The organism is Streptomyces sp. NPDC058683 (assembly GCF_042716195.1).
Lineage (GTDB): Bacteria > Actinomycetota > Actinomycetes > Streptomycetales > Streptomycetaceae > Streptomyces.
Map to the genome: position 1 here is coordinate 173014 of NZ_JBHXSK010000005.1, position 56134 is coordinate 229147.

A 56134-nucleotide genomic window follows, 5' to 3' on the forward strand; every position below is an offset into this window, starting at 1 on the left:
TTCGGAGAGTCTCAAGGTGCACATCCTTGGTCGACGTGGAGCCGTGTACGGAGGTGTACGGGGGTCCGGTGCCGCGCCGGGTGCCGCGTCCCACCCCCGTCGGGACGCGGCACCCGGTGCTCAACCGGCCAGCGCGGCGCGCATCTTGGCCAGCGCCCTCATCCGGTTGCGCTGGACGGTCCCGCGATGGGCGCCGAGCCGTTCCCCCGCCGTGTCGTGGGTGAGGCCCTCCAGGTCGACGAGGATCACCGCGGCCGCCTCCTTCGGCGAGAGCACGCTCAGCAGCGCGAGGGCGGTGGCCGAGGCCTCGTACGAGCCGAGCCCGCCGTCCCAGCCCGCCTCGGGCAGCCGGTCGGTGGTGCGCTCACGGCGGGAGGGGTGCAGCCAGGAGTCGCGCAACAGGTTCAGCGCGACCGTGCAGGTGTAGGCGTAGGGATGCTGCTGGTGCGTCAGATTCCGGGCGCGGGCCCGCCGGGACAGCCGCAGATACGTCTCCTGCAGCAGGTCGTCGGCGTCGTGCGGGTTGCCGGTCAGGGCCAGCAGCCGTCTGCGCAGTCTGGGCATGTCGGCGGTGAAGGAGGCGTCGAAGTCGCCCGGACTCATGGGCGGTTGAGCCCCCTCGCCCGGTCCCCGCACGCTCCCGCGCCGGCTCGGCACGGCTTCACGCGGGTGCGGTACGGCTTCGCGCGGATCCCGCGCACATCTGCCGCCGTGGCTTTCCATGGTCGTCCCCCGATGGTCGGTCGCGTTGTTCGTGGTGTTCGCGTTGTTCGTGGTCGTCGTGGTCGTCGTGGTCCGAGAGAGGAGGAGGTCGCGGCCCGCTGGTCAGACGGCCCGGACGGAGGCGGCGGCGGGCCCGTAGCGGGCGGCCGGCGCACCGCTCAGGAGGGCCCAGTACCGGTCGCCGTAGGACCAGTGCCACCACTCCGTGGGGTAGTTGACGAAGCCGGCCGTGCCCAGGGCCTGCGCCATCAGCGCCCGGTTGGCGCGCGCCTCGGCACCGATGTCCGGTGCCCCGGTACGGCAGGCGCCCGCGCTCTCCTCCGGGGTGGCGTTGACCTCCGTGCCCAGCGGCAGCTCGGTGCCGTCGGCCGTGCACAGGGTGAGGTCCACCGCCCCGCCGCTGACATGGGGCGCCACCTCCGGCGGGGAGATGTAGGCGCTGGCCAGCTCGCGGATCCGGCCCGGCGGGGCGTCGGGGTGGGCCGCGCGCAGCGTCGCCGCGTACTGCTCGAAGTAGCGGCGCTGCAGATCGGGCGGCCGGTACCCCTCCACCACCAGGAACTTGATCCCGGCGGGCAGCAGCGACTGCGCGTCGAGGAGCCGGCTGAGCGCCCCGGAGCGCAGGTGCGCGTAGCTGCCGTCGGTGTCGGCCTGGCGGGGGTCGATCAGCAGGCCGGGAGTCCCGCGCAGATCGACCAGCGGTTCACCGCACTCCTGCTCGGTGACCGCCGCGACCCGGGAGTCGGAGAGCGTGATGATGTCCGTCACGCGGACAACAGTGCCCGGCACCCCTGCAATTGCCCTGCAGGTTCCCTGCAAGCGTGTCACCAGGGCCGCTGCAGCCCCCACCGGGTTACGGCGACGCGTCGTCCCGGCGTTCCCGGGCCTCCCGTCCGCCCACGGACCGGAACACCTCCATCGCCTGTGCCCGGGCCGCCCGCGCGGCCGCCGCGTCGCCGTCCGCCGTCCACACCCCGGCCAGGTCCCAGACCGTGCGCGCCCGCCACAGCGACAGCCCCAGCTCCGCCCAGAGAGCCGCCGCGTGCTCCAGCGGCTCCCGGGCCCCGTCGGTGTCCCCGGCCGCCAGCCGCGCCTCCCCGAGCGTGCGCAGCACCAGCGCCTCGCCGAACCGGTCCTGCCGCTCCCGGGCCACCTCCAGGCAGCGCACCAGCCGCCGCCCCGCCTCCTCCGTACGGCCCGTGCGCAACTCCACCTTGGCCAGGGACTGTTCGGTGTACATCGCGCCGAAGGTGTCGTGCAGGCCGGTGAAGAGCCGCAGGGTGTCGTGCAGCAGCCGTTCGGCCTCCGGGTACCGGCCCTCGGCCCGGTCGCACAGGGCCAGCGAGCGCAGGGTGAGCCCCTCGCCGTGCAGGTCGGCGGCGGCCCGGTAGAGGTCGAGGGCGCGAGACAGCGCCTGGCGGGCCGCCGGGCCGCGCCCCTGCTCGCGGTGCACGTACCCGATGCCGTACAGCACCCGCGCCCGGGCGCCCGCGTCGCCGTTCTCGCCGTACCGCTCCAGCGAGGTCTCCAGCAGCTCCAGCGCCTCGCCATAGCGGGCCTGTTCGCGGCGGGCGGTGCCCATCCCGGCCAGTGCCACGGCCGCACCCTCGGCCGAGCGGTCCTCGAACAGCCGCAACGCGTCCGCGAAGTAGGTGTGGGACTCCTCGAACCGGTCCTGCTCGTAACGGAGTTGGCCGAGACCGGCCAGCAGCCAGGCCTCGCCCTCGACGTCCCCGCTGCGGCGCACCGCCGCCATGGCCGCGGTGTGCGAGCGGGACCAGGCGTCGAACTGGTTGTACAGCGCGGCCGAACTCGCTATCAGTGCCCCGGCGAGGTCCCGGGCGGCCCGTGCCATGCCGTGGTCGGCGCAGTGCGTCACGGCGGCCAGCAGCCCGGCCTGCTCGGCGGCGAACCAGGCCGCGGGCCGGGCGAGCAGCGCCTCCTCGGTCTCCGGGTCGAGCGGGTGGACGGCGGCCGGTTCCGGGAAGTGTCGTACCGCGCCGCCGGGGCCGCGGGCGGCCGCCTTCCGGGCCAGGTCCAGCCAGCAGCCGACGAGGCGCAGGACCGCGGTGGCACGCTCCTCGGCGCTCTCCTCGGAGAGACAGCGTTCGCGGGCGTGTTCGCGGGCGAGGTCGTGGATGCGGTAGCGGGCGAGGCCGGTGCCGTCCATGCCGATCACATCGATGAAGTGGCAGTCCACCAGCCGCTCGACGGCCTCCTCGGCCTCCTCGGTCCCTATGCCGAGCAGCGGAGCGGCGATCCAGGCCGCGAAGTCGGGCAGGTCCAGCAGGGCGAGGCGGCGCAGGGCCCGGCGCTCCTGCGGCGCGAGGTCCGCGTAGCCGAGCTGCAGGCTGGTACGCAACTCCAGGTCCCCGGCACTGAGTTCGTTGAGCCGGCGCTGCTCGTCGCGCAGCCGCGCGGCGAGCCGACCGGGCGCCCAGTGCGGGCGGGCGGCCAGCCGGGCGCCGGCGATGCGCACCGCGAGCGGCAGCCGCCCGCACAGGGCGACGATCTCGGTGGCCCGCTCCGGGTCCGCCCCGGTCCGCCCCTCGCCGGCCACCCGGCGGAACAGGTCGAGGGCCTCGGCCTCGTCCGGCACGGCGAGGTCCAGATGGGCGGCACCCTCCAGGGCCACCAGCCGGCGACGGCTGGTGATCAGCACCGCGGATCCGGGTCCGGGCGGCAGCAGCGGCCGGACATCCGCCTCACCGGCCGCGTTGTCCAGGACGATCAGGACCCGCCGGTGCCCGACGTGGGTGCGGTACAGGCCGGTCAGCTCCTCGACGCCGGAGGGCACCGTGTCCGGGTCGACCCCCATCGCGCGCAGCAGCCGGGCGAGGGCGTCGGCGGGCTCCAGCGGGGTGGTGTCGGCGGCCCTCAGGTCCACGAACAGGCGGCCGTCGGGGAAGAGTTCGGCGGTGCGGTGGCCGACGTGCACGGCGAGGGCGGTCTTGCCCATGCCGGAGCGCCCGGAGATCACCCCGATCGGGGGTGCGGTCCGGCCGGTGTCGCCGACGCTCCGCAGCAGCTCGGTGGCCCACTTGACCTGTTCGCCGCGACCCACGAAGTCGGCGATGTCGGGCGGGAGATGGGACGGCGCGGGCTCGCCGCTCCAGGGGGCCGGCACCGTGCGGGCCGGCTGCCCGGTCCCCAGCACGCCCGTGTCGCCGGTCAGTACGGCCTGGTGGACGGCGCGCAGCTCAGGGCCCGGGTCGATGCCCAGCTCGTCACGGAGGACCGCACGGCCCTCCTGGAAGACACGCAGCGCGTCGGAGACCCGGCCGGTGCGGAACAGGGCGGTCATCAGCTGGCCGCGCGGCCGTTCCCGCAGCGGATGCGCGGCCACATGGGCGAGCAGCGGCGCGATCGCGCCGTCCGCGCGGCCCAGCTCCAGCGCCAGCCCGAAGGACTCCTCCTGGGCGACGAGCCGCAGCTCCCCGAGCCGGGCCGCCTCGATCCGGGCGAACGACTGGCCGAGCCCCTCCAGCGCCTCCCGGCCCCGCCACAGCCCCAGCGCCTCGGCCAGTGCCTCGGCGGCCTCCTGCGGACGTCCCGCGGACCGCCCCGCCGCGAGGAGTTCCTCGAAGCGGCGGGCGTCGACCCGGTCGGGGGCGAGGTCGGCGACATAGCCCGGGGGCCGGGTGCGGATCACCTCGGCGGTACCGACCCGGGACAGCGCCCGGCGTACGGCGGAGACATGGGTGGCGACCAGGGCGCCCGCGGTGGCCGGGGCCTCCTCGTCCCACACGAAGTCCACCAGGCGCTCGGTGGAGATCACCTCGCCCAGGTGCACGACGAGTGCGGCGAGGACGGCCAGGGGTCTGGAACCGCCGAGCGGGGCCCGTCGGCCCCCTTCCCAGACCTCCACCGGGCCGAGCAGACGTACTTCGAACATCGATCCCCGATCGCTCCTGGCGGATGCCGGCAACGATATCGGCGGGCGCCGTCCGGGCACGGCGGAGACCGGGCCGTGGTGACCGGATCCGTGCTGTCCGATCGGTGGTACGGAGCCCTCCGCGACGCCCGGTACGCCGAACAGGGGCAGGGCCGACGGGGCTCCGGGGAAGGATCTCCCCACCGCCCGCAGTTGGCCGGTTTCTGTGGGTGGCCATAGCGGCCCCTGTGCGTCAGACGGGTGGCCGGCGGCCCTCGTATGACCGCGCCCCCGGATCGGCCACGAAATCCGTCGCGCCGGAAACTCCCCGCGGCCGCATGTCATACGAACGCCCCGCCGGCACCGTCAACGGCCCGAAAGCACCGAGCCGTTCGCCGCAGCCCAGGGAGTTGCCCGATGAAGCGCCCCGCCCTCCGTCGCAAGGTCGCGTACCTGAGCGCCGTCGCCACCGTGGCCGTGCTCGCCCTCACCGGCTGCTCCCAGGAGTCCGGCGGCGGCCCGGCACCGGTCGCCGCGGCCGAGGCGCCCGAGTTGACCTACGCCGAAGACCTCCGGGTCTCGGACGCCGAACAACGCCTGATCGCCCAGTGCATGGCCCGGCACGGCTTCCGCTACTGGTCCGACGGCTCCCTGTCCCTGGCGGAGAGCAGGCCGCTCGGTTACGTCCAGGACGACGTCCGCTGGGCCCGGACCTACGGCTACGGCAGCCGGATCGCCGCCAAGGAGGACCGCGCCCGCCTGCACAACCCCAACATCGCCTACCGCAAGGGACTTTCGACCGGCCGCAGGGCCGCCTACGACAGCGCGCTGGACGGCGGGCGAAAGACGGAGCTGCTGCGTACCGCGGTCCCCGGCGGCGGCTCGGTCAGCAAGCAGTCCGGCGGCTGCGACGCGGCGGCCGAGCGCACGCTGTACGGCGACCCGGCCACCTGGTTCCGGCTGGACACCACCGCGAGCAACCTGCGCCCGCTGTACGTCGGCAAGTTGCTGCACGACCGGCGGTTCACCGCCGCCGTGCACGACTGGGCGGGCTGCATGAAGAAGGCCGGGCACCCCTACCCGGACCCCGACGCGGCCCGGCAGGCCACCCGGGAGCACCCCGCCGTCCAGAGCCGGGCCGAGGAGGCGCGGAGCTTCGCCGCCGAGACCCGGATCGCGGTCGCCGACGCCACCTGCGCCCGCGAGGTCTCCCTCAAGTCCGTGGGCCAGGACCGGGAGGCCCACTACCTGGCCCAGCTGAACGGGAAGTACGGCGCCCGGCTGGACGCCTACCGGCAGCTGCGGCAGCAGGCGCTGGCACGCGCCGAGCGGCTCGTCCCCGCCCGCGCCTGACCCCGGCCGGCGCCCAACGAACTCCGCGGCACCCGTCGCGGCCTCACCCACACCCACCGCCTCCGACGAGGCAGAACGGGATCCATCATGCGCAAACTGACCCTCGTCATCGCCACCCTGGGCCTCGCGGCCCTCGGCCTCTCGGTACCGGCGAACGCCCACGCAGTCTCCGGCTGCAACGCGAAGTGGCCGGGCCGGGACGGCTACGTGCGGGCCTGGCGGGACGCCGACTGCCAGGGTGAACTGCTCGGTGCCACCCCGGGCAACGACCCCGACTGGAGCGACAACTTCGACGCCTTCCGCAGCGGCGACCAGAACGCCGCCTCCTCGGTGATGAACAGCGGCTTCGTCGGCGGCAAGGACGTCGTCGCCTTCTACTACCTGCCGGGCTACCCGTCCTCCGCCTACGGCTGCCTCAAGCCGGGCGAGCTGTACGTGGACAACCTCGCCCGCAACCACTTCACCAACGGCGAGAACATGAACGACAACATCATGTCCCACGTGTGGGTGGCGTCCAGCGCCTGCGCCCCGGGCTCCTTCATCAGCTGAGGTCCCGCGCCGGCCACGGCCGCCCGGGCCGTGGCCGGCCCTGCCCTCTTACCGATTACCTACCTCCCGTACCGCCGACTTTCACATCCGCGCCACCCGACCCTTCCCTGACGTTCGATGCCCTTGGAACACTCGCACCCGCGCACAATCCGCCCTGTTCCGGCCATCCCGTGCGTCAGGATGAGAGGTCGCTCACCCATGCCCGAAGTAAACCGGCGCCGATTCCTCCAGCTGGCAGGCGCCACCACGGCGTTCACCGCGCTGTCCAACAGCATCGAGCGTGCCGCCGCACTGCCCGCGAACCACCGCACGGGGTCGATCGAGGACGTCGAGCACATCGTCGTCCTGATGCAGGAGAACCGTTCGTTCGACCACTACTTCGGCACCCTCAGAGGCGTCCGCGGCTTCGGCGACCCCCGTTCGGTCACCCAGGACGACAAGTCCGTGTGGCGCCAGTGGAACGGCACGAAGGACATCCTGCCGTTCCACCCGGACGCCGACGACCTGGGCCTCGCCTTCATCCAGGACCTCCCGCACGGCTGGGCCGACACGCACACCGCCGTCAACAACGGCAAGTACGACAAGTGGGTGCCGGCCAAGGGCTCCACGACCATGGCGTACCTGAACCGGGACGACATCCCGTTCCACTACGCGCTCGCCGACGCCTTCACCATCTGCGACGCCTACCACTGCTCGTTCATGGGCTCCACCGACCCGAACCGCTACTACCTGTGGACGGGTTACACGGGCAACGACGGCCAGGGCGGCGGCCCGGTCCTCGGCAACGACGAGGCCGGCTACTCCTGGACGACGTACCCCGAGCGCCTGGAGAAGGCGGGCGTCTCCTGGAAGATCTACCAGGACGTCGGCGACGGCCTGGACGCGGCCGGCGGCTGGGGCTGGATCCAGGACGCCTACCGGGGCAACTACGGCGACAACTCGCTGCTCTACTTCAAGCAGTACCAGAACGCCCAGCCCGGCGACCCGCTGTACGACAAGGCCCGCACCGGCACCGACGCCACCAAGGGCGAGGGCTTCTTCGACCAGCTGAAGGCCGACGTCAAGGCCGGCAAGCTGCCGCAGATCTCCTGGGTGGTCGCCCCCGAGGCCTTCACCGAGCACCCCAACTGGCCCGCCAACTACGGTGCCTGGTACATCTCCCAGGTCCTCGACGCGCTCACCGCCGACCCCGCGGTGTGGGCGAAGACGGCCGTGTTCATCACGTACGACGAGAACGACGGCTTCTTCGACCACGTGGTCCCGCCGTTCCCGCCGGCCTCCGCCGCCCAGGGCAAGTCCACGGTCGACCCGGCCCTGGACCTCTTCAAGGGCGACGCGACCCACGCGGCCGGCGCCTACGGCCTCGGCCAGCGGGTGCCGATGATCGTCGTCTCCCCGTGGAGCAAGGGCGGTTACGTCTGCTCCGAGACGCTCGACCACACCTCGGTCATCCGGTTCATGGAGAACCGCTTCGGCGTCCACGAGCCCAACATCTCGCCCTGGCGGCGCGCCGTCAGCGGCGACCTGACCGCCGCGTTCGACTTCTCCCGCAAGGACACCAAGCCGGTCGCGCTGCCCTCGACCGACGGCTACCAGCCGCCGGACAAGAACCGCCACCCCGACTACGTGCCCACCCCGCCCGCCAACCCGGCGCTGCCCAAGCAGGAGCGCGGCTCGCGGCCCACCCGGCCGCTCAAGTACGCCCCGCTGGTGGACGGTTCGCTGGACGCGGCGGCCGGCAAGTTCACGCTGACCTTCGCCTCCGGCGCGCAGGCCGGCGCCGCCTTCCTGGTCACCTCCAACAACCGCACCGACGGCCCCTGGAGCTACACCACCGAGGCCGGCAAGTCCGTCTCCGACGCCTGGAACTCGGTGTACTCGGGCGGCTCGTACGACCTGACCGTGCACGGCCCGAACGGCTTCCTGCGCACCTTCCAGGGCCCCGGCAAGGTGGCGGGACCCGAGGTCACCGCCCGGCCGCACGGCGACGACATAGAGCTGACCTTCAGCAACAAGGGCAGCGGCACGGTGAAGCTGAAGGTGGCGGACGGGTACGGCGGCCGGGGCCGCACGTTCACGGTGCGCGCCGGGGCCACCGTCAAGCACATCGCCCACCTCAACCACAGCGACCAGTGGTACGACCTGACGGTCACCTCCGAGGCCGACGCGACCTTTGTGCGGCGGTTCGCGGGGCATGTGGAGAACGGGCGGCCCGGGGTCAGCGACCCGGCGATCAGCACCGAGTGACAAAGGGCTGAGGACGGCATCGTGCGGAACTGATCAGGTACCGGTCACATCGGGATAGTGTGCCCCGGTGACTACGCAATCGAACACTCCTGCAGACTCGTACCGCGATCCGCACGGTGCGTCCCAGACACTCTTCACCGAGCCGGTGCTGGTGGTGAACCAGAAGGCCAAGCTGATCGAGCTGACCAACGAGTACAAGGTCATGGACCAGCACGGCCAGGAGATCGGCTCGGTGGCCGAGGTCGGCCAGAACGCGCTGAAGAAGATCCTGCGCTTCGTCTCCAGCCTCGACCAGTTCATGACCCACCGGCTGGAGATCCGCGACGCGTCCGGTCAGCCGCAGCTGGTGCTGACCCGGCCCGCGAAGATCTTCAAGTCCCGGGTGATCGTGACCCGCCCGGACGGTTCGCAGGTCGGTGAGATCGTCCAGCAGAACATGATCGGGAAGATCAACTTCGCGATGATGGTGGGCGGCCAGAAGGTCGGTGCGATCAAGGCGGAGAACTGGCGCGCGTGGAACTTCGCGATCGTCGACCACGCCGACACGGAGGTGGCCCGGATCACGAAGACGTGGGAGGGGCTCGCCAAGACGATGTTCACGACCGCGGACAACTACGTGCTGCAGATACACCACCAGCTGCCGGAGCCGCTGCGGAGCCTGGTGGTGGCGACGGCGCTGACCGTGGACACGGCGCTGAAGCAGGACTCCCGGGGGCTGGGCTGAGGGTCGTCTGCGGGTGGGTGACGCTTGACGCGGTCCGTGGGGGCGCCATCGGTTGTCGCGCGGCTGCGGGGTCTGCGGGGGCTGGTCGCGCAGTTCCCCGCGCCTCTGGAGGGGCGCTCAGGTGCGGGGCGCTTCACATGTGACGGGCGCTGCGTTCTCAGTGGGCCGTGAGGTGTCCGGTCTCCGGCTTCTGGCGGGGCAGCAGTGCCTGCTCCGCCGCGACCCGTGCCGACTCCAGGGCCAGAACCGCGGCCACCGGGTGTTCCTCGTCCGGTTCGAGTTCGACCAGTGGCGTCGGCGGGGTCACCCGGGTCAGCAGGACCACGCCCCAGGAGGCGAGGCCCGCGCCCGCCAGGGCGAGCAGGATGCCCGCCGCGCCGCCTTGCAGGCCCTGCCCCAGCAGGGTCAGGCCGATGACCGCCGCCGCCACCGGGTTGGACAGGGTGACCACCGCGAGCGGGCCGCCCAGGCCGCCTCGGTAGGCCATCTGGGAGAGCAGCAGGCCGCCCACCGCGAACGAGGCCACCAGGAGCGCCACCACGATCACCTGGACGCTCAGGACCGGACCCGAGCGGTCCGTCGCCGCCACCGTCACCGTCTGGGTGAGGGCCGAGGCGACGCCCGAGGCGAAGCCGGACGCGGTCGCGTGCCGCAGGCCCGGCCGGGTGCCGGGGCGGGACAGGGCGCCGATCAGGGCGGCGGTCGTACCGGCCACCGTGAGGGCTTCGGTGAGGCTCAGCACCCGATGGGGTGCGGGGCCGGAGGCCGTGATCAGCAGGGCTCCGAGACCGAGCAGGGTCAGGGCCGTGCCCCGCCACTCCGTCGCGCTGACCCGGCGCCCGGCCACCCGCGCGCCCATCGGCACGGCCGCGACCAGGGTGAGTGCGCCCAGCGGCTGTACGAGGGTGAGGGGGCCGTACTTGAGGGCCACGACGTGCAGGAGTGCGGCGCCCGCGTTGAGGCCGACCGCCGCCCACCAGGCACTGGAGCCGAGCAGTCGTACCAGACCGGCGCCGGAGTTCCTCGACGCGAGCCGCTCCTGGGCGACCGCGGCGGCCGCGTAGGCGACGGCCGAGACCAGGGAGAGGAGGACGGCGATCAGGGCCGCGGTGCTCATCGGCCCGCCCCTACCAGTGCGGGCTCCTCGGACACGAGCCGGCGGGTGCCGCGTCCGGCCGTGGTGGCCGTGCGGTGCGGCGGGTGGATCAGGGCGAGGGCGGCGCCGAGCATCGCGGTGGCGACGATCGCGTCCAGCCAGTAGTGGTTCGCGGTGCCCACGATCACCAGCAGGGTGATCGCCGGGTGCAGCAGCCACAGCCAGCGCCACCGGGAGCGGGTCGCGACGATCAGGCCGATCGCCACCATCAGGGCCCAGCCGAAGTGCAGCGAGGGCATCGCCGCGAACTGGTTGGAGAGGTGGTCCCTGGCGGGCGGGCCGTAGACGGAGGGGCCGTACACCCGGGCCGTGTCGACGAGGCCGGTGGCGGCCAGCATCCGCGGCGGTGCCAGCGGGAACGTGAAGGGGAGCACCAGTGCGGCGGCGGTGACCACGGCGAGGACCCGGCGGGCCCAGACGTAGTGCGCGGGCCGCTTCAGGTAGAGCCAGACCAGGAAGGCCAGCGTGGCCGGGAAATGAACCGTGGCGTAGTAGGTGTTGGCCAGGTGGACGAGGGTGTCGCCGTGCAGCAGTGCGGACTGCACGTCGACCTCCGACGGCAGGTGCAGCGTCCGTTCCAGGTCCCAGATCCGGTGGGCGTTGTGCAGGGCCTCGGCGGTATGGCCGGTGGCCAGTTGCCGCCCGAATTTGTAGACGAGGAAGAGTCCTGCGACGAGCAGGAGCTCACGGACCAGCGGTGGCCGGGCTATCGCCCCCGGCTCCGCTGCTGCCGGCTCGGACTGGGATCTCATCCCAGGCCCCCTCACTGACGGTGGTGCTGTGCCGAGTCCCGGGCGGTGGCCCGAACTCACCGATACTCATCGATACGAAAGCGTACCGATACGCCACTGTACCGATACGGTCGTGTACCGGTACAGTGGCGTATCGATAGACGTAGGCCACACTGGTTGTAGGTTTCCGCCCGGACCGAACGGGGGGCGGGGACCAGATGATCCGTAAGTGATGCGCGAGTGAGGAGTAGGGCACATGACGTCGCAGGCCGCGGACGGACCGGAGACGGTCGTCGCCTCGCGCCGCTCCAAGATCACGCCGGAGCGTGAGCGGGAGTTCTTCGATGCCGTGCTCGAACAGATCCGCGAATGCGGCTACGACTCCGTGACCATGGAAGGGGTCGCCTCCAGCACCCGGTGCAGCAAGTCCACGCTCTACCGGCAGTGGAAGACCAAGCCGCAGTTCGTCGCGGCCGCGCTGCGGGCCAGCCGCGAGGTACGCTTCGGCGGCGTCGACACCGGCTCACTCGCCGAGGACCTGCGCGAGGTGGCGCGGGCCGCGGGCGCCTGGACCCGTAAGGACACCAAGCTGCTCCAGGCGCTGGGGCACGCGATGCACTCGGACGAGGAACTGGCGCAGGCACTGCGCGAGGCGCTCGTCGAACCCGAGATCGCCGCGCTCCAGGAGATCCTGCACCGCGGTGTCGAGCGCGGCGAGGTGCCCGAGGGCCATCCGGCGCTCGACTATGTGCCCGCCATGATGTTCGGCGTCCTGCGGGTACGGCCCGTGCTCACCGGCGAGTACGCCGACGCCGACTATCTCGTCCGTTTCGTGGAGGCCGTGGCGCTGCCCGCACTCGGACTGACCTAGACCCAGGCCGCCGTCCACGGGATGACTGGACGGTGACCTGCTCGCGCCGCACCGTGGGGACGGGGGCGGCGCGCACCCCCCGGCCGGGTGGGGCTCCCCTTTGAGCGGAGGGGCGCTCCACCCGGCCGATCGGCGTTCCGGGGCGGGTCAGACGGTCTGGCCGTCGCCGCCGCCGGAGGACACCTTTATGCCCTTGGTGATGGTGTCGATCACCGACTGGTCCTGGCCGACGTCGACACCGAACCGGACCACCACGATCTGCTGGGCGTTCGAGGGCGACGGGAAGGCCAGCGACTCGACGTAACCGTCGGCACCCTTGCTGGTCACCGCCTTCCAGCGGACCAGATAGCCCTTCTGCCCGGCCACGGTGACGGCCTTGGAGGCCAGCACCTCGTGCGAGGTGATCGAGCCGTAGGTCTTGCCGCCGTACGACTCCGTGGCGTTGGCCGAGATGTCCGCCTTGGCGACCTCCTCGGCGGTGTCGCCCTTGGTGCCCAGCACCAGCGCGGGCGCCGAGTAGGCGCCGCCGGCGGTGCACGTCTGGGAGGTGTCTCCGGGGCATTTGTAGGAGTTGTCGGAGGTGATCTGGGCGCCGACCGTGATCGCCTGCCCGGTCCAGCCCTTCGGCACCGGAATGCCGATGGCGTTGATGGAGTCCGACACCGTGCCGCCGCCCTCGATCTTCGGAGCCTCGGACTGGCCGGGCGACGGCGACGCACCGCCGTCGGAACCGCCCGAGCCCGAGCCGCCGCCGGACCCCGAGCCGCCCGACCCGCCGAACGGGAAGCCCTGCCCGCCGTTCTGCCCCTCGGGCCCGCCCTGGCCGGAACCGCCGCTCTGACCGCCCGAACCCTGCTGGGTGGCCTGGCCGCCGCCGTTGTCGCCGCCGTCGCCGGAGAGCGCCCATGCGCCCACCCCGATGGCGGCGAGGACCGCCACGGCGACACCGACGGCCACGCCGGTGCGCAGCCCGCGCTTCCCGGCGGCCGGCGGCGCCGGATACCCCGGATACCCCGTTCCCGGATACCCCGGATAGGCCGGGTATGCCTGGTGGGGCGCGTCGGCCGCCTGCGCCGTCGGGGGACCCCAGTCGGCACCCGACCCGGCGGGGCGGGTCTGCTCCGTCCACGTCTTGCCGTCCCACCAGCGCTCAGTGGCCGGACCGTCACTTGTCTGCCCGGGGTCGGGGTACCACCCGGGGGGAGTCACCTGCGTCATGCCCCCACCGTATGAGGCATCGGTGAAAGTCGGATGAGAGGACCGGCGACTTTCGGATGAGCCGATCCACCGCACTTGGTTTTTTCATTCGATCCGTAGTCGCGCCGGCGGGTTCGGAGCCCGTGGTGGCAGGCGCAGACCGTCCCGCCCCGGGGTCAGGGAGCCCAGGACGCTCGGACGGCGGGCGCCGGTGGCGGTCGGGGCGGTGCCCGGGAGGCCGTGGGCGGTGAGGAAGCCGAGGACCGCGAAGGCGTAGGCCTCCTTCGCGGCCGAGGGCAGACCGAGTTCGTCGGAGGCGCGGACGGGGGTGTTGGGCAGCAGGCCGCGGAGCAGCCGCATCAGAACCGGGTTGCGGGTGCCGCCGCCCGAGGCGATCACCTCCGTGGCCCCGACGCCGCGGACCGCGTCCGCCACCGTCCGGGCCGTCAGTTCGGTGAGCGTCGCCAGCGCGTCCTCGGCCGCCATACCCTCCGGCGCTCGCCAGTACCCGGCGTGGAACAGCTCCTTGCCGGTCGTCTTCGGCGCGGGCAGTGCGTAGTACGGGTCCGCCAGCAACCGCTCCAGCAGGGGCCGGTCCGGCCGGCCGCGCGCCGCCAGCGCCCCGTCCACGTCGTACGCCTGCCGGCCGCCGGTCGACTCCCGGGCCGCCGCGTCCAGCAGCGCGCACCCGGGCCCGGTGTCGAAGGCCGTGCCGTCCGGCGCGGTGAGGTTGGCGATCCCCCCGATGTTCAGCGCCACCGGCGTGCCCGGCCGGCCGCGCAGCCACAGCAGGTCGACCAGGCTCACCAGGGGCGCACCCTGGCCCCCGGCGGCCACGTCCCGCGGGCGGAAGTCGGCGACCACCGGCAGCCCCGTCGCCTCCGCGATCCAGGCCGGCTGCCCGAGCTGCAGCGTCCCGTGCACCCGGCCGTCCGCCACCCAGTGGAAGACCGTCTGCCCGTGCGAGGCCACCAACTCGGCCCGTCCGCCGCACAGGTCACGGTTGGCCCGGACCGCCGCCGCCGCGAACGCCTGCCCGATCCGGGTGTCCAGCAGACACACCCGCGCCAGCGGCACGGCGGCCGGCGGCAGCGCGCCCGCGAGAGCCTCGCGCAGCTCGTCGTCGTAGGGCGTGCTCACCAGCCCCAGCGGCTTCAGCAGCAGCGTGTCGCCGGCCAGGCGCAGCTCGGCGGCGGCCGCGTCGACCGCGTCGTACGACGTCCCGGACATCAGACCGATCACCAGCACCGCTCAACCCGCCTTCGTCTCGCGTGACCGTATCAGCGCGAGCACGCTGACCGCGCAGGCCGCCGCCGCGTAGTAGCCGGGAACGTCCAGGTTCCCGGTGCGCTTCACCGCCTCCGTGATGATGAGGCCCGCACAGCCCGAGAACACGGCATTGGACAGGGCGTAGGCGAGTCCCAGGCCCGTACAGCGGGCGCGCGCCGGGAACATCTCGGCCAGCAGCGCGGGCCCCGGTCCGGCCATCAGCCCCACCACCGCGCCCGCACCGAACAGGGCCGCGCCCTTCACCCCGGCGGACGCCCCGCCGTCCTGGAGGAGGCCGAGCAGCGGCAGGGCCAGCGCGACCACGAGAGCGGCGCCCGCCAGCATCACCGGCCGGCGCCCGATCCGGTCGCTGAGCAGCCCCGCCGGGAGGATCGCCGCCGCGAAACCCAGGTTCGCCACCACGGTCGCCAGCAGGGCCGTACGGAAGCCGGTGTGCAGCGCGGTCTGGAGGTACGACGGCAGCACGACCAGGAAGGTGTACCCGGCCGCCGACCAGCCCATCACCCGCCCGACGGCCGACGCGATCGCCCCGACGGACACCCGCGCCGCCCGCACCCCCCGCACGTCCGGCTCCCGGAACTCCGGCGTCTCGTCCAGCCCCACCCGCAGCCACAGCGCCAGCGCGCCCAGGGGCAGCGCCAGCAGGAACGGCAACCGCCAGCCCCACGCATGGAGCTGACTTTCCGTCAGCACGGAGGCGAGCCCGGCCGCCACGCCCGCCCCGCCCAGCAGCCCCAGCGCCACCGTGAACGACTGCCAGGCCCCGTAAAGCCCCCGCCGCCCCGGTGGCGCGAACTCGGTCAGCATCGCCACCGCGCCCCCGAACTCCCCGCCGGCGGAGAGTCCCTGAACAGCCCTCAGGAACGTCAGCAGCCACGGCGCGAGCGCGCCGGCCTGCGCATACGTCGGCAGCAGGCCGATGAGCGCCGTGGCACCCGTCATCAGCGCGACCACGAGAATCAGCACCGGCCGCCGGCCGAGCCGGTCGGCCAGCCGGCCGAACAGGGCCGCGCCCAGCGGACGGAAGAAGAACGCCAGCCCGAACGAGGCATAGGTGCGCACCAGCCCCTCGGCCGCGCTGCCGCCCGCCGGGGTGAAGAACCGCTCGGCGACGACCGTCGCGAAATAGCCGTAGACACCGAACTCGTACCACTCGATGAAGTTGCCCACCGAGCCCGCCGCAAGCGCCCGGAGGGGTCGATTCCGCTCCGGTGCCGCCCGATCTTCGAAAACCAGCTTCATTTCCACGCCCGTTGACGGTCCGTTCGCTCGACAGCGGCAGGTCGGGGCCGTCACGCGTCGACCCGCCGCAGCCGCTTTCACCCGTCACGGCAACAGCAGCCCGGACCCGCCTCCGGACAGCCAACAGGACGGCTACGCTCGTGGTCTGTACGTCGTTCGGGCGACTTGGGGAGGCAACGGGATGACGGAGGAACTACCCCCGGAGGACTCCTCTGCTCCGCTCTGGGAGCGCGACGCGGAGATCGCCGCCATCACCGAGGCACTCGACGTCCTGTGCGCCGACCGGTCCACCTCCGGAAACCTGCTGGTCCTGCGCGGCGAGGCCGGACTCGGCAAGACCGCGCTGCTGGCCGAGACCCGCCGTATCGCCAAGCGCCGCGGCTGCACCGTCTGGGCCACCCGCGGCGGCGAGACCCTGCGCAGCGTTCCCTTCAACGTGGTACGGCAGCTGCTCCAGCCGGCCCTGGTCTCCCTGCACCCCGACGAGGCCCGGGAGTACCTCGGCGACTGGTACGACATCGCCGGCCCCGCCCTGGGCATAACCGACCCCGGTGAGCGCCAGGCCGACCCGCAGGGCGTCTGCGACGGCCTGGTCGCCGCCGTCCGCCGGCTGGCCAGACGGGACTGGCCGCTGGTGCTGCTGATCGACGACGCGCACTGGGTCGACCAGGAGACCCTGGCCTGGCTCGCCGCCTTCGTGGAGCGCCTCGACGACCTGTCCGTGCTCGTCCTGGTCGCCCGCCGCCCCGGCGACGTCAGTGGCGACAGCGCCCGCTACCTCGACACCGTGGCCGCCGCGGCCACGAACCCCGTGCACAATCTCAGCGCCCTCACCCCGGACGCCACCGCCGGACTCACCCTCGCCACCCTCGGCGCGCACGCCGACGCCCCGTTCTGCCGCGAGGTCTGGGCCGTCACCGGCGGCAACCCCTACGAGACCGTCGAACTCCTCGCCAAGGTCCAGGACAGCGAGGTCGAACCCGTCGAGGCCCGGGCCGGCGAACTGCGCGCGCTCAACCGGTCGGCCCGCGGCGGCGGACTCGTCACCCGCCTCGAAGGCCTCGGTATCGACGCCACCCGGTTCGCCTGGGCCGCCGCCATCCTCGGCACCGGCATCTCCGTCGACCTGGTCGCCCAGCTCGCCACCATGACCGTGGAGGACGCCGAGCGCTGCGCCGAACTGCTGCGCAGCGCCCGTATCCTCACCGTGCCCGACCCGGCAGGCTCCCGCTCCCACACCGGTGACCTGGAGTTCGTCCACCCGCTGATCGCCAGCGCCGTCTACAACTCGATCCCGCCGGCGATGTGCACCGCCATGCACGGCATCGCCGCCCAGATCGTCATCGACGACGGCCGGGGCATCGCCGACGCCTCCCGCCATCTGCTGAAGGTGCATCCGGACGACGACGAGGAACTCGTCCAGCAGCTGCGGGACGCGGCCAAGGAACACCTCGCCGTCGGCGCCCCGGACGCGGCCCGCCGCTGCCTCGAACGCGCCCTGCTGGAACCGCCCGTACCCGAGGTCCACGCGCGCGTGCTCTACGAACTGGGCTGCGCCACCCTGCTCACCAAGCCCGCCGTCACCATCGGCCACCTGCGCAGCGCACTCGGCATGCCCGGCCTCGGCGGCGCCGAACGCGTCGACGCCGTCTTCCGCCTCTCCCAGGCCCTCCTCCACAACGACCAGCTGGAGGAAGCCGTCCGCACGGTCGAGGCGGAGGCCGCCCGGCACGAGGAGGGCCCCGCCAGACTCCGGCTCCAGGCCGTCCAGTTCATGTGGGAGGGCATCGCCGGCGAGGCCGTCTCCCCGCACCGCTCCGAACGCCTCGGGGAGCTCGCCGACACCTGCACCGGCCGCGACAACTCCGAGCGCGCCCTGCTGATGCTGCGCGGCTTCGACCTCCTCATCCAGGGGGAGAGCGCCGAAGAGGTCGTGGAACTGTGCGACCGCGCCCTCGTCAACGGCCGGCTCGCTCCCGGACTCGGCTGGACCGACACCGAGTGGGGCATCGAGCTGCTGCTGATGCTCGCCAACGCCTACGTCTACACCGACCGCCTCGACCGCGCGGAGAGCCTCTACAACGAGGCCCTGCGCGCCTACGAGTCCTCCGGCTGGAGCGGCGGCCATCTCGCCCTCGCCCACGCCTATGTGGGCCTCGGGCACCGCAGGCGCGGCCGGCTGCGGGACGCGGAGACATCCCTGCGGGAGTCCTTGCGGATCGCCGAGCGGGTCGGCCGCAGACTGCCCCTGTACTGGACCGCCACCTGCAACCTGGTCGACACGCTGCTGGCCCGCGGCCATGTCCAGCAGGCCTGGGAGACGGCCGAGCAGTACGGTTTCGCACCGCCGTACCCCTCCACGATCGTGATGCCGGACCCGCGGTCCGTGCGCGGCCGGCTGCTGCTCGCCGTCGGCCGCACGAAGGAGGCCGTCAACGAACTGGAGGCCGCGGAGAAGGCGGCCGCCGCGCGCGGCCACTTCAACCCGGTGGTGGTGCCCTGGGCGCTCGACCTCGCCCGGGCCCTCGCGGGCGAGGACCCGGCGCGGGCGGCGCAGCTGTCGGCGGACGCGCGGCGGCAGGCCGAGCGGTTCGGCACGGACACGGCGATCGGCGAGGCCCTGCGGTGCGCCGCCGCGCTGGAGACCGGGCAGCGGCAGGTGCGGCTCGCCTCGCAGGCGGTGGCCTACCTGGAGGCGTCGCCGTGCCAGTACGAGCATGCGGCGGCGCGGGTGGAGTACGGGATCGCCGCGCGGTCGGTGGCCGAGTTGAACCGGGGGCTGGCGTTGGCGCGGTCGTGCGGGGCGGACGGTTTGGTTTCTCAGGCGCGGGAAGTTCTCGATACGGGAAGGGGGTTGCGTTGACCGGTGCGTTGCGGGCTGCGGGCGCGTGGGGGCTTGTCGCGCAGTTCCCCGCGCCCCCAAAAGAAGGGGTGCTACAGGGACAGGAGTTGATCAGTGACTGCTGAGAGACGTTTCTGTACATCCCTGTCGTACGCCCCCGCGTGCGCCCTGGCGGGATTCGTGCCGTCGAAGTAACCCCCCGTCCCCAAGTCCCCCGTTGCCAGGGCGAGGACGCCTGGCGCGCCGTCGGCCACCGTGCTCCAAGGCGCCACCCCACCCTCCCGCACCATCGCCGTGTCCATGAAAGTCGCCGGGTGCAGGACGTTCACCGAGACCCCCGTGCCCGCCAGCTCCTCCGCCAGGGTGAAGGTGTGGGCCGCCAGGGCGAACTTGGCTCGGCAGTAGGCCGCGAAGCCCTGGTAGCCGCGGGTGAACTCGGGGTCGTCGAAGTCCAGGGGCTCCTGGCCGGCCGAGCCCACGTTGACGATCCGGGCCGGGGCGTCGGCGCGCAGGACCGGCAGCAGGGCGCGGGTCAGGGTCACCGGGGCCAGGTAGTTGACGGCCAGGCGCAGTTCGTGGCCGTCGGCGCTCAGTTCGCGCCCCGAACCGGGCGTACCGGCGCCGACGCCCGCGTTGTTGATCAGTACGTCCAGGTCGGGACGCGCGTCGGCGACCCGCGCGCCCAGCTCGCGGACCTGTGCCAGCGAGGCCAGGTCCGCGACGAAGCCCTCCGCGTCGCCCTCGGTGCGCAGCTCCTCGACCAGCGCCTCGGTACGGCCCGGATCCCGGCCGTGCGCGAGGACGACATGGCCGGAGCGGACCAGTTCGAAGGCGACATACCGGCCGAGCCCGGAGGTGGCACCGGTGATCAGAATGGTGGACATGCTTCCAGCGTAGGCACGGGCCGCTACCGGATGCCTGATCCTGCTGGGGCTACGACTGCCAGGGTCACCCTTCCTCCTCGGCAAGAACCCGCTGGGCCGTCGCGAACGCCGAGTTCGCCGCCGGAACCCCGCAGTACACGGCCGTCTGCAGCAGTACCGCGCCGATCTCCTCCGGTGTGAGCCCGTTGCGCCGGGCGGCCCGTACATGCATGGCCAGCTCGTCGTAGTGGCCGCCTGCGACCAGCGCGGTGAGGGTGATCATGCTGCGTTCGCGGCGGGAGAGGGTGGGGTCGGTCCAGATCTCGCCCCAGGCGTAGCGTGAGATGAAGTCCTGGAAGCGGGCCGTGAACGGCGTCTGGCGGGCCTGTGCCCGGTCGACGTGCGGGTCGCCCAGCACCTCCCGGCGCACCGCCATGCCCCGCCTGGCGCCGCCGTCCAGGTGCGAGCGGAGCGCGGTGAGGACGGCCTCGGGACACTGCGCCGGCGCCAGGTGGGAGGCGCCCGGCAGCTCGACCAGCGTGGACGCCGGTACCGCGTCCGCGATCTCCCGCAGATGCGGCGGCGGGGTCGCGGGGTCCTGACGGCCCGCGATCAGCAGGGTGCGTACGGCGATCTCGCCCAGCCGGTCCCGCAGGTCGAAGGCGGCCAGCGCGTCGCAGCAGGCGGCGTACGCCTCCGGGTCCACGGTCCGCTGGTCCTCGACGAGGCGCGGCACGGTGAAGCCGGGCGTGAACCAGCGGGTGCCCGCGTTCTCCGCGAGCCACCGCACGCCCTCCCGGCGCACCCGCTCGGCCCGCTCCTCCCAGGGCTTGGAGCCGTTGAAGTGGGCGGAGGAGCAGATCACGGCCAGGCTCTCCAGCCGGTCCGGGTGGTGGACGGCCAGGTGCAGCCCGACCGCGCCGCCCAGCGACACCCCGGCATACCCGAACCGCTCGATGCCGAGCGAGTCGGCGAGCGCGAGCACCAGGTCGGCGAGGTCACCGATGGTCGCCCCCGCCTTGATCAGACCGGGCGCCGCACCGCCGTGCCCCGGCAGGTTCCAGCGCACCACCCGGTGGCCGGCCGACAGTTCGGGCGCCACCGCGTCCCACAGCGCGTACGAGGTGCCGAGCGACGGCCCGAGCAGCAGCGGGGGAGCGGAAGTGGGGCCTTCGGCACGGTGGTTGAGCAGGTTCTCGATCAACGTCGCTCCAGTGCACGGTCGGTGAGGGTGCCGGCGGAGCCGGTGTAGCGGGCCGGGTCGGTCAGGTCGTCGAGGTCGATGTCCTTCAACTCGGTTTCCTCGGAGAGCAGTTCACGCAGCGTACGCCGCTCGGTGCCGGTACGGCGGGCGAGTTCGGTGAGCAGTTCCTTCGCCCGGGGCCGGCCGAGCACGGGGGCCAGTTCGGCGGACAGCCGCTCGGAGACGATCAGCCCACGGGTGAGATCCAGGTTCCGGCGCATCGCCTCCGGATGCACCCGCAGCCCCTCCGCCAGCTCCGCCGTGTCCCGGGCCGCGCCCCCGACGGCGCGCAGCAGGTCCCGCAACGGCTCCCACTCGGCATGCCAGGCGCCGGCCGGCCGCTCGTCCTCGGCGACCAGGCAGCCGTACAGGACCGCCGCGAGCTGCGGGGCCCGCCGGGCGGCGGCCGCGACGAGCGTGGACCGCACGGGGTTCGCCTTGTGCGGCATCGCCGACGAACCGCCCCCGCTGCCCTCGGAGAGCTCACCGATCTCGGTACGGGACAGCGTCAGCACATCCACGGCGACCTTGCCCAGCGCCCCGGCCGTGAAGGCGAGACACCCGGCGAGATCGGCGACGGGCGTACGCAGGGTGTGCCACGGCAACAGGGGTGCGGTCAGCGCGAGTTCCCGTGCGTACGCCTCCGGCAGCTCTTCGGCGTGTGCCGCGCCGTACGCGCCGAGGGCCGCCAACGTGCCTGCCGCACCACCGAGTTGCACGGGCAGGGACTCCCGGACCCGGGCCGTGCGGTCCCGGGCGTCGAGGACCAGCGAACGCCAGCCGGCCGCCTTCAGCCCGAAGGTCGTCGGTACGGCGTGCTGGGTGAGCGTACGGCCCGGCATCGGGGTGTCACGGTGCTCGGCGGCCGACCGGGCCAGCGCCTGCTCGGTACGCCCGAGGTCGGCGAGGACCAGGTCCAGGGTGCGGGCGGCGACCAGCATCGTCGCCGTGTCCATGATGTCCTGGCTGGTGGCGCCCCGGTGCACGTACGGCCCGTACTCCGCGCCGACCGCCTTCGTCAGATCGGCGACCAGCGGGATGACCGGGTTGCCGCCGGCGCGGGCGCGCTCCGCGAGGGCGCCGACGTCGAAGCGGTCCGGATCGGCCGCCTCGGTCACGGCCGCCGCGGCCTCGGCCGGGGCCAGCCCCAGGGCGGCCTGGGCGCGGGTGAGGGCCGCCTCCGCGTCGAGGAGCGCACGCAGCCAGGCGCCGTCCCCGGTCGCGGACGCGGCGGCGGACCCGGCCCACCCGGGACCGAGCAGCCCGGCGTCACCGCCGCCGTAACCCACTGGGGGCACCTCCCGCCCGGAGGGTGGGGGAGTCACTGGAACTCCAGGAAGACCGTTTCGCCCTCGCCCTGAAGACGGATGTCGAAACGGTAGGTCCCCCGGCCCTCGTCGGCGGCGATCAGCGTGTCGCGCCGCTCGCCCACCCGGGTGAGCAGCGGGTCGGCGCTGAGCGCGGCGTCGTCGCCGGGCAGATAGATCCGGGTGAACAGGTGCATGAGCAGGCCGCGTGCGAAGACGCACACGCTGACGTAGGGCGCGCTGTCGCCGCGGGCGCCGGGCCGCAGCGTCCGCGCGTACCAGTGCCCGCCGGCATCCGTCTGGATCCGGCCCCAGCCGGTGAACTCCACGCCGTTGCGGCCGAGGTGGTCGCCGGTCGCGGGGTCGCGCCGGATCGAGCCGTCGGTCGTGGACACGTTCCCGTCCGGGTCGGCGCCCCACAGCTCCACGAACGCGTCCGGCAGCGGGTTGCCCTCGCCGTCGAGGACGTACCCGTGGACCGTGATCGTGTCCGGATGGCCGAGGGGTGCGATCTCCTCGCCGCCGCGGAACGGCAGCGCGTAGCCGTAGAACGGGCCGACCGTGTGCGACGGGGTGGGCAGCACCTGCTCCGGGCTGCTCGTGTCGATCTTCGTCATGGCAGCTCAGCGCCCTTCTTCGAGCCAGGTGGCGTGCGGGCCGTCCAGCACGATGTCCCAGTGGTAGCCCATCGAGAACTCCGGCACGGACAGGCTGTGGTCGTAGGTCGCGACCAGGCGCTGCCGGGCCGCGTCGTCCGTCACGGACTGGATGATCGGGTCGTACGGGAACAGCGGGTCGCTCGGGAAGTACATCTGCGTCACGAGCCGCTGGGTGAACGCCGTACCGAACATCGAGAAGTGGATGTGCGCCGGACGCCACGCGTTGACGTGGTTGCGCCAGGGGTAGGGCCCCGGCTGGATGGTGGTGAAGCGGTAACCGCCGTCGGCGTCGGAGATCGTACGTCCGACACCCGTGAAGTTCGGGTCCAGCGGGGCGTCGTGCTGTTCGCGCCGGTGCGCGTAGCGGCCCGCCGAGTTGGCCTGCCAGATCTCGATCAGCTGCCCCCGGATCGGCCGGCCGTCCCGGTCGAGCAGCCGCCCGGAGACGGTGATCCGCTCACCGACCGGCTCACCCGTGTGCTGCCGGGTCAGATCATGGTCGATCTCGGTGATGTCCCGCTCCCCGAAGGCGGGCGAGTGCAACTCCACCAGCTCCGGATCCTTACTGGTGTCGATGGCGACCAGGGGTTGTTTCGGGTGCCGGAGGACGGAGGAACGGTAGGGGGCGTAGTCCCGGCGGGGATGATGCTCGACGGGAGCGCCTTCGGCGACGCGCTTTTCGTAGGCGGAGTGCTTGGCGGCGATTTCAAGGTCGATGTCGGCTTGGGTGAGTGTCATGAGAAGTCCTAGCTGTAAGCGCCCCGACAGGGGCACGGGGCTGTATCGGTGTGCGGCTCCGCCGCGTGGGCGCGACCAGCCACGACGCAACCCGCAGCTGCGCACGGCCCGTCTACCGCTCAAGAACAAGCGCGAGCCCTTGCCCGACGCCGATGCACAGGGTGGCAACGCCGGTACCCGACCCGCGCCGCGCAAGCTGATGCGCCACAGTCCCTGCCAGCCGCGCCCCCGACGCACCCAACGGATGCCCCAACGCAATGGCCCCGCCCTGCGGATTGAGAACGGCCGGGTCGAACTCCGGCCACTCGGCGACACATCCGAGCACCTGCGCCACGAACGCCTCGTTCAACTCGAGAACCGACAGATCGCCGAACCCCTTGCCGGCCTTGCGCAGCGCACGCTGCACCGCTTCGACGGGCGCCGGCACGGCCGACCGGCGTCCGTACCGCGTCGACGATGTACACCGTGTTCACAGCAGACCCTCCGGGACAGTGAGTTTCGCGTCGGTCTTGGCGACGATCTCCTCGACGCCGACCCCGGGCGCGGTCTCGACGAGGACGAGCCCGTCGTCGGTGACGTCCAGGACGCCCAGGTCGGTGATGATCCGGTCGACGCAGGCCTTGCCGGTCAGCGGCAGCGCGCACTCGGTGAGGATCTTCGGCGAGCCGTCCTTCGCGGTGTGTGCCATGACGACGATGACTGTGCGGGCGCCGTGGACGAGGTCCATCGCGCCGCCGATCCCGGTGACCAGCTTCCCCGGGATCGCCCAGTTCGCCAGATCACCGCCCGCGGAGACCTGCATCGCGCCCAGCACCGCGACATCGATGTGCCCGCCGCGGATCATCGAGAACGACAGGGCCGAGTCGAAGAAGGAAGCCCCGGGCAGGACGGTCACCGTCTCCTTGCCCGCGTTGATCAGATCCGGGTCGACGGCGTCCTCGGTGGGGTACGGCCCGGTGCCCAGGATGCCGTTCTCCGACTCCAGGATCACCTCCACGCCCTCGGGCAGGTGGTTCGGGATGAGCGTGGGCAGGCCGATGCCGAGATTGACGTACTGCCCGTCCCTCAGCTCGCGGGCCGCCCGCGCGGCCATCTCCTCGCGCGTCCAGGCCATCAGCTGCTCACCGTCCGCTGCTCGATCTTCTTGTCCGCCGCCTGCTCCGCCGTCAGCGCGACGACCCGCTGCACGAAGATCCCCGGCAGGTGCACCGCGTCCGGGTCGATCTCACCGGGCTCCACCAGTTCTTCCACCTCCGCGATCGTGACCTTGCCGGCCATCGCGGCGAGCGGGTTGAAGTTCCGGGTGGATCTGTTGAAGACCAGGTTCCCGTGCCGGTCGCCCTTCGCGGCCCGCACCAGCGCGAAGTCCGTACGGATCCCGCGCTCCAGGACGTACTCGGTGCCGTCGAACGCCCGGACCTCCTTCGCCGGCGAGGCCAGGGCGACGCCGCCGGAGCCGTCGTAGCGCCAGGGCAGCCCGCCCTCCGCGACCTGCGTGCCCACCCCGGCCGGGGTGTAGAAGGCGGGGATCCCGGCGCCGCCCGCGCGCAGCCGCTCGGCGAGGGTGCCCTGCGGGATCAGCTCCACCTCCAGCTCGCCCGCCAGGTACTGCCGCGCGAACTCCTTGTTCGCCCCGATGTACGAGCCGGTCACCCGGGCGATCCGGCCCGCCGCCAGCAGCACCGCGAGCCCCGTGTCCATCGCCCCGCAGTTGTTCGAGACCACCGACAGGCCGCCCACCCCGCGCTCGTACAACGCCCCGATCAGTACGTTGGGCACACCGCTCAGTCCGAACCCGCCCACCGCCAGCGACGCGCCCTCCGGCACATCGGCCACCGCCTCCCCGGCCGTGGCGACCACCTTGTCCATCCGTGAAGCCCCATCTCGATCAGGTAATTAATCAGGGCACTGAGTATTTCAGCGAGACATCTTTCACGCTGCCACTGGTGTTGGCACCCGTCAAGAGCTGGGATGACGGCAGACGGGTGTACTGACAGGATGCGGTGACCATGGGTATCGTTCAGTGCACCAACCAATTCAGATCTTGGGGGCACACATGGCCGCGGTGGACCTCACCACCCACCCCGGGCACCTGGCCCGGCGGCTTCAGCAGGCCCACTACCTGCTGTGGAACACGATGGTCTCGGAGGAGATCACCTCGCCGCAGTTCGCCGTCCTGAACGCGCTCGTCGCCGAGCCGGGGCTGGACCAGCGCACGGTGGGGGAGCGGGTGGGGCTGGACCGGTCGACCATCGCCGAGGTCATCAGCCGGCTCGGCCGGCGCGGGCTGGTCGACAAGGTGCGCGACCCGCAGGACGGCCGCCGCTTCCTGCTGCGCCTCACCGACGACGGGCTGCGCACCCACCGCAAGCTCACCGTGCGCACCGCCCGGATGAACCAGGTCTTCCTGGCCCCGCTCTCCGCCGAGGAGCAGACCCAGTTCTTCGATCTGATCCGCCGGGTCTCGGACGCGGCGGAGGGGCTGCGCAATCCCACGGAGCCCCTCGTCCCGCAGGCCTAGGCCTTGGCGAACACCACCCACACCTGCCCCTCGGCGAAGTCCACCGGGCTGCCGTCCGGACCGGTGAACGTCGTACCGTCCGTGGCCTCCCGCCGCGTCCAGGTGGCCTCGAACGACCGCCCGTCCCGCAGCACTTCGGCCTTGCCCGACCCCACCGTCTCGGTGAACGGCGTGTAGTTGCCGAGCACGTCGTGATACCTGGACGTGCGTATCCGCACGTGCTGCACCACGACCGTCGCGGCCGCCACCCGCTTCCCGGCCGTGGTCCGGGCCGGGGTGCCGTCCATCGACACCAGCCAGCGCTTCTCGTCGGCGGACCAGGTGAAGGTGAAGCGGGCCGCCGGATACCGCACGGTGCGGGTGGCGGTGACCGTGCCGCCGGCCGGGGCCGGGCCGTAGCGGAAGCCGGTGGTGAGCGCCGCCTTGCCGGGTACGCCGGCCATCAGCTTCGCGGGGCGGAGATACAGGTTGTGCGGGGCCGGCTTGTCGCTGCCCCGGTAGTAGGCGTCGGACGCCGCGTCGGGGGTCTCCGGCCGCAGCGGTGCCCGGTCGATCAGGGGGAGCAGCTTGCGCTGGGCACCGGAGAAGGCGAGCGTCGGCCGGTCGAACTGGCGCAGCAGTTCCAGGTCCGACTCCCGGGCGCTGCGCACCGGGCCGACGACCTCGGGGAGCCGGGTGGCGTACACCGCCATCAGCCGGCTGAGCCCGCCCTCCACCTGCTCCGCGTACACCACGTCGGCGGAATCCAGCCCGGTCTGGGGGCGGGCCGCGGCGACGTTGTCGATCTTCACGGCCAGTACGGAGCCGGTGCCGGCGGTGTGCTGCCCGTCCGGTGCCTGGCTGCCCTGCGGTGCCCGGCCGTCGTCCGAGGCGCCGTGCCGGGTGCAGCCGGCCGTGAGGGAGGCCGTCAGCACGGCCGCGGCCAGCACCGCCTTCAGTGCGGTCCGGCGCGTCGGCGCCCCGTGTCGCATGCCCACCGTTGCCACCCCGTTCGTCCCCTTGATTGTGTGCTCATCGACTCATCGGTGGCCATACCCGGTCGAAACCGATCCCGTGCCGATGAACGACCGGCCAGGGGGAGGGCGCGTCGGGGCTACGACCCCAGGATCTCCGCGAGGTCATACCGCACGGGTTCCTCCAGCTGGGCGTAGGTGCAGCTCTCCGGTGTGCGGTCCGGGCGCCAGCGGCGGAAGCGGGCCGTGTGGCGGAAGCGGGCGCCGTTCTCCATGTGGTCGTACGCCACCTCGGCCACCCGCTCCGGCCGTAGCGGCACCCAGGACAGGTCCTTCTTGCCCGACCAGCGGCTCGGCGCGCCGGGCAGCCGGGCCGACTCGTGGGCGGCCTCCTCCGCCCAGGCCGCCCAGGGGTGCCCGGAGACGTCGTCCATGCGCAGCGGCTCCAGTTCCTCGATCAGCTCGGCCCGCCGTTTCATCGGGAACGCGGCCGAGACGCCCACATGCTGGAGGGCGCCCCGGTCGTCGTACAGACCCAGCAGCAGCGAGCCGACCACCGGGCCGCTCTTGTGGAAGCGGTAGCCCGCCACCACGACATCGGCGGTCCGCTCGTGCTTGACCTTGAACATGGCTCGCTCGTCCTGGAGATAGCGCAGGGTGAGCGGCTTGGCGATGACCCCGTCGAGGCCGGCCCCCTCGTACTGCTCGAACCACCGCCGGGCCACGTCCACATCGGTCGTCGCCGGTGCCACGTGCACCGGTGGGGTGACCCCGGCCAGCGCCGTGGTGAGCAGGGCGCGGCGGTCGGTCAGCGGAACGTCCAGCAGCGACTCGTCGGCCAGTGCCAGCAGGTCGAAGGCGACGAAGGAGGCGGGCGTCCGCTCCGCGAGGGTGCGCACCCGGGAGTCCGCCGGATGGATCCGCTCGGTCAGCGCGTCGAAGTCCAGCCGGCCCTCCCGTGCGATCACGATCTCCCCGTCCAGCACGCACCGCTCGGGCACCCGCTCCTTCAGCGCCGCCACCAGCTCGGGAAAGTACCTGGTCAACGGCTTCCCGGTGCGACTGCCCAGCTCCACCTCGGCACCGTCCCGGAACACGATCGCGCGAAAGCCGTCCCACTTCGCCTCGTACTGCATGTCCGGCGGGATCGTCGCCACCGACTTGGCGAGCATCGGCTTCACGGGTGGCATCACCGGCAGATCCATGCCACGACTCTACGAGCGGACCTCGGCGCCCGCTCGTCGCGCGGCACGCCCCCACCACGACCGCCGTCAGCTACACCCAGCCCGTCAAGGGTGTGCACCTCCCCACCAACCTCGCCGACTTTTCCGACCCCGAGTGGGCCGTGCTGGAGGTGACGACGTGCGCCGACGCCGACAGCACCGACGTCATCGTCGCGCAGTCCCCCTGGACCCTCCGGCTCGAGGACGGCACCGAGGTCAAGCCACTCGGCCTCAGGGGATACGGCATACCGGCGCCGGTCTGTCCCGTCTCGGCGGGCACCGTGCGACCGGGCGGCTGTCTGCGCGGGAAGCTCACGTTCGGCATGGCCAAGGGCAGCCGTCCCGACCGGATCGTCTACGACGTCCGGCGCAGGCCCGCCGTCACCTGGTCCGTGCCCCGGGCGTAACCGATGTGCGAGGTGCGGGCGGTGCGCCTACGGTGGCCGCATGGCTGATGCGGTGGAACTGGAGGTGGCCGGCCGGACCGTACGGCTGTCCAGCCCCGGCAAGGTGTTCTTCCCGGAGCGCGGATTCACCAAGCTGGACGTCGCCCGCTACTACGCGGCCGTGGCGCCCGGCATCCTGCGCGCCCTGCGCGACCGCCCCACCACCCTCCAGCGCTACCCCGACGGCGTCGAGGGCGAGTGGTTCTACCAGAAGCGCGCGCCCAAGGGCATGCCCGACTGGATCCCCACCGCCCACATCACCTTCCCCAGCGGCCGCACCGCCGACGAGATGTGCCCCACGGAGGAGGCCGCCGTGGTGTGGGCCGCCCAGTACGGCACCCTCACCTTCCACCCCTGGCCGGTGCGCCGCGCCGACGTGGACCGTCCCGACGAACTCCGTATCGACCTCGATCCGCAGCCCGGCACCGACTTCGCCGACGCCGTCCGCGCCGCCCACGAACTGCGCGCCGTCCTGGACGAGTTCGGCGGGCTGCGCGGCTGGCCCAAGACCTCCGGCGGCCGGGGGCTGCATGTCTTCGTGCCCATCGAACCCCGCTGGACCTTCACCCAGGTCCGGCGCGCCGCGATCGCCGTGGGCCGCGAGCTGGAACGCCGGATGCCGGACCAGGTGACGATCAAGTGGTGGAAGGAGGAGCGCGGCGAGCGCATCTTCGTCGACTACAACCAGACCGCCCGGGACCGCACCATCGCCTCCGCCTACTCCCTGCGGCCCCGCCCGAACGCCCCGGTCTCCGCGCCGCTGCGCTGGGAGGAGGTCGACGAGGTCCAGCCGGGCGACTTCGACCTCGTCACGATGCCGGCCCGCTTCGCCGAAGCCGGCGATGTGCACGCCGACATGGACGACCACGCCTACTCCCTGGACGCCCTGCTGGAACTCGCCCGCCGCGACGAACACGAACACGGCCTCGGCGACCTGCCGTATCCGCCCGAGTACCCGAAGATGCCGGGTGAGCCCAAACGCGTCCAGCCGAGCCGCGCACGGCCGGAACAGCCCTCCTGACGACCGGACTCGGGGCGAGCGCCCGGCCCGGCGGCAGGCTGTCCCGCCCCGGAGAGCGCTCCCGGCGCCCCTCCCGCCCGGGGCTATGCTGATCGCCAGCCGCCGACGAGGAGGGCCGAGGTGTCCGAGGCAGTGTCGCGCCCCACACTGGAGGCCGTGGCCGCGCGGGCCGGGGTGTCCCGGGCCACCGTGTCACGGGTGGTCAACGGCGGGGACGGGGTGCGCGAACCGCTCGTCGAGCGGGTCCGGAAAGCGGTCGAGGAACTCGGTTACGTCCCCAACCAGGCGGCCCGCAGCCTGGTGACCAAACGGCACGACGCGGTCGCCGTCGTCATCGCCGAACCCGAGACCCGGATCTTCACCGACCCCTTCTTCGCCCTCCAACTACGAGGCATCAGCAAGGAGTTGACCGCTCACGACAACCAGCTCGTGCTGCTGCTCACCGAGGGGCGGGACGACCACGCACGCGTGGCCCGCTATCTCGCCGGCGGGCATGTCGACGGCGCGCTCGTCTTCTCGCTCCATCTCGACGATCCGCTGCCCGGCCTGATCGAGGGCGCCGGAGTCCCCACCGTGTTCGGCGGACGGCCCGGCTGGAGCGACGGCACCGACAGCGCCGTGTACGTCGACTGCGACAACCGGGGCGGCGCCCGGGACGCCGTACGGCATCTCGCCGGCCTCGGCCGGACCCGGATCGCCCATATCACCGGCCCCCTGGACCAGACGTCGGCCGCCGACCGCCTCCAGGGTTACCGGGACGTCATGGCCGTCCTGGGAGAGGCCGATCCACGGCTGGTCGTGCCGAGCGACTTCACTCCGGCCGGCGGCGAGCGCGCCATGGGCGAACTCCTCGACCGCTGCCCGGACGTCGACGCCGTGTTCGCGGCCAACGACCTCACCGCGCTCGGCGCCCTGCGCGTCCTGCGTGAGCGCGGCCGCCGGGTGCCCGAGGACGTGGCCGTGATCGGCTTCGACGACGTCCTGCCCGTCACCGAAGAGACCGAGCCGTCACTGACGACGGTCCGTCAGGACATCGAGGAGATGGGCCGGTTGATGGCCCGGCTCCTGCTGGGCTCCCTGACCCGGGGCAACCCGGCGACGGGCTCGCCGACCAGCGTCATCCTGCCCACGACACTGGTACGGCGCGCCACCGCCTAGGCCGCCTCCGCCTCAGCCCTGCTGCTCGCCCTTGATCACCGCGAACCGGGCGCCGTACGGGTCGGCCAGCTTGGCCATCCGGCCCACACCCTCCAGCGTGGTCGCCGGCATCCGCACCTTGCCACCGGTCTGCTGCGCCTTCTCCACCACCGCGTCCGGGTCCTCGACCTCGAAGTACGGCAGCCAGTACGCGCCGATCTGGGCCTCGGCCGGGTCCTCGGCCAGCGGGACCACCCCGCCGAACATCGAGTCGTCGTCGCCGTCCGCCGGGTTGACACAGGTGTAGGTGCCGCCGGGGAAGGGCACTCCGGAGGTCTCCAGACCGAGCACCTTGTGGTAGAAAGCGGCGGCCGCCGCGATGTCCGGGGTGTACAGCTCGACCCAGCACAGCGAACCCGGATCGCCCGCGATGTCCACGCCCTTGGTCAGCCCGGGCTGCCAGATGCCGAAGGGCACGCCCGCCTGGTCGGCGAGGATCGCCAGGTGACCCTGGCCCATCACGTCCATCGGCTGGGCGAGGACGCTGCCGTGCGCCTGCTCGGCGGTCTTGGCGGTGGCCTGCGCGTCCTCGCTCTGGAAGTACACGGTCCAGCTCGGCGGTCCCTGTTCGGGAGTGGTCTGCATACCGCCGGCGACGGTCCTGCCGTCCAGTTGGAAGAATCCGTAACCGCCGGCGTCGGGCCCCGCCGACTGGAACTGCCAGCCGAAGAGGCCGTTGTAGAAGGAGACGGCGCCGTCGATCTCGGGGGTGCCGAGGTCGATCCAGTTGGGAGCGCCGTTGACGAAACGGGTGGTGAGCATCTTCGCCCTCCTCGGAAGGGTCCCGTGCATTGCAGAGCCGAGTCTTCCACCGCCCACTGACAATCGCTGCGGAGCGCGCCCACCGGAACCCGGTTACCGTGGGTCACCTGACATGCTCGCCGGGTTTTGATTCCGTTGCGCGCGCCGCCGTGCGCAGGCGTGGTGCCGTCGCGCATGATCGAGGCTGCGGTGGTCCGTCGCGAATGCGTTGAGCGGGCGTTGATCGAACGTTTTTCGCCGCTTGGCACGATCCTGGCCATGCACTTCGACACCACCATCCCACCCCGCACGCCCGTCCCGGTCTGGCATGCGCAGGCGCTGTGCGCGCAGACCGGGGCGGACTTCTTCTTCCCCGAGCCGGGCAGCTCGGTGCGCGAGGCGAAGCGCATCTGCGGTATGTGCGAGATGCGTTCGGCCTGCCTGGAGTACGCCCTCGACAACGACGAACGCTTCGGCGTCTGGGGCGGCCTGTCCGAGAAGGAGCGGCTGGAACTCCGGCGCGCCTCCCGCTGACCCAGGACCGCTCCGGAAGAGCTGACACACGGCCGCCCCGGAAATGCCCGATCATGACCGCCCCGGAAGAGCCGGACCACGGCCGCCCCGGAAAATGTGTACGGTCCCTCGCCGTGCCCGGTTACGATCCCGGGACGCGGCCGGGCGTAGCGCAGAGGCAGACGCACCGCCTTGCCAAGGCGGACACGCCGGTTCGAATCCGGTCGTCCGGGCCGTGTGACGAGGTCCCGTAGAGCAGAGGCAGACTCGCCACCCTCTCAAGGTGGATACGCCGGTTCGAATCCGGCCGGGACCACGGTACGACGGACACGGGGCGGCGGGACGGATGAGCGAGGCGATCACCGAGGCGGAACTGGCGGCCTTCCACGACGTGGTGGGGAAGCTGCGGGCGCTGCCCGTCGACGACCCGGTGCGGCTGCGCGCCGAGCAGGTCGCCGCCTCCTTCGCCCGCGACGGACGGCTGCGCCGCCGCAAGGAACGCGGCACCGAGGTGTCGACGGCGGACGCCGCGGCGATGGCCGCGACCGCGACCGGCGCCCTGGACCGCCGCGAGGACGCGCCACTGGCCGTGCCCGGCGCCGGTGGCGTCTTCCGCAGGCCGCGCACCTGCTACGTCTGCAAGTCGCCCTATCGACAGGTCGACCCCTTCTACCACCGGCTCTGCCCCGGCTGCGCCGCGGACAACACCGCCCGCCGCTCCCTGAGCACCGACCTGAGCGGCCGCCGGGTGCTGCTCACCGGCGGCCGGGTGAAGATCGGCTTCCAGCTGGCGCAGATGATGCTGCGCGACGGCGCCGAGGTCCTGGTCACCTCCCGCTTCCCGCACGACACCGTGCGCCGCTTCGAAGCCGCCCCCGGCAGCGCGAAATGGCTGGACCGGCTGGCCGTGCTCGCCGTCGACCTGCGCGACCCACGCCAAGTGCTCGGCCTGTGCGAGGAGTTGCGGCAGGAGGGCGAGCCGCTGGACATCCTCGTCAACAACGCGGCCCAGACCGTGCGCAGACCGCCCGAGTCCTACGCGCTGCTGGCCTCCGGGGAGCGCGCCGCGCTGCCCCCGGGCGCCCGGCGGGCCCCCGGGTTCACGCCGCTGCGCACGCCGGCGAACGGAGCCGGATACCTGCCCGTCGCGCTGCGGGAGGCCGACGAGGCGGGTCTGCTGCCCGACCCCTCTCCGGAGAACTCCTGGTCGGCCCGGCTCGGCGGCCTGGACCCGGCCGAGGTCCTGGAGACCCAGCTCGTCAACGCCCTGGCCCCGGCCCTGCTCTGCGACCGGCTGCTGCCGCTGCTGCTGGCCTCGCCGCACCCGCGCCGGTACGTGGTCAACGTGACCGCCGTCGAGGGCCGCTTCGCCGTCCGCAACAAGATGGCAGGCCACCCGCACACCAACATGGCCAAGGCCGCCCTCAACATGCTCACCCGCACCAGCGCCGCCGAACTCGCCGAGCAGGGCGTCCACATGTGTGCGGTCGACACCGGCTGGATCACCGACGAGAACCCGGCGCCGAAGAAGGCCCGGACGGCGGGCGCGGGCTTCCGTACCCCCCTCGACATCGTCGACGGGGCGGCCCGCGTCTACGACCCGATCGTGCGCGGCGAGGCCGGCGACCCGGTGTCCGGGGTGTTCCTGAAGGACTACCGGGAGGCCGCGTGGTGAGCGAGGAGCCGACGTTCGCCGGGGTGCCGCACATCGTGCCGCGCCCGGCCGCCGAACTCGCCCCGCTGCTCGACTGGTTGCGGGCCGGGCGCCCGGCGGGGGAGCGGCTGGACTTCCCGGCCGGCACCGCGCTGCCGGACGGCCGCCTCGACCTGTGCAAGCAGGGCGTCGGCGCGGCGGGCGCCGCCCTGATCGCCGACGCCCTGGGCGAAGGCCCCACTCCGGTACGGCATCTGCTGCTGGGCACGGACGCGCTCGGCGACGAGGGCGCCGCCGCGGTGGCCGGGGCCGGTGCCGAGGTCGAGACGCTCTACCTCGGCTGCAACGGCATCACGGCGGGCGGCGCCTGCCGGATCGCCGACCAGCTACGCGCCTCTCCCCAGATCGTCACCGGCGTCTGGCTGAAGCGGAACCCGCTGGGCAGCGGAGGCGGGCGGGCCGCCGCCGAACTCGTCGAGTCCGCGCGCTCCCTGCGCACCCTCGACCTCGTGCAGACCGGGCTCGACCCGGCCGGAGCGGCGGTGCTGGCCGACGCGCTGCTGGTGGCCGCCGACGGCGGGCGCCGGATCGAGCGGCTCTTCGTCGGCGGCAACCCGCTGGGCGAGGCCGGTGCCCGGGCGCTGGCCGCCGTCGTCGCCGGGGGCGCGGTCGACGAACTGTACGTGTCCGCGGCCCGGCTGGGCGACGCGGGTGCGCTGCTGCTGGCCGACGCCCTGGACCGGGCCCCGTACGGGCGGCTGGCCCGCCTCTCCGCCGCCAGCAACGGCATCGGTCCCTCGGCCGCCGCCCGCCTGGTGACGGCGGCGGCCTCGGCCGGGGTCACTTTGCTCGACCTCGGGCGGGTCCGCGCGGCCGCCGTCCTCGCGGCGCCGGACAACCGGCTGGACCTGGCCGCCGCCGACACCATCGGGCAGGCCCTCGCCGGCACCGAGCACCGCCTCGCCCATCTCGTCCTGACCCACACCGGCATGCGCAGCCGCGAGGCCCACCGCCTCCTCGACCACGCGGCCCAGGCCGGCACGGCCACCCGCTACCGCCTCGGCGCCGGCATCGCCGCCAGCGTCAAACGCCGTCTGGACGACCTCAGCGCCCACATCCCGGCACCGACGCTCCCCGCCGACGTCGCCGCCGTACGCAGTGTGCACCGGACGGCACCGCCGGAGGGCTGACCCTCAGCTCCTGCGCATCTCCATGAACACCTCCATCCAGTACCGCTGTTGCCGCTCCGACGCCCCCACCAGGTAGGTCGCGCGCAGCTTCGCCGGGAGCAGGACCGCCAGGCGGACCACCGCCGCCCGGTGCCTCTTCAGCTGGGACAGCTCCGCGTTGGCGAGGATCTGGTGGACCACGTCGCTGTCGTCGCCGCCCTCGTCGGACTGCGCGGCGGCCCGGCGCAGCCGGGCCTCCCACGCCTCGACGTCCCGGGCCAGCTCGCGCAGGCCGGTTACCGGGCGCCCCTTGAAGCGGTCCATCAGGGCTGTCAGCGGGACCGGCGCGTACTCGCCGTCGCCGAGGTAGACCGTGCCCATCTCCAGCGGCAGCCCCCGCCGGTGCAGCTTGATCAGCCGCTCCAGCGTCCGCTTGGTGATCCAGGCCCGGCCTTCCTCGTCGATGTCGTGCTTCCACCACTCCAGGACCGTCTCGGCGTCCCGGCCGTACCGCGCGAGCAGCCACTCGTTGGCCGGGATGTCCTCGGGCTCGACCAGGAGCGAGGCGGTGAAACGGGTCGCCTGGGCGATGTTGTTCCGTGCGACAAGGAGCTTGCGGCCCAGGTGGTACGGCGGATTCTGCACGGCTATCTGCGCGCGCAGGTTCTCGATCCGCCGCCCGGCCAGGGACCACTCCTGGGTGACCTCCATTAGCTTGGCGAACGCCGCCCTGTCCTTGGGCCGGTTGTACTCGTCCCAGACGATCGCCTTGGGCTCCGGACCCGTGAAGGGCGCGGCCAGGAGGTTGTCCAGCGTGCCGTCCGGGGAGGGGATCGGCGCGCACAGGTCCTCGACGTTCGTCACCGGCAGGGAGAAGTACAGGGCGTCCCGGCCGAGCCCCTCGCGCACGGTCTCCCGCACCAGCTCCGTCTTCCCGCAGCCCGGCGGGCCCTGGAGCAGCACCGTCCAGCGGTTGCGCAGTGCGGCCCGCACCACCTGCCGTACCGGGTCCGCGATCGTCGCCGGGTTGGCCACGCCCACGCTCGCGGCGATCCGGTTGAGGATCTCGGCCGTCCGGTTCTGCCCGGGGCGGCCGTCCGGGCCGGGCTCGGCCAGCCGCAGCCGCTCGCCGTCGACCAGTGGCAGGCCCCAGCGCAGCGGGAAGCCCTCGCGCGCGTTGGCCAGCACGTGGTCGAGGGTGCGCGGGGAGAGCAGCTCGCGCAGCGCGGGGGAGAGCGACGCCCACAGCGAGAACACCGGACGCAGGTCCCACGGCCGGTACTCGGCCGCGAGATGCCGCCGCCACGAGGTGTCGTTCGCCGTGATCCGCAGCGTCACCATGCGGTCGAGGAGCGCCAGGTCGCCCCGGCGGGCCGAGGTCTCCGACAGCGACTCGTTGTCGGTGAGGAACACGCCGACACAGCCCAGGGCGCGCAGATCGTGCTCGCCCAGCGACCAGTCGCAGGCGATCTGCATCAGCTGCGACTGGATCGTGTCGCCCGCCTGCAGCGAGTCGTCGATGAGCAGCACGAACGGCCGGCCCGGCCTGAGCTGGCTCATCACCAGCTGGCGCAGCACCAGTTCGCCCGTGCGCGGGTCCCGGACCGGTGCGTTGACCAGCAGGTCGTCCGGGGTCAGATTCGCCGCCGGCACGTACACCAGCGCGGTGTCCGGGTGGGCGCGGGCCAGGTGCGAGAAGAACGTCGCCGTTTTGCCGATGCCGTGCTCGCCGAAGATCTGCCCGGTCTGCCGCATGTCGATCATCGCGTCGATGAAGGACTCCAGCCGGGTCGGCTCCGCGGGCCGCTTCTTCTCCGTGGTCTTCGTCTGTGTGCTCATCTACCGCGATCCCGTGGTGACGCGATGGCAGTCCATCGCGGGTGTGTGCCTCTCGGGCCAGTCGTCGCCGCCCTCCGTGATTAGCCAGATCCACTTCTCCGGCTCGGCCGGGGCGACCGGCGGCGCGTATCCGTCGGTCAGGACGACGACCGCGTCGGGGGTCACCTCGCAGCGCCGCCCTGCCACTTCGGTACGGCCCTCCACATAGTCGGCGACCGCCTGGAAGCTGGTGCCGCCACCGCCGTAGACCTTCTCGCCGGGGGCGAACGGCATCACCACGGCGTCGAAGGACAGCCAGTGGGCCTCGACCCCCTCGATGCGGCCGACGAGCAGGGTGAGCCAGTCGACCACCTGGCGGGGCATCGAGCCCGAGGTGTCGTAGGCGATGACGAGCACCTTGTCGCGGACCGGGCCGCGCCGGGCGAGCACCGGGTCCTGGCCGAGGGCGGCGAGCAGGGCGCCGCGCTTCTTCGGGTACACCAGCCGCTCGCCGTCGCGCAGCCGGGAGCCCAGGACGTCGACCAGCCAGCGCTGCCACCAGTCGACGGTCCGGGTACGGGTGGTCTCGCCCCGCAGCATGCCCGCGCCCAGGCTTCCCCAGAGCTTCGCGGCCCGCGCCGAACCCTCCTCCGTACGGTGCATGAGGTCGAGCAGTTCGCGCTCCGCGCCCGCGTGTCCGCGCCGGGCCGCGAGCAGCGAGTTGAGCAGCGCGGACGAGGTCACCGCGTCGACGGTCTCCTGGTCGGTGGGGACCAGACCGGCCACCAGATGCGGGCAGAGCGACGGCGGCACCGGCGGATCGCACATGCGCTTCAGCTCGCCGTAGATCCGCATGTCGGTCTCGGCGAACCGCTCGTACGCCAGCGGCTCCAGGCCGTGGGCCGTCAGATCCGCCCGGTAGGCGTCGTACACCGTGCGCGGATCGACACCCGTCGGACGGCCGTCCAGCAGTGGCAGTTCGTCGCGGCCGAGGCGGATCAGGGCCACGTGGTTGACGGCGACCTCGGCGGCCAGCGTGAACACCGGGTCCTCGCGCAGCTCCGGGTCGGCCAGGAGATGGCGGTGCACCAGATGCCGGGCCTCGTGGAACAGCACGAACTTCACGCCGTCCAGGCCGAGTCCGAGGAAGAAGTCCGGGTTGTAGAGCAGCAGACAGGTGCCGTCGCCCGAGGCGACCACGGCCGCGGTGTCGATCGCCGTCGTCGGGATCTGGTGCGCGCACTTCGAGTACAGCCACGACGCCACCGCCGACTCCGTCAGCCCGAAGTCCAGCAGGGCGGCCTCCTTCAGCCGCCGCGCCTGTGCGACCGTCTCCGGATCCGCCGGCCGGTACGCCTCGAGTGCCCTGCGGTCGGCCAGATCGACCACAGGCGGGCGTGGCCGCCCCCGCTCTCCGTACGCCATGTGCAGCCCCCCGCCGCGCAGTTCCCCCGATGCTCCATTGGTACCAGCCGCCACTGACATCGGGCCAAGGCATTACGATCTGCCGCAAGGGCGGGGCCGTAGCGCAGAGGCAGGCGCACCGGTCTCCAGAACCAGAACACGCCGGTTCGAATCCGGCCGCCCCGCCCCCCTGGAAGGGCTTGTGGACGGACACCGCCAGGGCGACCGGCCAGTCGAAGACGTGCTGCTCGACGACGGCGCGACCCATCGGCTCGCAGTGCGGATGCGCGCCCTCCGCCGCCGTGAGCGCACCAGCCGCCGCGGGCCCGGCAGCGCGTCGTAGAGCTCATGCGAGGCGCCGTTCCGCGCAGGCGTCCACGGCCGCCGGCGCGGTGCCGAAGCACCGGGCGGCCCCCAGACAGGCGTCACGGCCGGAGACCGTACGGCCCTCGGCCGAACTCCGGGCGGAGACCATATGGCCCTCGGCCACGCTCCGGGCGGAGACCGTACAGCCCTCGGCTGCGCTCCGGGCGGAGACCGTACGGCCCTCGGCCGCGCTCCGGGCGGCCTGCCCGCGGACCCGGTCCGCCGGCCCGGACCAGGCCGGGAAGCAGCTCTCCCCGCCGCCGCCCGCCGCCACGGTCACGGTCACGGTGGCCAGGACCTTGCCCACGTCGGCGCCCTGCCGCCAGGCCGAGCCGGATCTCGTGGTCGGACCGGTCGTTCTTGCTGAACCGGCAGGTCATGGCGGCTACCGGCTGCGGATGCGGCCGCCTCCGCAGCCGGGGCGGTCCCGGCCCGGCCGTCGCCCGCCCTTCCCCCGCTGGGAGCCCCCTGACGGCGCCGCGCGACGGAGAGCATGCGGTCGGCCCGCTCGCGCGGCACGCTGGTAGGAGAGCCAGGTGGCGATGGGAGGAGCTCCCATGGGACACACGGAACAGCGGCCCGCCGTCAGCACCCGGGCCGAGAAGCCCGCCGGCACCGGGAGCGTCTTCCTCTCCTTCGCCCCGTGGATCATCTTCGGCGTCGTCGCGAGCCCGAGCACCTGGGAGTACGCGGCGCTGGCGGCACTGGTCGCGGCGGTCGTGCTGTCCGGCAAGGACATGCTCCGGGGCCGGTTCTTCCTGCTGGACATGGTCGCCATCGTGTTCTTCGCCGTGCTCTGCGTGCTGGCCCTCGCCCTGGACCGCCACGAGCTGATCTGGCTGGAGACGTACGCCCAGGTCATCTCCAACGCGGTGGTGGCCGTCGTGGCGCTCGGCTCCCTGCTCTCCGACCCCTTCACCGCGCAGTACGCCCGGCACGCGGTGCCGCGCGAGTACTGGGGCTCGCCCGTCTTCACACACGTCAACATGGTGCTGACCACGGCCTGGGGCGTGGTCTTCGCGCTGATGGCCCTCTCCACCTGGCTGGCCATCCGCCTGCCCGGACAGAGCGACTGGTTCAACTGGGTCGTCCCCATCGTCCTGCTGGTCTGGGCGGTGAAGTTCACCGAACGCTACCCGGACCGGTACAGGGAACGGGCGGCGGCCTAGGCGATGGCCCCCGCGGTCACGACCAGTTCCTCGGTCGTGCCGTGGAAGGTTTCCAGCAGTTGGGCCAGTACCGCCCAGGCCTCCTCGCGGTCGCCCAGGTGGTCGCGGACGAGCGGGCGCAGGGCGTGCTCGGCCTCGGCGATCCGGCGCGGGAACATCACACGGCCCAGGGAGAGCACCTTCAGCACGTCCCGGGCGGGGCCGTGGCCCACGGCGTACTCGGCGGGGTCCGTCATGATCCCGGCCTGCCGGACGCGGAAGTCGAACTTGCGGTGGGCGCCGAACTGGGCGCGCAGCGAGGGCGGGCAGTCCGGGCGGACGGCCAGGGCCCACCGGACGTAACCGGGAAGGGAGTTCTCGCGGTCCGCCTCCGCGACCGTCTGCCAGTGCTCGCGCCGGTACACCATGGAGGTGGCCTCCCGTGCGGCGGCCATCGTGGTCGACTCGCGCAGGGCCGGCACGAGGCCGAGGCGGGCGACCCGGTCCGGGACCGGCGGATGCTCGTAGTCGTCGCGCAGGACCGGGTCGACCTCCACCGCGAGCAGCCGGCCCGGGCCGAACGGCACCCCGTCCAGGATGGCCCGGCGCAGCGCCGTGTCCCGGTCGGAGAGGAGGCGCCAGACGACGGGGTTGAGACCGGGGTCGTCCTCCTGGAGCATCCACAGCACCACCGAGGACGGCAACGCCGGCAGCTCCCACGGGATCCGGCGCCGGGCCTCCCGGAGGTCCTCCGGCGCCGGCCGGGGCAGCCCGACACGCGTGCGTACCCGGTCGGCGTCCCCGGAGTCGATCAGGTCCAGCAGGAAGCCGACCGCCCGGCCGGAGGTGATGTCAGCAGGCATGCGCGCATGATGCCGCAGGCCACCGACAGGGCGCACCGGGAAATCCGCGCGCCCGTCCCTCGGGGTTCACGCGCCGGCGCGCGCCGCCATCCGCGCCTTGCGCGCGGCCAGCTTCTCGTCGAACTTCAGGGCCTCCGCGTCCAGCCCGCCCATGAACAGGCCGAGTTCCTCCTGCGCCTGCCGGCCCTCCGGGCCGAGGCCGTCGATCTCCAGGACCTTCAGGTGGCGCAGCACCGGCTGGATCACGTCGTCGTGGTGGATGCGCAGGTTGTAGACCTCGCCGATGGCCATCTGGGCGGCGGCCCGCTCGAAGCCGGGGATGCCGTGGCCGGGCATCCGGAAGTCGACCACGACGTCCCGCACCGCCTGCATGGTCGGATCGGGGGCGAGTTCGAAGGCGGCCTTCAGAAGGTTGCGGTAGAAGACCATGTGCAGGTTCTCGTCGGTCGCGATCCGGGCCAGCATGCGGTCGCAGACCGGGTCGCCGGACTGGTGGCCGGTGTTGCGGTGCGAGATACGGGTCGCGAGCTCCTGGAAGGCGACATAGGCCACCGAGTGCAGCATCGAGTGGCGGTTGTCCGACTCGAAGCCCTCGCTCATGTGCGACATCCGGAACTGCTCAAGCTTGTCCGGGTCGACCGCGCGGGAGGCGAGCAGGTAGTCGCGCATCACGATGCCGTGCCGGCCCTCCTCGGCGGTCCAGCGGTGCACCCAGGTGCCCCAGGCGCCGTCCCGGCCGAACAGCGAGGCGATCTCGTGGTGGTAGCTGGGCAGGTTGTCCTCGGTGAGCAGGTTCACCACCAGGGCGATCCGGCCGATCTCGGTGACCTTGGACTGCTCCTTGCCCCAGGCCGCGCCGTCCTCGAAGAAACCGGGGAAGTTACGGGCGTCCGACCACGGCACGTACTCGTGCGGCATCCAGTCCTTGGCGACCTTCAGATGGCGGTTCAGTTCCTGCTCGACCACTTCCTCCAGGGCATACAGCAGCCGCGCGTCGGTCCATGCGGACGAGCTGCCGAGATGGGGAGAAGTGATCGTCACGAGAACTCCAGGGGGACGCCGAACGCGAGCGAATGAACGAGAGAAGACCGGCGAGCGGTGCCGGAAACCTACGTGATCGTAGGCTACGAATCCGTAGGTTACGAAGCCGTAGGTTAAGCGCGCCGTAAAGACCGCTGATCAGGTGCGGTGCCCAGGGCGAATCGGGACATGCCAAACAACCCCGGGACCCGCAGGTCCCAGGGCCGGAGGGATGACTCGATCACCCGGTCAGACGTACAGCTCCCGCAGCCGCACCGAGAGGCACGTCACACATCCCTCGAGTTTCTCGAACTCGGAGATGTCCACCGTGACCACGTCGTGGCCGAGGTCGGTCAGCAGTTCCGCCGTCTTCGGGGCGCTCGCGGACATGAGCAGCTTGCTGCCGCCCAGCAGTACCACGTGGGCGCCGGCCTCCTCGGGCACCGCCAGGAAGCCCGGGAACAGCGAGGGCCGGTCCACGTTCGGGATGTGCCCCAGAATCGTTCCGTCGGGCAGCGCGGTCACCGCCGACTTCAGATGCAGCACCTTGCTCACCGGTACGGCGACCACCCGCGCGCCCAGCGGTTCGAACACCGCCCGCAGTTGCTGCACCCCGGCCGCGTTGGTGCGCCCGCCGCGGCCGACGTAGAGGGTGTCGCCGACCTTGAGGACGTCACCGCCCTCCAACGTGCCCGGCTCCCAGATCCAGTTCACCGAGCAGCCGAGGCGGGCCACCGCCTCCTCGACCCCGGCGGTCTCCTCCCGCCGGGACTCGGCGCCGGGCCGGGTGATCAGGGCCACGTTCTTGTACATGACGACCGTGTCCTCGACGAAGACCGAGTCCGGGCAGTCGTCCTCCGGATCGACCTCGACGGTCTCCCAGCCGTGCGCGCGCAGCGTCTCCGCGTACGCCTCCCACTGCTCCTGGGCGAGCTCGACGTCGACCTTCTCCCGCTCGATGTGCGTCACCAGACCTTCGGCGAGGCGCGGGCTGGGGCGGCGGATGAGGGCCTTCTTGCTGGGCACGACGGGTCTCCGGGGTCGGGGTTCGGCCCGGCGCCCATTGCGGGGCGCCGGACCGCCATCATGCAGGGCGGGTCCGTGTCGACAAAACCCCCGCCGTCAGGCTGTGCCCGTCCTGAGACGCGCCACCTCCTCCGGTGTGGTGCCCGTCAGCTCCCCGTCCGCCATCAGCAGCCAGCGGGTGATCCCGATCGACTCCAGGAAGGGAAGATCGTGACTGGCCACGATCAGGGCCCCCTGGTACGACTCCAGGGCCGTGGTGAGCTGCCGCACGCTCGCCATGTCGAGGTTGTTCGTCGGCTCGTCCAGCATCAGCAGCTGCGGGGCGGGCTCGGCCAGCAGCAGCGCGGCCAGCGTCGCCCGGAAGCGTTCGCCGCCGGAGAGCGTGGCCGCCTGCTGGTCGGCGCGGGCGCCCCGGAACAGGAAGCGGGCCAGCCGGGCCCGGATCCGGTTGTTGGTGGCACTCGGCGCGAACCGGGCCACGTTCTCGGCCACGGTCCGCTCCCCGTCGAGCACGTCCAGCCGCTGCGGCAGGAAACGCAGCGGCACGTGCGCCTGCGCCCAGCCCGCGACCGGCTCCAGCTCCCCGGCGATCGTGCGCAGCAGTGTCGTCTTGCCCGCCCCGTTGCGCCCGATCAGCGCGATCCGCTCGGGCCCGCGCAGATCGAGGATCCCCCTCACCCGCGAGCCGTGCGCGAGCTCCAGCTTCTCCAGCGTCAGCACGTTGCGGCCCGGTGGGACGGCCGTGTACGGCAGTTCGACGCGGATCTCGTCGTCGTCCCGTACCGCCTCCACCGCCTCGTCCAGCCGCTCCTTCGCCTCGCTGAGCCGCTCCTCGTGCATGATGCGGTGCTTGCCCGCGGCCTCCTGTGCCGACCGCTTGCGTGCCCCCATGACGATCTTCGGTTCGCGTTTCTGGTCGAACATCTTCTGTCCGTACCGCTTGCGGCGGGCCAGTTTGACCTGGGCGTCGGACAGTTCGCGTTTCTGCTTGCGGAAATCGGCCTCGGCGACCCGCACCATGCGCTCGGCCGCCTCCTGTTCGACGGCGAGAGCATCCTCGTACGCCGAGAAGTTGCCGCCGTACCAGGTGACCTCCCCGGCGCGCAGGTCGGCGATCTGGTCGACCAGGTCGAGGAGTTCACGGTCGTGGCTGACCACGATCAGCAGGCCCGGCCAGGACGCGACGGCCGCGTACAGCCGCTTGCGGGCGTACAGGTCGAGGTTGTTGGTGGGCTCGTCGAGCAGCAGTACGTCCGGCCGGTCCAGGAGCAGCGCGGCCAGCCGCAGCAGCACCGACTCGCCGCCGGAGACCTCGCCGACGGTCCGGTCGAGTCCGATGTGGCCGAGCCCGAGCTCGCCGAGCGTGACCAGGGCGCGCTCCTCCACGTCCCAGTCGTCGCCGAGCGTCTCGAAGTGCGCGTCGGACGCGTCGCCCGCCTCGATGGCGTGCAGCGCGGCCCGCCGGGCGGCGATGCCGAGCGCCTCGTCGACGCGCAACGCGGTGTCGAGGGTGACGTTCTGCGGGAGGTATCCGACCTCGCCGGCCACCTTCAGGGTGCCGTCGGACGGGGTGAGCTCACCGGCGATGAGCTTGAGAAGCGTGGATTTCCCTGAGCCGTTGACGCCGACGAGACCGGTCCGGCCGGGGCCTACGGCGACATCGAGGCCGTCGAGGACGGGGGAGCCGTCGGGCCAGGAGAAGGACAGGGACGTACAGGTGACGGAAGCAGACATGGGCGCCTCGCGGTTGCTTGCGGTGTCGGGGACAGACGCGTGTCGAGACACCGCGAGACAGCAGCCGAGGGGCCGGGAAAGGGATCGGATCCCGTGCCGGAGGACGGCTCGCACGCCGAGGTCGAACGCCACAGACACACCTCACGGGTGTGACGCGGTGTCTCGAGTCCTCAGACGAGCAACGTCCTTCTCCTATCGACGGCAACAGAACCGTTGTACAAGTTAGGAGGGTCCCAACGGGGTGTCAACGCAATTGGCCGCGAGCCCGCTCAGGGTTCCGCAGGCGCTGCGGGGCGGCTCAGCAGGCGTCCCGCATCAGCTCGGCCAGGTCGTGGTCCAGATCCAGCCGGAGATGTTCGAGCCCGGCGGGCACCAGGTCACCGGTCGCCTCCAGGAACCGCTGGATCTCACCCGTGCGCACATGGACGACGGCGGTGCCCTCGGGGGCGTGGAACTCCAGCACGGTCCGGTCGTAGCCGTAGGGTCGCACCCGGACGTCCCCCGCGCCCTCCGGGGCGTGCAGGCCGGCCGCGAGCAGGTCGCGGGAGAACGTCCAGCAGACGTCGACGCCCTCCAGGGTGGCCGGGGCCGGGAAGGTCATGCGCACGGCGAAGGGGTCCTCGCTGTCGTAGCACAGGCTGGCGGGAATGCTCGGCATACGCGGCGACGCGGCGACCAGGCGGGCCTCCACGGGCTGCTCGATGACTGTGGACAAGGCCTTGCTCCCTAGTGACGGCTGGACGAATTTCCGGGCGTATAAGACCTGGCACTGGAAGAGACGACGGAAGTGGCCGATCCGTGCACGCGAAGTGCGAGTGACCTCTGTCACCGGGCTCATTCACACCTGGGGCTTACCCGGCTCTTGCGACGGCAGGGCCCTCTGGACGGCGTCGGGACAGTGGGCTAACTTCCCGCGCCATGAGGCGCTTGGGGAGTACGCGGCGGGCAGGACGGACGGGACGCAGGAGCCGGGCGGTGACGGTGGGGGTGGCGTGCGCGGCGGCGCTGGCCGCGCTGACCGTAGGTACCGCGCACGCGGCGACACCGGCGCCGCACTGGGTGGTCAAGAACACCGGCACACCGGACGTGCGGTTCCGGGGCCTGGCCGCCGTCGACCGCCACACCGCCTGGCTGGCCGGTACGGCCGGCACCGTGCTGCGCACCACCGACGGCGGGACGACCTGGCGGAACGTCTCTCCGCCCGGGGCGGGCGATCTCCAGTTCCGGGACGTCGAGGCGTTCGACGCGCGCCGCGCGGTGGTGCTGGCCATCGGCGAGGGCGAGGCGTCCCGCGTCTACCGCACCGAGGACGGCGGGGCGACCTGGACCGAATCGTTCCGCAACACCGACCCCGCCGCCTTCTACGACTGCATGACCTTCTTCGACCACCGCCACGGCCTCGCCATGAGCGACCCGGTGGACGGGAGGTTCCGCATCCTGGCCACCGGCGACGGCGGCCGCTCCTGGCGGGTGCTGCCCAGCACCGGGATGCCGGCCGCCCTGGACGGCGAGGCCGGCTTCGCGGCCAGTGGCCAGTGCCTGGTCGCCTCCGGGCCGAAGGACGCCTGGCTGGCCACCGGCGGCGGCGCGCACGCGCGCGTGCTGCACTCCACCGACCGCGGACTGACCTGGACCGCCACCGACACGCCCGTCCCGGCCGGCGATCCGGCCAAGGGCGTCTTCGCCCTCGCCTTCCGCGACCGCACCCACGGCCTGGCGGTCGGTGGCGACTACCGCCCCGACCAGTCCTCCCCGCAGGCGGCCGCGGTCACCCGCGACGGCGGCCGCACCTGGCAGCCCGCGACGACACCGCCGCCCGCCTACCGCTCCGGCGCGGCCTGGCTCCCGCACAGCCGCACCGCCGCCCTCGCCGTCGGCCCCACCGGCACCGACCTGACCACCGACGGCGGCCGCACCTGGCGGACCGTCGACACCGGCTCCTACGACACCGTCGACTGCACCCCTGACCTCAGCTGCTGGGCCGCCGGTGAGCAGGGCCGGGTGGCACGTCTGGAGCGCTGACCCGCGGGTACCCGGCGGCGAGCACGCCCACGAAGGGAGCGGTGGCCCCCCGCACGAGCGAGCCGGGCACCGGGGTTCCGCTTCGGCCGGCACGCGCGCGTGGGCAGCGTCCTGCGCCGGGTCCTGGCCGACCGCACGCCGGATCCTGGTGCGCCCCGTCGCCGCACGCGCGCGTGGCGCGCCGTACGCTCGTGGCCACCATGACGACCGTACGCGTACCCGCGGGCTGGCCCGCGACCGAGGAAGCGGCCCTGGCCGTGCAGGACGAGCTGCGGGGGCGGGTGGTTCTCGACGAGCCGGGACCGGTGCCCGGCGCGGGCCATGTCACGGGTGTCGACGTGGCCTACGACGACGAGCGGGACCTGGTCGCGGCGGCGGCCGTCGTCCTGGACGCGGCGACCCTGGAGCCCGTCGCCGAGGCCACCGCCGTCGGCCGGGTCTCCTTCCCGTACGTGCCCGGCCTGCTCGCCTTCCGCGAGATCCCCACCGTACGGGCCGCCCTGGACGCCCTGCCCTGCCCGCCGGGCCTGGTCGTCTGCGACGGCTACGGCCTCGCCCACCCGCGCCGCTTCGGCCTCGCCAGCCACCTCGGCGTCCTCACCGGCCTGCCCACCATCGGCGTCGCCAAGAACCCGTTCGTCTTCGCGTACGACGACCCGGACGCCCCGCGGGGCAGCCGGGCGTCGCTCCTCGACGGCACCGAGGAGGTCGGCCGCGCGCTGCGCACCCAAGACGGTGTCAAGCCGGTGTTCGTCTCGGTCGGCCACCGGGTGAGCCTGGACAACGCCTGCGCTCACACGCTGGCGCTCACCCCGGAGTACCGCCTGCCTGAGACCACCCGCCGCGCGGACGCCCTGTGCCGGAGCGCGCTGCGTGAAGCTCAGGCCTGAGTAGCGATTCTGAGTACGAGTACGGATGCCGCCGTTACAGTCCGGCGGCAGGCTTGCCGCATGACCACACAGCATGTCTCCGAGTCCATTGCCGCCTCCGCCCAGCCCGTCGGGCGCACGGTGACGGCCGCGCTGGTCCTCGCCGTGGTGATGGGGTTCGGGTGGGCGGCCGGGATGCTCTACACCGTGATCCAGTGGCAGTCCTAGGGGTTCAGCGGGTCGCCGCCACCCGGAAGCCGATCCCGGCCGCCCGCAGCCGTTCGATCAGCGCGTCGCCCATCGCCTGCGCGGTGGTGACCTGGCCGGCCGTCGCCGGCAGGTCGTCGAAGGCCAGGGACAGCGCGGCCTCGGCGAACATCTTCGCCGTCTCGCCGTAGCCGGGATCGCCGCCCGAGACCTCCGTGAAGACCCGCCGTCCGCCGCCCTCGCCGACGAACCGGACCCTGAACCAGCTGCGGGCCCGCTTCTCCGCGCTCGGCCCCTCCCCGGGCCTGAGCCGGTCCGACAGCCAGCGCCGGGCGGGCGGCAGCTGGGCGGCCGCGGCGACCGCGCCGACGGCCGCGACCCCGCCCAGCGCCACCGGAAGATGCCTGACGGCCGCGTAGTGCCGGTAGCGGAAGTCCGGGCCGTAGCGGTCCAGGGCCTTCGCCGAACGGCGCACGATCTGGGCGTCGATGGTGGGCAGCGGCAGCGCCCAGGCACCGATCTCCCGGGCGAAGCGCGGCGGCCCGGCGGGGGCGGTCGCCCGGCGGCTCATCAGCCGCGGCTCGTGCCGGGCGCGGTCCCGGGCGGCGGCGATCATCTGCCGGGGGCGCGCGAACTGGTCGAGGACGGAGGCGAAGGTGCCGCCGGAGAAGGTCGCGTCGGCGGTCACGAAGCCGTCCACGGTCAGCGGCACGCCCTCGGGCAGCTGACGGACCGTGAAGTACGCGCCCAGGTCGTGCGGGACCGAGTCGAAACCACAGGCGTGCACCAGGCGGGCCCCGGTCTCCCGCGCGCGTGCGTCGTGCCGTACGTACGTCAGGTCCACGAACTCGGGCTCCCCGCACAGGTCCAGGTAGTCCGCCCCGGTGTCCGCGCAGGCCGCGACGAGGTCCTCGCCGTAACGGCCGTACGGACCGACCGTCGTGGCCACCACGCGCGCGTGCTCGGCGAGAGCGCGGATCGTGGCGGGCTCGGCGACGTCGGCGCGCAGCAGCCCGACCTCCGTGCCGGCCGGCAGCCGCTCGCGCAGCGCCTTGAGCTTCCGCTCGTCCCGGGCCGCGACCGCCCACCGCAGGCCCTGGGGCGCGTGGGCGGCGAGGTAGTCGGCGGTGAGCTCGCCGACGAAGCCGGTGGCCCCGAAGAGCACGATGTCGTAGGGACGGTCCGTCGTCTTCAGCCTGCTCATGACACCTCTCGGTCGTGCAACCCGCGCCGTTGTCGGTGGCTGAGGCTAGCGTGAGGAGTGCGGACGCACCCCCACCGGGTATCTTGACTAAGCGCTTGCTCGTCCACCCTTGTGCCCGGTGGAACGTGTTCCTAGCATCGTCGGTGTTACATCAGTTGTGTCAATGACTGGGGGCGGCATGACCACGGCAGGGACGCCAGGACACGGCCCGCTCTCCGGCGTGCGCGTGGTCGAGCTGGCCGGCATCGGACCGGGCCCGTTCGCCGCCATGCTCCTGGCCGACCTGGGCGCCGACGTGGTCCGCGTCGACCGGCCCGGCGGCCCGGGCCTCGCGATCGACCCGGCGTACGACATCACCAACCGCAACAAGCGCTCGGTGCTCGTCGACCTGAAGGCCCCGGACGGACCGGCCCGCGTCCTCGACCTGGCCGAGCGTGCCGACATCCTCGTCGAGGGCTACCGCCCCGGTGTCGCCGAGCGCCTCGGCGTCGGCCCCGAGGACTGCCACGCCCGCAACCCCGGCCTGGTCTACGGCCGGATGACCGGCTGGGGCCAGGAGGGGCCGCTGGCCCACCGCGCGGGCCACGACATCGCCTACATCGCCGTCACCGGCACCCTCGGCATGATCGGGCGCCCCGACGAACCCCCGGCCGTCCCCGCCAACCTGCTCGGCGACTACGCGGGCGGCTCCCTCTACCTCGTCGTCGGCGTCCTGGCCGCGCTGCACCACGCGCGCGCGACCGGCACCGGCCAGGTGGTGGACGCCGCCATCGTGGACGGCACCGCACACCTCGCCGCGATGATCCACGGCATGGTGGCCGCCGGCGGCTGGCAGGACCGGCGCGCCGCCAACCTGCTGGACGGCGGCTGTCCGTACTACGGCACCTACGAGACCGCCGACGGCGGCTACATGGCGGTCGGCGCCCTGGAGCCGCAGTTCTACGCCGAGTTCCTCCGGCTGCTGGGCGGCGTCGACGACCTGGCCGACGCCCGCAAGGACTGGACCCGCTGGGGCGAGCTGCGTGAGCGGGTCGCCGCCCGGTTCAAGGCCCGTACCCGCGAGGAGTGGACGGCCGTCTTCGAGGGCTCGGACGCCTGTGTGGCCCCCGTGCTCTCCCTGGGCGAGGCCCCGCACCACCCCCACCTGGCGGCCCGCGGCACCTTCACCGACCACGGCGGCATCACCCAGCCGGCCCCCGCCCCCCGCTTCTCCGCGACCCCCACGGCCGTGCGCACCGCCCCCGCGCAGCCCGGCGCGGACACCATCGAGGTGGCCCGAGACTGGGCCGTACCCGCCCTGCTCGACGACGACAAGGACACCACCTGATGGAGCTCTCGACCTTCCTCGACTACGCGGGCGGCCCGCGCGCGGCGGCGGACCAGGCGGCCGCGCTGGAGTCGGCGGGCCTCGACACGGTCTGGGTCGCGGAGGCCTACGGCTTCGACTCGCCCACCATCATGGGATACCTGGCCGCCCGTACCGAGCGGATGAAGATCGGCTCCGCGATCCTCAACGTCTACTCCCGCACCCCCGCCCTCATCGCCCAGACGGCCGCGGGCCTCGACGCGATCTCCGGCGGCCGGGCGATCATCGGGCTCGGCGCCTCCGGCCCGCAGGTGGTCGAGGGCTGGCACGGGAAGGCGTACGACAAGCCCCTCGGCCGCACCCGCGAGACCATCGAGCTGACCCGGCGGATCCTGCGCCGCGAGACCATCGACCACCACGGCATCACCGACATGCCCCGCCCCGGCGGCCTCGGCAAGCCCCTGAAGATCCTCACCAGGCCGGTACGCCCCGCCGTCCCGCTCTACGTGGCCTCCCTCGGCCCCGCCAACGTTCGGATGACCGCCGAGATCGCCGATGGCTGGCTGCCCACCCTGTTCATCCCCGAGAAGGCGAAGGACGTCTGGGGGACCCCGCTCGCGGAGGGCGCCGCCCGCCGCGACCCGGCCCTCGGACCGCTCGGGATCGTCGCCGGCGGCCTGCTCGCCATCGGCGAGGACGCGGCCGCCGCCCGGGACCTGGCCCGCCCCAGGATCGCCCTGTACGTCGGCGGCATGGGCGCACCGGGCAAGAACTTCTACAACGACCTCGCCGTCGCCTACGGCTATGAGAAGGAGGCCCGGCTCATCCAGGAGCTGTACCTCGCCGGCCGCCACCGGGACGCGGCGGCCGCCGTACCGGACGAGTTCTGTGAGCTGATATCCCTGTGCGGCCCCGAGGGGTACGTCCGCGAGCGCATCGCCGCCTTCCGCGAGGCGGGCGTGACCACGCTGGACGTGACCCCCGTCGGCCCGGACCCGGCCCGCCTGGTCGAGACCGTCAAGAACTGGCTCTGACCCCTCACCGCCCCGAACCCTCGTTGAAAGGCTTGTCAGTGAGCACCGAAGCGTACGTGTACGACGCGATCCGCACCCCGCGCGGCCGCGGCAAGGCGAACGGCGCCCTGCACGGCACGAAGCCCATCGACCTGGTCGTGGGTCTCATCCACGAGATCCAGGGCCGTTTCCCGGGCCTGGACCCGGCCGCGATCGACGACATCGTGCTCGGTGTCGTCGGCCCGGTCGGCGACCAGGGCTCCGACATCGCGCGGATCGCCGCGATCGCCGCCGGACTGCCCGACACGGTGGCCGGCGTGCAGGAGAACCGCTTCTGTGCGTCGGGCCTGGAAGCCGTGAACATGGCTGCCGCCAAGGTCCGTTCGGGCTTCGAGGACCTCGTCCTCGCGGGCGGCGTCGAGTCCATGTCCCGGGTGCCGATGGCCTCCGACGGCGGCGCCTGGTTCAACGACCCGATGACCAACCTGGCCACCAACTTCGTGCCGCAGGGCATCGGCGCCGACCTGATCGCCACCATCGAGGGCTTCTCCCGGCGGGATGTCGACGAGTACGCGGCGCTCTCCCAGGAGCGGGCGGCGACGGCCGTGAAGGAGGGCCGTTTCGAGCGTTCCGTGGTCCCCGTGAAGGACCGTGCGGGCCTCGTCGTCCTCGACCACGACGAGCACCTGCGCCCCGGCACCACCGCCGACTCGCTCGCCAAGCTGAAGCCCTCCTTCGCCGACATCGGCGAGCTGGGCGGCTTCGACGCGGTCGCCCTGCAGAAGTACCACTGGGTCGAGCAGATCGACCACGTCCACCACGCGGGCAACTCCTCCGGCATCGTCGACGGCGCCTCCCTCGTCGCCATCGGCTCGAAGGAGATCGGCGAGCGCTACGGCCTCACCCCGCGCGCGCGGATCATCGCGGCCGCCGTCTCCGGCTCCGAGCCGACCATCATGCTCACCGGCCCCGCCCCCGCCACCCGCAAGGCCCTCGCCAAGGCCGGCCTCACCATCGACGACATCGACCTGGTGGAGATCAACGAGGCGTTCGCGGCGGTCGTGCTGCGCTTCGTCAAGGACATGGGCCTGTCCCTGGACAAGGTCAACGTCAACGGCGGTGCGATCGCGCTGGGCCACCCGCTCGGCGCCACCGGCGCGATGATCCTCGGCTCCCTCGTCGACGAACTGGAGCGCCAGGACAAGCGCTACGGCCTCGCCACCCTGTGCGTGGGCGGCGGCATGGGCATCGCCACGATCGTCGAGCGCGTCTGAAAACCCCGGCGGAACCAAGAGACCTCACGGAGACCCTCACATGACCGAGAGCACCACCATCCGCTGGGAACAGGACGACACCGGCGTCGTCACCCTCGTCCTCGACGACCCCAACCAGTCCGCCAACACCATGAACGCGGCCTTCGTCGAGTCCCTCGCCGCGGTCGCCGACCGCCTGGAGGCCGAGCAGGACTCGGTCCGGGGCATCGTCTTCACCTCCGCCAAGAAGACCTTCTTCGCCGGCGGCGACCTGCGCGACCTCATCCGGGTCACTCCCGAGACCGCCCAGGACCTCTTCGACGGCGGCCTCGCCATCAAGCGCAGCCTGCGCCGTATCGAGACCCTCGGCAAGCCGGTCGTCGCCGCGATCAACGGCGCGGCCCTGGGCGGCGGCTTCGAACTCGCCCTCGCCTGCCACCACCGCGTCGCCCTCGACACCCCCGGCACCAAGATCGGCTGCCCCGAGGTCACCCTCGGCCTGCTCCCGGGCGGCGGCGGAGTCGTCCGTACCGTGCGCCTGCTCGGCATCGCCGACGCGCTGCTGAAGGTCCTCCTCCAGGGCACCCAGTACAACGCCCGCCGGGCCCAGGAGAACGGCCTGATCCACGAGGTGGCCGAGACGCCGGAGGAGCTGCTGGCCAAGGCCCGCGCCTTCATCGACGCCAACCCCGAGTCCCGGCAGCCCTGGGACACCCCGGGCTACCGGATCCCCGGCGGCACGCCCGCCAACCCGAAGTTCGCGGCCAACCTGCCCGCCTTCCCGGCAAGCCTGCGCAAGCAGACCAACAACGCCCCCTACCCGGCGCCGCGCCGCATCCTCGCCGCCGCCGTCGAGGGCAGCCAGGTCGACTTCGACAACGCCCAGGTCATCGAGGCCCGCTACTTCGTGGAGCTGGCCGCCGGGCAGATCTCGAAGAACATGATCCAGGCGTTCTTCTTCGACCTCCAGGCCGTCAACTCCGGCGCCAACCGTCCGAAGGGCGTCGAGCCCCGCAAGGTCACCAAGGTCGCCGTCCTCGGCGCGGGCATGATGGGCGCCGGCATCGCCTACTCCTGCGCCCGCGCGGGCATCGACGTCGTCCTCAAGGACGTCTCCGCCGAAGCCGCCCGGAAGGGCAAGGCCTATTCCGAGAAGCTGTGCGCCAAGGCCGTCGCCAAGGGCCGTACCAGCCAGGAGAAGGCGGACGCGCTGCTCGCCCGGATCACGCCCACCGCGGACCCGCAGGACCTCGCCGGCTGCGACGCGGTCATCGAGGCCGTCTTCGAGGACACCTCGCTCAAGCACAAGGTGTTCCAGGAGATCGAGTCCGTCGTCGCGCCCGACGCCCTGCTGTGCTCCAACACCTCCACCCTGCCCATCACCGCCCTCGCCGAGGGTGTCGAGCGCCAGACCGACTTCATCGGGCTGCACTTCTTCTCGCCCGTCGACAAGATGCCGCTCGTCGAGATCATCAAGGGCGAGCGTACCGGCGACGAGGCCCTGGCCCGCGCCTTCGACCTGGTCCGTCAGATCAACAAGACGCCGATCGTCGTCAACGACTCGCGCGGCTTCTTCACCTCCCGGGTGATCGGCCACTTCATCAACGAGGGCGTCGCCATGGTCGGCGAGGGCATCGAGCCCGCCTCCGTCGAGCAGGCCGCGGCCCAGGCCGGCTACCCGGCCAAGGTGCTCTCCCTGATGGACGAACTGACCCTCACCCTGCCGCAGAAGATCCGCCGCGAGTCGAAGCTGGCCGTCGAGGAGGCCGGCGGCACCTGGACCGCGCACCCGGCCGAGGCGGTCATCGACCGCATGGTCGACGAGTTCGGCCGCCCCGGCCGCAGCGGCGGCGCCGGCTTCTACGACTACGCCGAGGACGGCAAGCGCGCCGCGCTCTGGCCGGGCCTGCGCGAGCACTTCACGCAGCCGGGCCACGAGATCCCGTTCCGGGACATGCAGGAGCGGATGCTCTTCGCCGAGGCGCTGGACACCGTCCGCCTCCTGGAGGAGGGCGTCCTGACCTCGGTCGCCGACGCCAACATCGGATCGCTCTTCGGCATCGGCTTCCCCGGCTGGACGGGCGGCGTCCTCCAGTACATCAACGGCTACGACGGCGGTCTGCCGGGCTTCGTGGCCCGCGCGCGTGAGCTGGCGGAGACCTACGGCGACCGGTTCACCCCGCCCGCACTGCTGGTGGCGAAGGCGGAGAAGGCGGAAACCTTCACGGACGGCCGCTGACCGGTCCGTTCCCCTCGGTGACACACCACAGGCCGGACGCCCGGGAGGCGTCCGGCCCGGTCCTGGTCCCGGCCCTCAGGAGGACCCGTCCTCCTGAGGGCCGGCGAGCCACTGGTGCACCTCCTGCCTGAGCGAGCGCTGGAAAGCCGTCAGGAGCGCCTGCACCACCAGCGGCTGCATATGGGCGGACAGGGACTTCACGTCCTGCTCGGTCCGCTCCGCCACCTCGGCCCGGAAGAGTTGCGAGAGCGCGTGGGCGGCCGCACGCGAGTGCTCGATCAGCACCGTGCGCGCGGCCAGGATCGCCTTCTCGGACAGCGGTACGTCCAGGAGCTGTACGGCGAGCCGGAGCAGGCCCGGGTCGATCCGGTAGCCGTCCCCGTCGGGCCGTACGACGTCCATCGCGACGAGCCGCTCGACGTCCCCCTCGTCCAGCTGCCGCCCGGCCCGTCGCCGCAGTTCCCCGGCGGTCACCGTCTCCTCGGTGTCCGGGGCCCAGGAGGCGACCACGGCGCGGTGGATGGCCAGGTCGTGGTGGCTCAGACCCGGCGGCAGCCGGTGCAGATAGCGTTCGATCGCCGCCAGCGTCATGCCCTGGTGCTGAAGCTCCTCGATGAGCGCCAGCCGGGCCAGGTGCTCGGGCCCGTAGTGCCCCACCCGGCGCGCACCGATCTCCGGCGGCGGGAGCAGCCCCTTGGTGCCGTAGAACCGGACCGTTCGGACCGTGGTGCCGGCCCGGGCGGCCAGTTCGTCGATCGTGAGCGCCGGCTGCCCGGACTCGCTGTCGGTGTCGGTCGTCATGCGGAGCAGTATCGCTGTCACAGCGGCACTGTGACACCGGGGTGGGCGCGAGCCGCACGCTCATCTGTTCAGCTGATCTTCACTTACATGTCATGATCTCAATCTTGTGAGAAGCGCCGCTCTGTGACCTATGCCATCGCATAAGCCCAGGTGGCCGGGGGAAGGTGGCCCCTTGGTCTGTGCCCACCAGCGAGCGCGCCGACCGAGTACGTCCGGACACCCGAGCGCGACCCGCTCGGGCGCACCAGAGAGTGGAACCACCTGTGAGCAAGAACGCCGTGGACACGGCACAGGCCGTCGCCACCCGGACCGATGCGGCCCAGACGCCCGCGGACGCGGGCGACGCCGGCTACAGCAAGGACCTCAAGGCCCGGCACGTCAACATGATCGCCATCGGCGGCGCGATCGGTACCGGCCTCTTCCTCGGCGCCGGCGGACGCCTCCACAACGCGGGCCCGGCGCTCGCCCTCGCCTACCTGGTCTGCGGAATCTTCGCCTTCTTCGTCGTCCGCGCCCTCGGCGAGCTGGTCCTGTACCGCCCGTCGTCCGGATCCTTCGTGTCGTACGCGCGTGAGTTCCTCGGCGAGAAGGGCGCGTACGTCGCCGGCTGGATGTACTTCCTGAACTGGTCGACGACCGGAATCGCCGACATCACCGCGATCGCGCTCTACACGCACTACTGGAGCATGTTCACCAGCATCCCGCAGTGGACGCTCGCGCTGATCGCCCTGGCCGTGGTCCTGGCGGTGAACCTCATCTCGGTGAAGATCTTCGGCGAGATGGAGTTCTGGTTC

Annotated in this window: 51 protein-coding genes, 3 tRNA genes and 1 pseudogene (2 of these 55 running past the window's edge); 25 read left to right on the forward strand and 30 right to left on the reverse strand. The window is 72.5% G+C overall.

The features are described 5' to 3' along the window. From ACFWXC_RS07525 to ACFWXC_RS07540, 4 genes are all read right to left on the reverse strand, one after another. A protein-coding gene (locus ACFWXC_RS07525) for a C40 family peptidase (protein WP_384474561.1) crosses the window boundary here: on the reverse strand, window positions 1–15 show its 5' portion. It extends 1134 nt beyond the left edge of the window; the window shows 15 of its 1149 coding nt (coding positions 1–15); the start codon lies at window positions 13–15; its stop codon lies off the left edge, out of view. Between the two features lie 105 nt (window positions 16–120). Beyond that, window positions 121–603: an RNA polymerase sigma factor gene (locus ACFWXC_RS07530; protein ID WP_362573340.1), complete on the reverse strand. Its 483-nt coding sequence runs from the start codon at window positions 601–603 to the stop codon at window positions 121–123. Between the two features lie 222 nt (window positions 604–825). Beyond that, entirely contained in the window at window positions 826–1491 is a 666-nt protein-coding gene (locus ACFWXC_RS07535) for a M15 family metallopeptidase (protein ID WP_384474564.1), read from the reverse strand. An 85-nt stretch (window positions 1492–1576) separates the two neighbouring features. Then, window positions 1577–4618: a BTAD domain-containing putative transcriptional regulator gene (locus tag ACFWXC_RS07540; protein ID WP_384474567.1), complete on the reverse strand. Its 3042-nt coding sequence runs from the start codon at window positions 4616–4618 to the stop codon at window positions 1577–1579. Window positions 4619–5014: 396 nt separating this feature from the next. Between ACFWXC_RS07540 and ACFWXC_RS07545 the strand changes: the two genes are divergently transcribed. The 4 genes from ACFWXC_RS07545 to ACFWXC_RS07560 all read left to right on the forward strand — a co-directional run bounded on the left by ACFWXC_RS07545 (window position 5015) and on the right by ACFWXC_RS07560 (window position 9470). Further along, window positions 5015–5950: a hypothetical protein gene (locus ACFWXC_RS07545; protein WP_384474570.1), complete on the forward strand. Its 936-nt coding sequence runs from the start codon at window positions 5015–5017 to the stop codon at window positions 5948–5950. 87 nt (window positions 5951–6037) lie between these two features. Beyond that, window positions 6038–6499: a hypothetical protein gene (locus ACFWXC_RS07550; RefSeq protein WP_384474572.1), complete on the forward strand. Its 462-nt coding sequence runs from the start codon at window positions 6038–6040 to the stop codon at window positions 6497–6499. 198 nt (window positions 6500–6697) lie between these two features. Continuing rightward, window positions 6698–8746 (forward strand): phosphocholine-specific phospholipase C, encoded by a 2049-nt coding sequence (locus tag ACFWXC_RS07555; RefSeq protein ID WP_384474575.1) that lies wholly within the window; start codon window positions 6698–6700, stop codon window positions 8744–8746. A 67-nt stretch (window positions 8747–8813) separates the two neighbouring features. Next, entirely contained in the window at window positions 8814–9470 is a 657-nt protein-coding gene (locus ACFWXC_RS07560) for an LURP-one-related/scramblase family protein (protein WP_384474578.1), read from the forward strand. 157 nt (window positions 9471–9627) lie between these two features. On the opposite strand, the gene ACFWXC_RS07565 is transcribed toward ACFWXC_RS07560, so the two are convergent. Together ACFWXC_RS07565 and ACFWXC_RS07570 are read right to left on the reverse strand one after the other, a co-directional pair. Beyond that, window positions 9628–10587, reverse strand: coding sequence for a hypothetical protein (locus ACFWXC_RS07565; RefSeq protein ID WP_384474581.1), 960 nt, complete (start codon window positions 10585–10587; stop codon window positions 9628–9630). Continuing rightward, entirely contained in the window at window positions 10584–11378 is a 795-nt protein-coding gene (locus ACFWXC_RS07570) for a phosphatase PAP2 family protein (RefSeq protein ID WP_384474584.1), read from the reverse strand. The genes ACFWXC_RS07565 and ACFWXC_RS07570 overlap by 4 nt, the downstream gene beginning before the upstream one ends. 235 nt (window positions 11379–11613) lie before the next feature. Between ACFWXC_RS07570 and ACFWXC_RS07575 the strand changes: the two genes are divergently transcribed. After that, window positions 11614–12228 (forward strand): TetR/AcrR family transcriptional regulator C-terminal ligand-binding domain-containing protein, encoded by a 615-nt coding sequence (locus ACFWXC_RS07575; RefSeq protein WP_384474587.1) that lies wholly within the window; start codon window positions 11614–11616, stop codon window positions 12226–12228. A 147-nt stretch (window positions 12229–12375) separates the two neighbouring features. On the opposite strand, the gene ACFWXC_RS07580 is transcribed toward ACFWXC_RS07575, so the two are convergent. From ACFWXC_RS07580 to ACFWXC_RS07590, 3 genes are all read right to left on the reverse strand, one after another. Then, on the reverse strand, window positions 12376–13446 hold the full coding sequence (locus ACFWXC_RS07580; RefSeq protein ID WP_384474590.1) for a DUF2510 domain-containing protein: 1071 nt from the start codon (window positions 13444–13446) through the stop codon (window positions 12376–12378). Window positions 13447–13530: 84 nt separating this feature from the next. Continuing rightward, a complete protein-coding gene (locus ACFWXC_RS07585) occupies window positions 13531–14673 on the reverse strand; it encodes an anhydro-N-acetylmuramic acid kinase (protein ID WP_384474593.1) in 1143 nt (380 codons plus the stop codon). Window positions 14674–14676: 3 nt separating this feature from the next. Continuing rightward, window positions 14677–15957 (reverse strand): MFS transporter, encoded by a 1281-nt coding sequence (locus ACFWXC_RS07590; RefSeq protein ID WP_384474596.1) that lies wholly within the window; start codon window positions 15955–15957, stop codon window positions 14677–14679. A gap of 181 nt (window positions 15958–16138) precedes the next feature. On the opposite strand from ACFWXC_RS07590, the gene ACFWXC_RS07595 reads away from it, so the two are divergent. After that, a complete protein-coding gene (locus ACFWXC_RS07595; RefSeq protein WP_384474599.1) occupies window positions 16139–18820 on the forward strand; it encodes an ATP-binding protein in 2682 nt (893 codons plus the stop codon). Window positions 18821–18891: 71 nt separating this feature from the next. On the opposite strand, the gene ACFWXC_RS07600 is transcribed toward ACFWXC_RS07595, so the two are convergent. The 8 genes and pseudogenes from ACFWXC_RS07600 to ACFWXC_RS07635 all read right to left on the reverse strand — a co-directional run bounded on the left by ACFWXC_RS07600 (window position 18892) and on the right by ACFWXC_RS07635 (window position 25478). Next, on the reverse strand, window positions 18892–19683 hold the full coding sequence (locus tag ACFWXC_RS07600; RefSeq protein WP_384474602.1) for an SDR family NAD(P)-dependent oxidoreductase: 792 nt from the start codon (window positions 19681–19683) through the stop codon (window positions 18892–18894). A 64-nt stretch (window positions 19684–19747) separates the two neighbouring features. Next, the gene (gene pcaD / locus ACFWXC_RS07605; protein WP_384474605.1) at window positions 19748–20866 is read right to left on the reverse strand and encodes a 3-oxoadipate enol-lactonase; all 1119 of its coding nucleotides are present in this window, start codon (window positions 20864–20866) and stop codon (window positions 19748–19750) included. After that, window positions 20863–22230, reverse strand: a complete 1368-nt coding sequence (gene pcaB / locus ACFWXC_RS07610; RefSeq protein ID WP_384474608.1) for a 3-carboxy-cis,cis-muconate cycloisomerase — start codon at window positions 22228–22230, stop codon at window positions 20863–20865. The genes pcaD and pcaB overlap by 4 nt, the downstream gene beginning before the upstream one ends. Next, window positions 22227–22829: a protocatechuate 3,4-dioxygenase subunit alpha gene (pcaG, locus tag ACFWXC_RS07615; RefSeq protein ID WP_384474611.1), complete on the reverse strand. Its 603-nt coding sequence runs from the start codon at window positions 22827–22829 to the stop codon at window positions 22227–22229. Before pcaG ends, pcaB begins: the two co-directional genes overlap by 4 nt. Before the next feature lie 6 nt (window positions 22830–22835). Next, window positions 22836–23609, reverse strand: a complete 774-nt coding sequence (pcaH, locus tag ACFWXC_RS07620; RefSeq protein ID WP_384474613.1) for a protocatechuate 3,4-dioxygenase subunit beta — start codon at window positions 23607–23609, stop codon at window positions 22836–22838. A 112-nt stretch (window positions 23610–23721) separates the two neighbouring features. Next, window positions 23722–24030: pseudogene (locus ACFWXC_RS07625) on the reverse strand (3-oxoadipyl-CoA thiolase); the annotation flags it as partial. Window positions 24031–24078: 48 nt separating this feature from the next. Next, window positions 24079–24723: a CoA transferase subunit B gene (locus ACFWXC_RS07630; RefSeq protein ID WP_384474616.1), complete on the reverse strand. Its 645-nt coding sequence runs from the start codon at window positions 24721–24723 to the stop codon at window positions 24079–24081. Beyond that, entirely contained in the window at window positions 24723–25478 is a 756-nt protein-coding gene (locus tag ACFWXC_RS07635; RefSeq protein ID WP_384474619.1) for a CoA transferase subunit A, read from the reverse strand. The genes ACFWXC_RS07630 and ACFWXC_RS07635 overlap by 1 nt, the downstream gene beginning before the upstream one ends. Window positions 25479–25665: 187 nt before the next feature. On the opposite strand from ACFWXC_RS07635, the gene ACFWXC_RS07640 reads away from it, so the two are divergent. Beyond that, window positions 25666–26130 (forward strand): MarR family transcriptional regulator, encoded by a 465-nt coding sequence (locus tag ACFWXC_RS07640; RefSeq protein WP_362573389.1) that lies wholly within the window; start codon window positions 25666–25668, stop codon window positions 26128–26130. Here the strand turns inward: ACFWXC_RS07640 and ACFWXC_RS07645 are convergent. After that, a complete protein-coding gene (locus ACFWXC_RS07645; protein WP_384474622.1) occupies window positions 26127–27101 on the reverse strand; it encodes a DUF3048 domain-containing protein in 975 nt (324 codons plus the stop codon). The genes ACFWXC_RS07640 and ACFWXC_RS07645 overlap by 4 nt on opposite strands. Window positions 27102–27223: 122 nt before the next feature. After that, window positions 27224–28288, reverse strand: coding sequence for an ATP-dependent DNA ligase (locus ACFWXC_RS07650; RefSeq protein ID WP_384474625.1), 1065 nt, complete (start codon window positions 28286–28288; stop codon window positions 27224–27226). On the opposite strand from ACFWXC_RS07650, the gene ACFWXC_RS07655 reads away from it, so the two are divergent. The 3 genes from ACFWXC_RS07655 to ACFWXC_RS07665 all read left to right on the forward strand — a co-directional run bounded on the left by ACFWXC_RS07655 (window position 28267) and on the right by ACFWXC_RS07665 (window position 30931). Next, the gene (locus ACFWXC_RS07655) at window positions 28267–28713 is read left to right on the forward strand and encodes a hypothetical protein (protein WP_384474628.1); all 447 of its coding nucleotides are present in this window, start codon (window positions 28267–28269) and stop codon (window positions 28711–28713) included. The two genes, ACFWXC_RS07650 and ACFWXC_RS07655, sit on opposite strands and share 22 nt — an antisense overlap. 40 nt (window positions 28714–28753) lie before the next feature. Next, the gene (ligD, locus tag ACFWXC_RS07660; RefSeq protein ID WP_384474631.1) at window positions 28754–29773 is read left to right on the forward strand and encodes a non-homologous end-joining DNA ligase; all 1020 of its coding nucleotides are present in this window, start codon (window positions 28754–28756) and stop codon (window positions 29771–29773) included. A gap of 120 nt (window positions 29774–29893) precedes the next feature. Continuing rightward, a complete protein-coding gene (locus ACFWXC_RS07665) occupies window positions 29894–30931 on the forward strand; it encodes a LacI family DNA-binding transcriptional regulator (protein WP_384474634.1) in 1038 nt (345 codons plus the stop codon). Between the two features lie 12 nt (window positions 30932–30943). Here ACFWXC_RS07665 and ACFWXC_RS07670 read toward each other — a convergent pair whose 3' ends face one another. Then, window positions 30944–31732, reverse strand: coding sequence for a VOC family protein (locus ACFWXC_RS07670; protein ID WP_384474637.1), 789 nt, complete (start codon window positions 31730–31732; stop codon window positions 30944–30946). 219 nt (window positions 31733–31951) lie between these two features. On the opposite strand from ACFWXC_RS07670, the gene ACFWXC_RS07675 reads away from it, so the two are divergent. The 5 genes from ACFWXC_RS07675 (at window position 31952) to ACFWXC_RS07695 (ending at window position 35068) form a co-directional block, all read left to right on the forward strand. Further along, window positions 31952–32245 (forward strand): WhiB family transcriptional regulator, encoded by a 294-nt coding sequence (locus tag ACFWXC_RS07675; protein ID WP_351743610.1) that lies wholly within the window; start codon window positions 31952–31954, stop codon window positions 32243–32245. A gap of 140 nt (window positions 32246–32385) precedes the next feature. Continuing rightward, window positions 32386–32457 (forward strand) — tRNA-Gly (locus tag ACFWXC_RS07680). 11 nt (window positions 32458–32468) lie between these two features. Next, window positions 32469–32540, forward strand: a tRNA-Glu gene (locus ACFWXC_RS07685). Between the two features lie 30 nt (window positions 32541–32570). Then, a complete protein-coding gene (locus tag ACFWXC_RS07690; RefSeq protein ID WP_384474640.1) occupies window positions 32571–33899 on the forward strand; it encodes an SDR family oxidoreductase in 1329 nt (442 codons plus the stop codon). Then, window positions 33896–35068, forward strand: coding sequence for a ribonuclease inhibitor (locus tag ACFWXC_RS07695; RefSeq protein ID WP_384474643.1), 1173 nt, complete (start codon window positions 33896–33898; stop codon window positions 35066–35068). Before ACFWXC_RS07690 ends, ACFWXC_RS07695 begins: the two co-directional genes overlap by 4 nt. Window positions 35069–35071: 3 nt before the next feature. Here the strand turns inward: ACFWXC_RS07695 and ACFWXC_RS07700 are convergent, their stop codons facing one another. Further along, entirely contained in the window at window positions 35072–36886 is a 1815-nt protein-coding gene (locus ACFWXC_RS07700; RefSeq protein ID WP_384474646.1) for an AAA family ATPase, read from the reverse strand. Next, complete coding sequence (locus ACFWXC_RS07705) at window positions 36887–38290, reverse strand: hypothetical protein (protein ID WP_384474648.1); 1404 nt, start codon at window positions 38288–38290, stop codon at window positions 36887–36889. Between the two features lie 90 nt (window positions 38291–38380). Here ACFWXC_RS07705 and ACFWXC_RS07710 point away from each other — a divergent pair. After that, window positions 38381–38456: transfer RNA gene (locus ACFWXC_RS07710), tRNA-Trp, on the forward strand. Window positions 38457–38615: 159 nt separating this feature from the next. Here ACFWXC_RS07710 and ACFWXC_RS07715 read toward each other — a convergent pair. Further along, entirely contained in the window at window positions 38616–38942 is a 327-nt protein-coding gene (locus ACFWXC_RS07715) for a hypothetical protein (protein WP_384474651.1), read from the reverse strand. 250 nt (window positions 38943–39192) lie between these two features. On the opposite strand from ACFWXC_RS07715, the gene ACFWXC_RS07720 reads away from it, so the two are divergent. Continuing rightward, window positions 39193–39804 (forward strand): hypothetical protein, encoded by a 612-nt coding sequence (locus tag ACFWXC_RS07720; RefSeq protein ID WP_384474654.1) that lies wholly within the window; start codon window positions 39193–39195, stop codon window positions 39802–39804. On the opposite strand, the gene ACFWXC_RS07725 is transcribed toward ACFWXC_RS07720, so the two are convergent. From ACFWXC_RS07725 to ACFWXC_RS07745, 5 genes are all read right to left on the reverse strand, one after another. Then, the gene (locus ACFWXC_RS07725; protein WP_384474656.1) at window positions 39801–40646 is read right to left on the reverse strand and encodes a hypothetical protein; all 846 of its coding nucleotides are present in this window, start codon (window positions 40644–40646) and stop codon (window positions 39801–39803) included. The two genes, ACFWXC_RS07720 and ACFWXC_RS07725, sit on opposite strands and share 4 nt — an antisense overlap. Before the next feature lie 66 nt (window positions 40647–40712). Next, window positions 40713–41687 (reverse strand): acyl-ACP desaturase, encoded by a 975-nt coding sequence (locus tag ACFWXC_RS07730; protein ID WP_384474659.1) that lies wholly within the window; start codon window positions 41685–41687, stop codon window positions 40713–40715. Window positions 41688–41915: 228 nt separating this feature from the next. Then, the gene (gene ddaH, locus ACFWXC_RS07735) at window positions 41916–42692 is read right to left on the reverse strand and encodes a dimethylargininase (protein ID WP_384474661.1); all 777 of its coding nucleotides are present in this window, start codon (window positions 42690–42692) and stop codon (window positions 41916–41918) included. Window positions 42693–42788: 96 nt separating this feature from the next. Next, a complete protein-coding gene (locus ACFWXC_RS07740) occupies window positions 42789–44426 on the reverse strand; it encodes an ABC-F family ATP-binding cassette domain-containing protein (protein WP_384474664.1) in 1638 nt (545 codons plus the stop codon). 298 nt (window positions 44427–44724) lie between these two features. Further along, window positions 44725–45141 carry an SsgA family sporulation/cell division regulator gene (locus ACFWXC_RS07745; RefSeq protein ID WP_384474667.1) on the reverse strand — a complete coding sequence of 139 codons (417 nt, stop codon included), beginning with the start codon at window positions 45139–45141 and terminating at the stop codon, window positions 44725–44727. Window positions 45142–45344: 203 nt separating this feature from the next. Between ACFWXC_RS07745 and ACFWXC_RS07750 the strand changes: the two genes are divergently transcribed. The 3 genes from ACFWXC_RS07750 to mmpA all read left to right on the forward strand — a co-directional run bounded on the left by ACFWXC_RS07750 (window position 45345) and on the right by mmpA (window position 47545). Beyond that, window positions 45345–46448 carry a WD40/YVTN/BNR-like repeat-containing protein gene (locus tag ACFWXC_RS07750; protein ID WP_384474670.1) on the forward strand — a complete coding sequence of 368 codons (1104 nt, stop codon included), beginning with the start codon at window positions 45345–45347 and terminating at the stop codon, window positions 46446–46448. Window positions 46449–46648: 200 nt separating this feature from the next. After that, window positions 46649–47338, forward strand: a complete 690-nt coding sequence (locus tag ACFWXC_RS07755; RefSeq protein WP_384474673.1) for an endonuclease V — start codon at window positions 46649–46651, stop codon at window positions 47336–47338. A gap of 60 nt (window positions 47339–47398) precedes the next feature. After that, complete coding sequence (mmpA, locus tag ACFWXC_RS07760; protein ID WP_384474676.1) at window positions 47399–47545, forward strand: morphogenic membrane protein MmpA; 147 nt, start codon at window positions 47399–47401, stop codon at window positions 47543–47545. Window positions 47546–47549: 4 nt separating this feature from the next. On the opposite strand, the gene ACFWXC_RS07765 is transcribed toward mmpA, so the two are convergent. After that, window positions 47550–48728 carry a saccharopine dehydrogenase family protein gene (locus tag ACFWXC_RS07765; protein WP_384474679.1) on the reverse strand — a complete coding sequence of 393 codons (1179 nt, stop codon included), beginning with the start codon at window positions 48726–48728 and terminating at the stop codon, window positions 47550–47552. 178 nt (window positions 48729–48906) lie between these two features. Between ACFWXC_RS07765 and ACFWXC_RS07770 the strand changes: the two genes are divergently transcribed. Genes ACFWXC_RS07770 through ACFWXC_RS07785 form a run of 4 tightly spaced genes read left to right on the forward strand, consistent with a single transcriptional unit; the run spans window position 48907 to window position 54539 of the window. Continuing rightward, window positions 48907–50055 (forward strand): CaiB/BaiF CoA transferase family protein, encoded by a 1149-nt coding sequence (locus ACFWXC_RS07770; protein WP_384474682.1) that lies wholly within the window; start codon window positions 48907–48909, stop codon window positions 50053–50055. Beyond that, window positions 50055–51068, forward strand: a complete 1014-nt coding sequence (locus tag ACFWXC_RS07775) for an LLM class F420-dependent oxidoreductase (protein WP_384474685.1) — start codon at window positions 50055–50057, stop codon at window positions 51066–51068. Before ACFWXC_RS07770 ends, ACFWXC_RS07775 begins: the two co-directional genes overlap by 1 nt. A 38-nt stretch (window positions 51069–51106) precedes the next feature. Next, on the forward strand, window positions 51107–52321 hold the full coding sequence (locus tag ACFWXC_RS07780) for an acetyl-CoA C-acetyltransferase (RefSeq protein WP_351743409.1): 1215 nt from the start codon (window positions 51107–51109) through the stop codon (window positions 52319–52321). Between the two features lie 40 nt (window positions 52322–52361). After that, entirely contained in the window at window positions 52362–54539 is a 2178-nt protein-coding gene (locus ACFWXC_RS07785) for a 3-hydroxyacyl-CoA dehydrogenase NAD-binding domain-containing protein (protein ID WP_384474688.1), read from the forward strand. Between the two features lie 75 nt (window positions 54540–54614). Here the strand turns inward: ACFWXC_RS07785 and ACFWXC_RS07790 are convergent, their stop codons facing one another. Then, entirely contained in the window at window positions 54615–55340 is a 726-nt protein-coding gene (locus tag ACFWXC_RS07790; RefSeq protein WP_384474691.1) for a MerR family transcriptional regulator, read from the reverse strand. A gap of 263 nt (window positions 55341–55603) precedes the next feature. On the opposite strand from ACFWXC_RS07790, the gene ACFWXC_RS07795 reads away from it, so the two are divergent. Next, a protein-coding gene (locus ACFWXC_RS07795) for an amino acid permease (RefSeq protein WP_384474694.1) crosses the window boundary here: on the forward strand, window positions 55604–56134 show its start. 924 nt of this gene lie beyond the right edge of the window; 531 of the gene's 1455 nt are visible here — the first part of the coding sequence; it begins with the start codon at window positions 55604–55606; its stop codon lies off the right edge, out of view.

Coding starts and splice junctions, on each gene's coding strand:
- ACFWXC_RS07530 (WP_362573340.1), bottom strand. CDS start 603: ATGAGTCCGGGCGACTTCGACGCCTCCTTCACCGCCGACATGCCCAGA.
- ACFWXC_RS07540 (WP_384474567.1), bottom strand. CDS start 4,618: ATGTTCGAAGTACGTCTGCTCGGCCCGGTGGAGGTCTGGGAAGGGGGC.
- ACFWXC_RS07545 (WP_384474570.1), top strand. CDS start 5,015: ATGAAGCGCCCCGCCCTCCGTCGCAAGGTCGCGTACCTGAGCGCCGTC.
- ACFWXC_RS07550 (WP_384474572.1), top strand. CDS start 6,038: ATGCGCAAACTGACCCTCGTCATCGCCACCCTGGGCCTCGCGGCCCTC.
- ACFWXC_RS07555 (WP_384474575.1), top strand. CDS start 6,698: ATGCCCGAAGTAAACCGGCGCCGATTCCTCCAGCTGGCAGGCGCCACC.
- ACFWXC_RS07565 (WP_384474581.1), bottom strand. CDS start 10,587: ATGAGCACCGCGGCCCTGATCGCCGTCCTCCTCTCCCTGGTCTCGGCC.
- ACFWXC_RS07570 (WP_384474584.1), bottom strand. CDS start 11,378: ATGAGATCCCAGTCCGAGCCGGCAGCAGCGGAGCCGGGGGCGATAGCC.
- ACFWXC_RS07575 (WP_384474587.1), top strand. CDS start 11,614: ATGACGTCGCAGGCCGCGGACGGACCGGAGACGGTCGTCGCCTCGCGC.
- ACFWXC_RS07580 (WP_384474590.1), bottom strand. CDS start 13,446: ATGACGCAGGTGACTCCCCCCGGGTGGTACCCCGACCCCGGGCAGACA.
- ACFWXC_RS07590 (WP_384474596.1), bottom strand. CDS start 15,957: ATGAAGCTGGTTTTCGAAGATCGGGCGGCACCGGAGCGGAATCGACCC.
- ACFWXC_RS07595 (WP_384474599.1), top strand. CDS start 16,139: ATGACGGAGGAACTACCCCCGGAGGACTCCTCTGCTCCGCTCTGGGAG.
- ACFWXC_RS07600 (WP_384474602.1), bottom strand. CDS start 19,683: ATGTCCACCATTCTGATCACCGGTGCCACCTCCGGGCTCGGCCGGTAT.
- pcaG (WP_384474611.1), bottom strand. CDS start 22,829: ATGACGAAGATCGACACGAGCAGCCCGGAGCAGGTGCTGCCCACCCCG.
- pcaH (WP_384474613.1), bottom strand. CDS start 23,609: ATGACACTCACCCAAGCCGACATCGACCTTGAAATCGCCGCCAAGCAC.
- ACFWXC_RS07630 (WP_384474616.1), bottom strand. CDS start 24,723: ATGGCCTGGACGCGCGAGGAGATGGCCGCGCGGGCGGCCCGCGAGCTG.
- ACFWXC_RS07635 (WP_384474619.1), bottom strand. CDS start 25,478: ATGGACAAGGTGGTCGCCACGGCCGGGGAGGCGGTGGCCGATGTGCCG.
- ACFWXC_RS07640 (WP_362573389.1), top strand. CDS start 25,666: ATGGCCGCGGTGGACCTCACCACCCACCCCGGGCACCTGGCCCGGCGG.
- ACFWXC_RS07645 (WP_384474622.1), bottom strand. CDS start 27,101: ATGCGACACGGGGCGCCGACGCGCCGGACCGCACTGAAGGCGGTGCTG.
- ACFWXC_RS07650 (WP_384474625.1), bottom strand. CDS start 28,288: ATGGATCTGCCGGTGATGCCACCCGTGAAGCCGATGCTCGCCAAGTCG.
- ligD (WP_384474631.1), top strand. CDS start 28,754: ATGGCTGATGCGGTGGAACTGGAGGTGGCCGGCCGGACCGTACGGCTG.
- ACFWXC_RS07670 (WP_384474637.1), bottom strand. CDS start 31,732: ATGCTCACCACCCGTTTCGTCAACGGCGCTCCCAACTGGATCGACCTC.
- ACFWXC_RS07690 (WP_384474640.1), top strand. CDS start 32,571: ATGAGCGAGGCGATCACCGAGGCGGAACTGGCGGCCTTCCACGACGTG.
- ACFWXC_RS07700 (WP_384474646.1), bottom strand. CDS start 36,886: ATGAGCACACAGACGAAGACCACGGAGAAGAAGCGGCCCGCGGAGCCG.
- ACFWXC_RS07705 (WP_384474648.1), bottom strand. CDS start 38,290: ATGGCGTACGGAGAGCGGGGGCGGCCACGCCCGCCTGTGGTCGATCTG.
- ACFWXC_RS07720 (WP_384474654.1), top strand. CDS start 39,193: ATGGGACACACGGAACAGCGGCCCGCCGTCAGCACCCGGGCCGAGAAG.
- ACFWXC_RS07725 (WP_384474656.1), bottom strand. CDS start 40,646: ATGCCTGCTGACATCACCTCCGGCCGGGCGGTCGGCTTCCTGCTGGAC.
- ACFWXC_RS07740 (WP_384474664.1), bottom strand. CDS start 44,426: ATGTCTGCTTCCGTCACCTGTACGTCCCTGTCCTTCTCCTGGCCCGAC.
- ACFWXC_RS07750 (WP_384474670.1), top strand. CDS start 45,345: ATGAGGCGCTTGGGGAGTACGCGGCGGGCAGGACGGACGGGACGCAGG.
- ACFWXC_RS07755 (WP_384474673.1), top strand. CDS start 46,649: ATGACGACCGTACGCGTACCCGCGGGCTGGCCCGCGACCGAGGAAGCG.
- mmpA (WP_384474676.1), top strand. CDS start 47,399: ATGACCACACAGCATGTCTCCGAGTCCATTGCCGCCTCCGCCCAGCCC.
- ACFWXC_RS07765 (WP_384474679.1), bottom strand. CDS start 48,728: ATGAGCAGGCTGAAGACGACGGACCGTCCCTACGACATCGTGCTCTTC.
- ACFWXC_RS07770 (WP_384474682.1), top strand. CDS start 48,907: ATGACCACGGCAGGGACGCCAGGACACGGCCCGCTCTCCGGCGTGCGC.
- ACFWXC_RS07775 (WP_384474685.1), top strand. CDS start 50,055: ATGGAGCTCTCGACCTTCCTCGACTACGCGGGCGGCCCGCGCGCGGCG.
- ACFWXC_RS07785 (WP_384474688.1), top strand. CDS start 52,362: ATGACCGAGAGCACCACCATCCGCTGGGAACAGGACGACACCGGCGTC.
- ACFWXC_RS07790 (WP_384474691.1), bottom strand. CDS start 55,340: ATGACGACCGACACCGACAGCGAGTCCGGGCAGCCGGCGCTCACGATC.